The 57,671-nt window shown below is 37.2% G+C and carries 64 protein-coding genes, 1 other RNA gene and 2 pseudogenes (1 of these 67 running past the window's edge); 30 read left to right on the top strand and 37 right to left on the bottom strand.

Going from position 1 to position 57,671, the window contains the following annotated elements:
- The 9 genes from QMD71_04490 to QMD71_04450 all read left to right on the top strand — a co-directional run.
- Window positions 1-229 carry the end of a radical SAM protein gene (locus tag QMD71_04490; GenBank protein ID MDI6840102.1) on the top strand. It extends 740 nt beyond the left edge of the window, so the window shows 229 of its 969 coding nt (coding positions 741-969); its start codon lies beyond the left edge, outside the window; it ends in the stop codon at window positions 227-229.
- Complete coding sequence (locus QMD71_04485; GenBank protein MDI6840101.1) at window positions 216-545, top strand: PqqD family protein; 330 nt, start codon at window positions 216-218, stop codon at window positions 543-545. The genes QMD71_04490 and QMD71_04485 overlap by 14 nt, the downstream gene beginning before the upstream one ends.
- Entirely contained in the window at window positions 542-1,549 is a 1,008-nt protein-coding gene (locus tag QMD71_04480) for a radical SAM protein (GenBank protein ID MDI6840100.1), read from the top strand. Before QMD71_04485 ends, QMD71_04480 begins: the two co-directional genes overlap by 4 nt.
- Window positions 1,546-2,478 (top strand): hypothetical protein, encoded by a 933-nt coding sequence (locus tag QMD71_04475; GenBank protein MDI6840099.1) that lies wholly within the window; start codon window positions 1,546-1,548, stop codon window positions 2,476-2,478. Before QMD71_04480 ends, QMD71_04475 begins: the two co-directional genes overlap by 4 nt.
- Window position 2,479: 1 nt before the next feature.
- Window positions 2,480-2,689, top strand: coding sequence for a hypothetical protein (locus tag QMD71_04470; GenBank protein ID MDI6840098.1), 210 nt, complete (start codon window positions 2,480-2,482; stop codon window positions 2,687-2,689).
- A gap of 197 nt (window positions 2,690-2,886) precedes the next feature.
- Complete coding sequence (locus QMD71_04465; protein ID MDI6840097.1) at window positions 2,887-3,747, top strand: glycosyltransferase; 861 nt, start codon at window positions 2,887-2,889, stop codon at window positions 3,745-3,747.
- Window positions 3,668-4,411: a hypothetical protein gene (locus QMD71_04460; protein ID MDI6840096.1), complete on the top strand. Its 744-nt coding sequence runs from the start codon at window positions 3,668-3,670 to the stop codon at window positions 4,409-4,411. The genes QMD71_04465 and QMD71_04460 overlap by 80 nt, the downstream gene beginning before the upstream one ends.
- Window positions 4,412-4,628: 217 nt before the next feature.
- Window positions 4,629-5,360 carry a biotin--[acetyl-CoA-carboxylase] ligase gene (locus QMD71_04455; GenBank protein MDI6840095.1) on the top strand — a complete coding sequence of 244 codons (732 nt, stop codon included), beginning with the start codon at window positions 4,629-4,631 and terminating at the stop codon, window positions 5,358-5,360.
- Between the two features lie 52 nt (window positions 5,361-5,412).
- Window positions 5,413-5,976 (top strand): MBL fold metallo-hydrolase, encoded by a 564-nt coding sequence (locus QMD71_04450; GenBank protein MDI6840094.1) that lies wholly within the window; start codon window positions 5,413-5,415, stop codon window positions 5,974-5,976.
- Between the two features lie 127 nt (window positions 5,977-6,103).
- Here QMD71_04450 and QMD71_04445 read toward each other — a convergent pair whose 3' ends face one another.
- From QMD71_04445 to QMD71_04435, 3 genes are all read right to left on the bottom strand, one after another.
- Entirely contained in the window at window positions 6,104-7,069 is a 966-nt protein-coding gene (locus QMD71_04445; GenBank protein MDI6840093.1) for an MBL fold metallo-hydrolase, read from the bottom strand.
- Window positions 7,066-8,400 (bottom strand): magnesium transporter, encoded by a 1,335-nt coding sequence (gene mgtE / locus QMD71_04440; GenBank protein MDI6840092.1) that lies wholly within the window; start codon window positions 8,398-8,400, stop codon window positions 7,066-7,068. Before mgtE ends, QMD71_04445 begins: the two co-directional genes overlap by 4 nt.
- Before the next feature lie 86 nt (window positions 8,401-8,486).
- On the bottom strand, window positions 8,487-9,257 hold the full coding sequence (locus QMD71_04435) for a hypothetical protein (GenBank protein ID MDI6840091.1): 771 nt from the start codon (window positions 9,255-9,257) through the stop codon (window positions 8,487-8,489).
- Between the two features lie 525 nt (window positions 9,258-9,782).
- Between QMD71_04435 and fbp the strand changes: the two genes are divergently transcribed.
- Window positions 9,783-10,883, top strand: coding sequence for a fructose-1,6-bisphosphate aldolase/phosphatase (gene fbp, locus QMD71_04430; GenBank protein ID MDI6840090.1), 1,101 nt, complete (start codon window positions 9,783-9,785; stop codon window positions 10,881-10,883).
- A gap of 66 nt (window positions 10,884-10,949) precedes the next feature.
- Here the strand turns inward: fbp and QMD71_04425 are convergent, their stop codons facing one another.
- The 6 genes from QMD71_04425 to QMD71_04400 all read right to left on the bottom strand — a co-directional run bounded on the left by QMD71_04425 (window position 10,950) and on the right by QMD71_04400 (window position 15,693).
- On the bottom strand, window positions 10,950-13,601 hold the full coding sequence (locus QMD71_04425) for a PilC/PilY family type IV pilus protein (protein MDI6840089.1): 2,652 nt from the start codon (window positions 13,599-13,601) through the stop codon (window positions 10,950-10,952).
- 1 nt (window position 13,602) lies between these two features.
- On the bottom strand, window positions 13,603-13,854 hold the full coding sequence (locus tag QMD71_04420; GenBank protein ID MDI6840088.1) for a hypothetical protein: 252 nt from the start codon (window positions 13,852-13,854) through the stop codon (window positions 13,603-13,605).
- Between the two features lie 80 nt (window positions 13,855-13,934).
- Window positions 13,935-14,198, bottom strand: coding sequence for a hypothetical protein (locus QMD71_04415; protein MDI6840087.1), 264 nt, complete (start codon window positions 14,196-14,198; stop codon window positions 13,935-13,937).
- A 13-nt stretch (window positions 14,199-14,211) separates the two neighbouring features.
- Entirely contained in the window at window positions 14,212-14,787 is a 576-nt protein-coding gene (locus QMD71_04410) for a hypothetical protein (protein ID MDI6840086.1), read from the bottom strand.
- Between the two features lie 16 nt (window positions 14,788-14,803).
- On the bottom strand, window positions 14,804-15,181 hold the full coding sequence (locus tag QMD71_04405) for a retropepsin-like aspartic protease (GenBank protein MDI6840085.1): 378 nt from the start codon (window positions 15,179-15,181) through the stop codon (window positions 14,804-14,806).
- Between the two features lie 11 nt (window positions 15,182-15,192).
- Window positions 15,193-15,693, bottom strand: coding sequence for a pilus assembly PilX N-terminal domain-containing protein (locus QMD71_04400; GenBank protein MDI6840084.1), 501 nt, complete (start codon window positions 15,691-15,693; stop codon window positions 15,193-15,195).
- A 111-nt stretch (window positions 15,694-15,804) separates the two neighbouring features.
- Here QMD71_04400 and QMD71_04395 point away from each other — a divergent pair, with 111 nt between their 5' ends.
- The 5 genes from QMD71_04395 (at window position 15,805) to QMD71_04375 (ending at window position 20,429) form a co-directional block, all read left to right on the top strand.
- Complete coding sequence (locus QMD71_04395) at window positions 15,805-16,656, top strand: M23 family metallopeptidase (protein ID MDI6840083.1); 852 nt, start codon at window positions 15,805-15,807, stop codon at window positions 16,654-16,656.
- Window positions 16,657-16,678: 22 nt separating this feature from the next.
- Window positions 16,679-17,938, top strand: a complete 1,260-nt coding sequence (locus tag QMD71_04390; GenBank protein MDI6840082.1) for an adenylosuccinate synthase — start codon at window positions 16,679-16,681, stop codon at window positions 17,936-17,938.
- A 288-nt stretch (window positions 17,939-18,226) separates the two neighbouring features.
- Window positions 18,227-18,805, top strand: a complete 579-nt coding sequence (locus QMD71_04385) for a PEGA domain-containing protein (protein MDI6840081.1) — start codon at window positions 18,227-18,229, stop codon at window positions 18,803-18,805.
- Between the two features lie 59 nt (window positions 18,806-18,864).
- Entirely contained in the window at window positions 18,865-19,272 is a 408-nt protein-coding gene (locus QMD71_04380; protein ID MDI6840080.1) for a retropepsin-like aspartic protease, read from the top strand.
- A 50-nt stretch (window positions 19,273-19,322) separates the two neighbouring features.
- Window positions 19,323-20,429, top strand: coding sequence for an ABC transporter substrate-binding protein (locus QMD71_04375; GenBank protein ID MDI6840079.1), 1,107 nt, complete (start codon window positions 19,323-19,325; stop codon window positions 20,427-20,429).
- A gap of 5 nt (window positions 20,430-20,434) precedes the next feature.
- Here QMD71_04375 and QMD71_04370 read toward each other — a convergent pair whose 3' ends face one another.
- From QMD71_04370 to efp, 27 genes are all read right to left on the bottom strand, one after another.
- Window positions 20,435-21,211, bottom strand: coding sequence for a sulfide-dependent adenosine diphosphate thiazole synthase (locus QMD71_04370; GenBank protein MDI6840078.1), 777 nt, complete (start codon window positions 21,209-21,211; stop codon window positions 20,435-20,437).
- Between the two features lie 44 nt (window positions 21,212-21,255).
- Window positions 21,256-21,632: RNase P RNA component class A (gene rnpB, locus QMD71_04365), an RNA gene on the bottom strand.
- Window positions 21,626-21,961, bottom strand: coding sequence for a hypothetical protein (locus QMD71_04360; GenBank protein MDI6840077.1), 336 nt, complete (start codon window positions 21,959-21,961; stop codon window positions 21,626-21,628). The genes rnpB and QMD71_04360 overlap by 7 nt, the downstream gene beginning before the upstream one ends.
- Window positions 21,962-22,025: 64 nt before the next feature.
- The gene (locus QMD71_04355; GenBank protein ID MDI6840076.1) at window positions 22,026-22,763 is read right to left on the bottom strand and encodes a hypothetical protein; all 738 of its coding nucleotides are present in this window, start codon (window positions 22,761-22,763) and stop codon (window positions 22,026-22,028) included.
- Between the two features lie 2 nt (window positions 22,764-22,765).
- Window positions 22,766-25,060, bottom strand: coding sequence for a carboxypeptidase-like regulatory domain-containing protein (locus tag QMD71_04350; protein MDI6840075.1), 2,295 nt, complete (start codon window positions 25,058-25,060; stop codon window positions 22,766-22,768).
- 180 nt (window positions 25,061-25,240) lie between these two features.
- The gene (gene rpsD, locus QMD71_04345; protein ID MDI6840074.1) at window positions 25,241-25,864 is read right to left on the bottom strand and encodes a 30S ribosomal protein S4; all 624 of its coding nucleotides are present in this window, start codon (window positions 25,862-25,864) and stop codon (window positions 25,241-25,243) included.
- 3 nt (window positions 25,865-25,867) lie between these two features.
- Window positions 25,868-26,242 (bottom strand): 30S ribosomal protein S11, encoded by a 375-nt coding sequence (rpsK, locus tag QMD71_04340; GenBank protein MDI6840073.1) that lies wholly within the window; start codon window positions 26,240-26,242, stop codon window positions 25,868-25,870.
- A gap of 3 nt (window positions 26,243-26,245) precedes the next feature.
- Window positions 26,246-26,638 carry a 30S ribosomal protein S13 gene (rpsM, locus tag QMD71_04335; protein MDI6840072.1) on the bottom strand — a complete coding sequence of 131 codons (393 nt, stop codon included), beginning with the start codon at window positions 26,636-26,638 and terminating at the stop codon, window positions 26,246-26,248.
- 2 nt (window positions 26,639-26,640) lie between these two features.
- Window positions 26,641-26,754 (bottom strand): 50S ribosomal protein L36, encoded by a 114-nt coding sequence (gene rpmJ, locus QMD71_04330; protein MDI6840071.1) that lies wholly within the window; start codon window positions 26,752-26,754, stop codon window positions 26,641-26,643.
- Window positions 26,751-26,972 carry a translation initiation factor IF-1 gene (infA, locus tag QMD71_04325; GenBank protein MDI6840070.1) on the bottom strand — a complete coding sequence of 74 codons (222 nt, stop codon included), beginning with the start codon at window positions 26,970-26,972 and terminating at the stop codon, window positions 26,751-26,753. Before infA ends, rpmJ begins: the two co-directional genes overlap by 4 nt.
- Window positions 26,965-27,585 carry an adenylate kinase gene (locus QMD71_04320; GenBank protein MDI6840069.1) on the bottom strand — a complete coding sequence of 207 codons (621 nt, stop codon included), beginning with the start codon at window positions 27,583-27,585 and terminating at the stop codon, window positions 26,965-26,967. The genes infA and QMD71_04320 overlap by 8 nt, the downstream gene beginning before the upstream one ends.
- Window positions 27,582-28,895 (bottom strand): preprotein translocase subunit SecY, encoded by a 1,314-nt coding sequence (gene secY, locus QMD71_04315; protein ID MDI6840068.1) that lies wholly within the window; start codon window positions 28,893-28,895, stop codon window positions 27,582-27,584. Before secY ends, QMD71_04320 begins: the two co-directional genes overlap by 4 nt.
- A 2-nt stretch (window positions 28,896-28,897) precedes the next feature.
- Entirely contained in the window at window positions 28,898-29,371 is a 474-nt protein-coding gene (gene rplO / locus QMD71_04310; protein MDI6840067.1) for a 50S ribosomal protein L15, read from the bottom strand.
- Complete coding sequence (gene rpmD, locus QMD71_04305) at window positions 29,368-29,547, bottom strand: 50S ribosomal protein L30 (protein ID MDI6840066.1); 180 nt, start codon at window positions 29,545-29,547, stop codon at window positions 29,368-29,370. Before rpmD ends, rplO begins: the two co-directional genes overlap by 4 nt.
- Before the next feature lie 46 nt (window positions 29,548-29,593).
- The gene (gene rpsE, locus QMD71_04300; GenBank protein MDI6840065.1) at window positions 29,594-30,076 is read right to left on the bottom strand and encodes a 30S ribosomal protein S5; all 483 of its coding nucleotides are present in this window, start codon (window positions 30,074-30,076) and stop codon (window positions 29,594-29,596) included.
- On the bottom strand, window positions 30,076-30,408 hold the full coding sequence (gene rplR, locus QMD71_04295; GenBank protein MDI6840064.1) for a 50S ribosomal protein L18: 333 nt from the start codon (window positions 30,406-30,408) through the stop codon (window positions 30,076-30,078). Before rplR ends, rpsE begins: the two co-directional genes overlap by 1 nt.
- Window positions 30,405-30,944: a 50S ribosomal protein L6 gene (rplF, locus tag QMD71_04290; GenBank protein MDI6840063.1), complete on the bottom strand. Its 540-nt coding sequence runs from the start codon at window positions 30,942-30,944 to the stop codon at window positions 30,405-30,407. The genes rplR and rplF overlap by 4 nt, the downstream gene beginning before the upstream one ends.
- Before the next feature lie 4 nt (window positions 30,945-30,948).
- A complete protein-coding gene (gene rpsH / locus QMD71_04285) occupies window positions 30,949-31,335 on the bottom strand; it encodes a 30S ribosomal protein S8 (GenBank protein MDI6840062.1) in 387 nt (128 codons plus the stop codon).
- 155 nt (window positions 31,336-31,490) lie between these two features.
- Entirely contained in the window at window positions 31,491-34,805 is a 3,315-nt protein-coding gene (gene secA, locus QMD71_04280) for a preprotein translocase subunit SecA (protein ID MDI6840061.1), read from the bottom strand.
- A gap of 590 nt (window positions 34,806-35,395) precedes the next feature.
- Window positions 35,396-37,927 (bottom strand): prolyl oligopeptidase family serine peptidase, encoded by a 2,532-nt coding sequence (locus tag QMD71_04275; protein MDI6840060.1) that lies wholly within the window; start codon window positions 37,925-37,927, stop codon window positions 35,396-35,398.
- Between the two features lie 16 nt (window positions 37,928-37,943).
- Entirely contained in the window at window positions 37,944-38,384 is a 441-nt protein-coding gene (locus QMD71_04270; GenBank protein ID MDI6840059.1) for a thermonuclease family protein, read from the bottom strand.
- Window positions 38,385-38,407: 23 nt separating this feature from the next.
- Window positions 38,408-40,279 (bottom strand): 1-deoxy-D-xylulose-5-phosphate synthase, encoded by a 1,872-nt coding sequence (gene dxs, locus QMD71_04265; GenBank protein ID MDI6840058.1) that lies wholly within the window; start codon window positions 40,277-40,279, stop codon window positions 38,408-38,410.
- A 33-nt stretch (window positions 40,280-40,312) separates the two neighbouring features.
- Window positions 40,313-40,537, bottom strand: a complete 225-nt coding sequence (gene xseB / locus QMD71_04260; protein MDI6840057.1) for an exodeoxyribonuclease VII small subunit — start codon at window positions 40,535-40,537, stop codon at window positions 40,313-40,315.
- Window positions 40,538-40,539: 2 nt separating this feature from the next.
- Complete coding sequence (gene xseA, locus QMD71_04255) at window positions 40,540-41,802, bottom strand: exodeoxyribonuclease VII large subunit (GenBank protein ID MDI6840056.1); 1,263 nt, start codon at window positions 41,800-41,802, stop codon at window positions 40,540-40,542.
- Between the two features lie 4 nt (window positions 41,803-41,806).
- On the bottom strand, window positions 41,807-42,022 hold the full coding sequence (locus QMD71_04250; GenBank protein MDI6840055.1) for a hypothetical protein: 216 nt from the start codon (window positions 42,020-42,022) through the stop codon (window positions 41,807-41,809).
- A gap of 607 nt (window positions 42,023-42,629) precedes the next feature.
- Window positions 42,630-43,454 carry a bifunctional 5,10-methylenetetrahydrofolate dehydrogenase/5,10-methenyltetrahydrofolate cyclohydrolase gene (locus QMD71_04245; protein ID MDI6840054.1) on the bottom strand — a complete coding sequence of 275 codons (825 nt, stop codon included), beginning with the start codon at window positions 43,452-43,454 and terminating at the stop codon, window positions 42,630-42,632.
- Window positions 43,455-44,015, bottom strand: a complete 561-nt coding sequence (efp, locus tag QMD71_04240) for an elongation factor P (protein ID MDI6840053.1) — start codon at window positions 44,013-44,015, stop codon at window positions 43,455-43,457.
- Window positions 44,016-44,109: 94 nt separating this feature from the next.
- Between efp and QMD71_04235 the strand changes: the two genes are divergently transcribed.
- From QMD71_04235 to arsB, 8 genes and pseudogenes are all read left to right on the top strand, one after another.
- Window positions 44,110-45,231, top strand: a complete 1,122-nt coding sequence (locus QMD71_04235) for a peptidoglycan DD-metalloendopeptidase family protein (protein ID MDI6840052.1) — start codon at window positions 44,110-44,112, stop codon at window positions 45,229-45,231.
- A gap of 91 nt (window positions 45,232-45,322) precedes the next feature.
- A complete protein-coding gene (locus QMD71_04230) occupies window positions 45,323-45,664 on the top strand; it encodes a metalloregulator ArsR/SmtB family transcription factor (GenBank protein ID MDI6840051.1) in 342 nt (113 codons plus the stop codon).
- Between the two features lie 5 nt (window positions 45,665-45,669).
- Window positions 45,670-46,683, top strand: a pseudogene (locus tag QMD71_04225) (permease).
- A complete protein-coding gene (locus tag QMD71_04220; protein MDI6840050.1) occupies window positions 46,658-47,074 on the top strand; it encodes a hypothetical protein in 417 nt (138 codons plus the stop codon). Before QMD71_04225 ends, QMD71_04220 begins: the two are co-directional and overlap by 26 nt.
- Before the next feature lie 11 nt (window positions 47,075-47,085).
- A complete protein-coding gene (locus tag QMD71_04215; protein MDI6840049.1) occupies window positions 47,086-47,502 on the top strand; it encodes a hypothetical protein in 417 nt (138 codons plus the stop codon).
- Window positions 47,503-47,645: 143 nt separating this feature from the next.
- Complete coding sequence (locus tag QMD71_04210) at window positions 47,646-47,912, top strand: thioredoxin family protein (protein MDI6840048.1); 267 nt, start codon at window positions 47,646-47,648, stop codon at window positions 47,910-47,912.
- Window positions 47,909-48,331 (top strand): hypothetical protein, encoded by a 423-nt coding sequence (locus QMD71_04205; protein ID MDI6840047.1) that lies wholly within the window; start codon window positions 47,909-47,911, stop codon window positions 48,329-48,331. The genes QMD71_04210 and QMD71_04205 overlap by 4 nt, the downstream gene beginning before the upstream one ends.
- A gap of 113 nt (window positions 48,332-48,444) precedes the next feature.
- Window positions 48,445-49,492 (top strand): annotated as a pseudogene (arsB, locus tag QMD71_04200) (ACR3 family arsenite efflux transporter).
- Window positions 49,493-49,499: 7 nt separating this feature from the next.
- Here the strand turns inward: arsB and rpsT are convergent.
- Window positions 49,500-49,805, bottom strand: a complete 306-nt coding sequence (rpsT, locus tag QMD71_04195) for a 30S ribosomal protein S20 (protein MDI6840046.1) — start codon at window positions 49,803-49,805, stop codon at window positions 49,500-49,502.
- A 93-nt stretch (window positions 49,806-49,898) separates the two neighbouring features.
- Here rpsT and QMD71_04190 point away from each other — a divergent pair, with 93 nt between their 5' ends.
- The 7 genes from QMD71_04190 to QMD71_04160 all read left to right on the top strand — a co-directional run.
- Window positions 49,899-51,140 carry a GWxTD domain-containing protein gene (locus QMD71_04190; protein MDI6840045.1) on the top strand — a complete coding sequence of 414 codons (1,242 nt, stop codon included), beginning with the start codon at window positions 49,899-49,901 and terminating at the stop codon, window positions 51,138-51,140.
- A gap of 221 nt (window positions 51,141-51,361) precedes the next feature.
- Window positions 51,362-51,658 carry a ribosome-associated translation inhibitor RaiA gene (raiA, locus tag QMD71_04185; GenBank protein ID MDI6840044.1) on the top strand — a complete coding sequence of 99 codons (297 nt, stop codon included), beginning with the start codon at window positions 51,362-51,364 and terminating at the stop codon, window positions 51,656-51,658.
- Between the two features lie 2 nt (window positions 51,659-51,660).
- Window positions 51,661-52,227, top strand: coding sequence for a sigma-70 family RNA polymerase sigma factor (locus QMD71_04180; protein MDI6840043.1), 567 nt, complete (start codon window positions 51,661-51,663; stop codon window positions 52,225-52,227).
- 1 nt (window position 52,228) lies between these two features.
- Window positions 52,229-52,765 (top strand): Hsp20 family protein, encoded by a 537-nt coding sequence (locus QMD71_04175; GenBank protein MDI6840042.1) that lies wholly within the window; start codon window positions 52,229-52,231, stop codon window positions 52,763-52,765.
- A 78-nt stretch (window positions 52,766-52,843) separates the two neighbouring features.
- Entirely contained in the window at window positions 52,844-56,482 is a 3,639-nt protein-coding gene (locus tag QMD71_04170) for a sigma 54-interacting transcriptional regulator (GenBank protein MDI6840041.1), read from the top strand.
- 251 nt (window positions 56,483-56,733) lie between these two features.
- Window positions 56,734-57,369, top strand: coding sequence for a hypothetical protein (locus tag QMD71_04165; protein ID MDI6840040.1), 636 nt, complete (start codon window positions 56,734-56,736; stop codon window positions 57,367-57,369).
- Window positions 57,370-57,472: 103 nt separating this feature from the next.
- A partial coding sequence (locus QMD71_04160) for a hypothetical protein (protein ID MDI6840039.1) occupies window positions 57,473-57,671 on the top strand: 199 nt, incomplete at its 3' end.

Genomic DNA, 57,671 nt, shown 5'->3' with positions numbered 1-57,671 from the left:
TTCTGCGGGTAATATCTATAACGAGTCTTTTGATGAGATATGGAATAACTCCGATGTTCTTCTTAAAATAAGAAATGCTACACCAAAGGATTTCGTAGACTGCTATGGCTGTAAATTCTTTTGGAAATGTAGGAGATGCTGCAGTGTTGCTTACTTCACGCATGGCAATATGTTTAGGAGACCCGACTTTACATGTAAAATAGTAAAGGGATATTATGGAGAACGATAAACAATGCTCTATTTCAAATAAAGTCCCTCGACCTGAGCTCGGGACGAAGGTCAAAAGGAAAGAAGAAGAGCTTGCTTGGCGAGAAATTGAGGGTGAGATTCTTCTCCTTCATATACCTTCGGGCAAATTTTATACCCTTAATAAAATAGCAAGTTATATCTGGAAACAATTTGATGGCGATAAATCTATAAGTACGGTTGTAGATGTAATAAAGAGAGATTGTGCCATCCCTCAGAATAAGAGTGTTGATGTAAAGGCAGATGTACTTGAGTTTGTGACTAATTTGTTACAAGAAGGCTTGGTTTCGCAAGTATGAAGAGATACCCTCTCATAAGGCTTTTAATAGAAGTAACTCAAAACTGTAATTTAAGGTGTCGTTACTGTTTTCTTGAAAACTATAGAGGTGTATTAAAGAAAGCACGCCTTATTAAACTCATGGATGAGGCAGCTGAGCTTGGCACCCTTTTTCTTAAAATATCGGGTGGTGAGCCCTTTATGAGAAGTGACTGCCTTGATATTATAGAGGAAGCAAGAAATAGGGGGTTTGCAGTCCGTCTCGGTACAAATGGTACACTAATTACAGATGATATTGCAGGTAGACTTGCACAGCTTAATGTATACGGTGTGGAGTTAACCCTTTACGGCGCATCAGACGATACTTATGTAAGTTTTACAGGTGTACGTGCATTTTCAAAAGTAATGGCTGGTATACAAAATCTTTCAAGCAGGGGTGTAAAAACTACAGTAAAGTTTCCAATAACAAAAATCAACTACCACGAAGTACCTAAAGTAAGAAGTATGTTCAACGGAATGCCATATCTCAAGCTAATATTCGCTGCCATTATAAGTGGGAAAAGAAATTACGACATGAGCCCGATAGAGTACCAGATTCCGACTTCAGACATATATCAGATTGCCAAAAATCCTAATATAAAGTTTGTAGAAACGTTCTCTATAGAACCCCTCAAGTATTATAACTATGGCATGCTATGTTCTGCTGGTGTTACAGGATGTACTATTTGTCCAGATGGACGAGTCCTTCCCTGTCCTAACTTTCCACTGGAGGCAGGTAACATCTATGAAAAATCGCTTGGTGAGATATGGAATTACTCAGAGGTATTTTTAAGACTTAGAAATTTGACTCTTAATGACTTAATAGATTGTCGTTCTTGTAAATACTTAAAATTCTGTACAAGGTGTCCTGCCATGGCTTATATAGAGAACAGGGATTACTGTAGAGCACCTAAAACTTTCTGTAAGTTCACTCAAGAGTTTAGAAAGCTTGAGGATGAGGCTGTTATAAAAAGTATGAAGACATGATTATTATTGAAAAGCCTCATCTAAAGTTAATATTAAACAATAGAGAACTACTCAGTTCATTGAATATTCCTATCCTTGGCTCTATAGATGATAGTATTGTAGTTACATATCTCTACTCAAATAAGTTTCCTAAATTAAGGGGACAGTTTCTTTTATCTAAAACAAGTGTAAGACATTTTCCTTCAAGCCCACCAGAGAAGCTGTTCAATTTTGTAACATATAAAGACGGGAATATTTACCTACAAAAATGGGATGATGAGATGTTTATTGTCTATGATGAGCATAGATTAACAGAGACAGTTTATATAAAGAGGAATGCACGCGAAAAGCAATTTCTGTGCAATAGAGCGCTCTCACAAGGAATATCATTCTCACTTGGCTGTCGAGGTTATATTCCCCTACATTCTGCGGCAGTATCAAGAGATGGGCGTGGATACCTATTAGTAGGACCTAGTGGGAGTGGAAAGACTACCCTCTGTATTTCACTACTTAGAAAAGGGTTTAGTTTTTTAGATGATGATATGGTACTATTGAAAAAGGAAAGAGGAAAGTGGGAGCTATTCTCATGTTATTGGCCATCTCATGCAGATTACGAGCTCCTGCGTCTTTATCCTGAATTGAATCCTTTTGTCAAGAATTATACTATAAAACTAAATGAGGTTTTTCCTACTTTAGGTAAGAGTATTTTACACAAAATACTCTTACCTTGTTTTTCTAAATGCCAAGGATTAAAAGTCAAGAGCATAGGGAAAAAGGATACACTCTGCAGAATATTTGGAGATAAAATGAATTTCTCTTCAACAAGACTGTTCTACCCGGATGATAGAAAGAGATTTGATTTTATTTTTGACCTTGTGAAAGAAACAGAGTGTTATATGATTGAATTAGGTAAAGGTTGGATAGAAAAAATTACCGAGGAGCTATTTTAAGATGTTTATCCTTTCCCTAGGTAAACCATATTTTGATAAGGAACTTAGAAAAATGGGTCATACTGTAATAAATACACCCACCACACAAGCAGATTTTTCAATAAGGGAAGTTTTAGGAAGTATTGGAGAGAGTCCCGATTTTATTCTTTTTACCTCAATGAGCTTCCCATTTCCTCCATATGATATGATATACATGAGGCATCGGCACTGAGTGTCTGGTATACTATAGATACTCCTATTAATTTTTATTGGCAAAAGGAGTACGCACACTCTTTTGACCTTACACTTGTAGACCAGAAGGATTGTGCCTTAAGATTTTTAAAAATGGGATTTAATGCTCATTAGTTACCCCGTGGTGTTGATATTGAGATATATAAGCCGTACAAGGAAGAGAGAATCTACGATATTGTGTTTGTTGGAATTACGAGTAGGCGTTTTCGTCTCAAGAGAATTGCAATATTAAATGAACTAAAGAGAAGGTTTGATGTAATGCATAAACCAAATATAGGAGAGAAAAGAATTTCTCCAGAGGAAGCTGTAGCAGTGTCCAGTAAGTCAAAAATTGGTTTAAATGAGAGTTTTTCTAACGGTGTCAATACTAGAGTATTTCAGGTTATGGCTTGTGGTAGGATGCTTTTATCTGAGTACATTACAAACGGTCTTTTAGACCTATTCAAGGACAGATATCATTTAGTAACATATAAACCTAATAACTTTATAGAGCTTGCAGAATATTATTTAACTCATGAAGATAAACGTGGAGAGATTGCAAACCGAGGTTATGAAGAAGTGATAAGGTACCACACTATGTATCATCGAGCTGAGAAATTGCTCTCTATTGTGGAAAAAACTCCCAAAAAGAAAAGAAAAAACAGAGTCTACTACCACTTCGGTAATACTGCGCTTTTGCTCAGCCAGAAGTGGGAACAAGAATCTAAACCAACACTTACGATAGCTGCGAAGCTTCTTTATAATTACATCAAAATAAACCCGAATAATCACAATACTCATATTCTACTTGGTAGACTATATACACAACTGAGGGAATTTTACAAAGCAGAAAAAAGCTATAAAAAGGCTATAAAATTGAAGCCCGAAGATTCCCACGCATACATCTCGCTTGGAAATCTCTACTATGAAAGGGAATTGAGAGATGAGGCTAAAAGGGCTTATCTTAAAGGACTTCAATGTGAAGGAGAGAGCAAAAAAGACTACAGAGAAAGAATTTTCATTTGCAAGACTTTTTTTTCTCATTGGCAATTTATTTGAGAGACACAGACCATCACTTTCTCCTGAATTTAGGCGTCGAAACAGTCCCCTTTTCTACGCTGATGATTACTATAAAGAAGCAATAAAGGACGAACCACAAAAAGTTGAACCATACATAAGGACCGGTAACCTATTATTTAAGAACAACCGCTTTGCAGAAGCATCTGATTTTTACAAAAAGGCAATGTTTTTATCTCCTTCAAATATTAATGTCAGGTACAAGATGGGGTTTAGTCTCCTTAAAAGCTATCAAAGGCACCGTGGTATAGAGGTTCTGGCAGAGCTATTTACAAATGGTATAAATAAATTGAGGGAACTCAATAGAAAAGAACGCCTATTTCTTCTAGGCCTTATTCAGGAAAAGAAGGAAGTTCTCTCTAAAGCAAAAACAAACTACCTTAAAAGCAATTATCCCGATTCTATATTAAGGGTTTCTTTTCTCTATTATAGAGAAGGAAATTTTAAAAATGCTTTAAGGTATGCTAAATTATGTCTTAAAAACCTGCCTTACGAACCAGAGCTTTACTATCTCTCCGGTCTTATTAATTATAAACTTGGTCTTATTGACAATGCTCTCGATAGTTTTTGGAAGACTTTAAGACTGGATTCATTCCACCCAAAGGCAAAAAAGTTTATTACTTTATTGGAAAGACCGAGAAAATGAGAACACCAAATCTATTTTAAATAAATCTAATTTAAAACTGAGCTTATAATCTTACTGGGAATTCTACCCTGAAATATTTATTCAACAAAGCAAGTTTTTTTGCAAAAAGTGTTACTTTTCAGCAAAAAGTTCTAATTTTTATTTTTTTTACCTAACAGTTTTTTTACTCATTTTTTGAGTTGACAAAAATGAATACCTCCATTATTGTAATTGCAAGATGGAAGAACCAAAAGAAGCGAGACCTCATCTTTTTAAAAAAATTTATTCCTATGAAACATTGGCTTCTACAAATGAGACTGCAAAGGAGCTGCTCCAAAATAATGAGATGCCTGATTACTTTATTATAGTAGCCAATGAACAAACCAAAGGGAAAGGGAGATGGGGTAGGTATTGGTGGTCTCCAAAAGGTGGACTATGGTGTAGCATTGTAACACCAAAAAACTTGCCCGACGGCAGTCAGATATCTATTCCATCACTGAGGACTGCATTTAGTATTGTTGAGACGATTAAGAAATTTAGCCCATTAACCACAGGAATAAGGTGGCCAAATGATATTTTAATTAGGGGTAAAAAAATAGGTGGTATACTGACAGAGAGTGAAGGTGAAAAATTAGTTATTGGAGTAGGAGTTAATTTAAATCAAGTAAACTTCCCAAAAGAGTTACCGGATGCCACTTCTTTAAGGATAGAACTTGGCTCCCAAATTGATAATGAAGAGTTTTTGAACGAGTTTATCATTAATTTTGAAAATAACATTGAACGAGAAGACATATTAAATCTTATAAAAAGCCGCCTTTTGTTGTTAGGTGAAAGGGTAATAATTAAAGTAAAGGGTGATGAAATATTAGGTGAATTTTGTGATATTGAATGTGATGGTAGCCTACTACTTAGGGAAGCCACTGGTATAATAAGTAAGTTGACACCATCAGAAGTTGAGTTCATAAGGTGATGTTATCCTTTCTCGTCATTGCAAGGAACGAAATGACGAAGCAATCTCATTTATGATAAAGCTTCAAAGGATAGTTGTTGGTCCTTTAGAGACTAATGCTTACATTTTAAGCTTAGAAAACGAAGGTGTAATTGTTGACCCGGGTGCAGAAGCTGATAAGATTATTGCTGCATGTGATGGGCTTTATGTAAAAATTATACTTTTGACACACAACCACTTTGACCATACACAAGCTCTAATTGATGTCAAAAATGCACTTAATGTGAGAGCCGGAATTCATCCACTTGAGGTAGCACCTCTTGATAAAACATCTAATATATTTGATTTTGAAATCAATGATGGAGCTTTCCTCAAATTTGGTAAAACCTCAATTAAAGTTATTCATACACCAGGTCATACACCTGGTAGCTGTTGTTTCCTTATAGAAAATATACTTTTAAGTGGTGATACAATATTTTGTGGAGGCTATGGGAATACGGAACTGCCAGGTGGTGATGAACGCGATATTTTAAAAAGTATAAGAAATAAGATTATGATACTACCGCCTGACACCAAAATCTGCCCAGGCCACGGTCCACCAACAACAGTTGGTGAGGAGATGCCACTCTATTTATAAAAACTTAAAAGTAGAAGAAAAGAATAAAGTTTTTGACTTTTAAGTTGTAGGTTTAACTTTTGAGTTTTAAGACTTGCGTTAGTAAGGAAATGAGCAAAATTTGGCTTAGATAAGTAAATGGTTACATTTATGGCATTGGGTAAGCTTGGATACCGAGCTGTTTTTTTATCTCTTGTGCAAGAGTTACTGCATCACCTACTCTCTTATTGTCAGTTATGACAAGTTTAGGCTTACTTAATTTAACATATTCAATAAGGTCGTCAAAGTCTGCATGGTCAGAGTATGCGACTGTAAATTCGGTTTCACTTTCCTTTTTAACTGGTTCTTTAAATTCCCATCCAGATAAGTAAATCTTAACGGCATCCTTACCTACCCACTGTCTTGCCCCCATATGGTAAAGGCCAATAAATTGCGAAAGCCCTTTGGCCTCAGTAGATGTTGAACAAATATACTTACCAAACTCCATCCCATACTTCTCACACATTTGCATCATTTTAAACACCTTTTCTGGTACCACCACTGGGACCCCAATATTTGCATTATGGACAAATTCGAGCGCTTCTTGTAATTTACCATAATAACCAAATATATACACTGACCCAACTTTAAGTGACTCTTTAATTAAATCAATAAGCCTTGATTTGACTTCATTTTTAAACTTACGTCTTCTTTGTGGGTTTCCATAAGTTGCTTCAATAACAAGTGTATCTGCTTCAATGATATTGCTGCACAGCCTAAAATCACCTGTATAAACTATACGAGAGTCAGAGTTAAGGAGAACTTGAGCTGACCCAATAATATGATGAGCTGGGTATAGGGTTATTTTTTCATTTCCATAGATAAATGGAGTTCCATACTGTAGGCAGTGTATTTTTTGCGAATTGACGAGTTTATTTCCCCTTATAATTTTAACCATATCCATTGTTTGAGATGTCATCAACACTTGCTCACACTCGTTGATACTGTCTTCAAGTCCCAGTATGTGGTCAAGGTGAGCATGTGTCACCACCCTTATTGGTCTATTAAAGTGGGCATCACAAGTTAAGCAATCGCCAAGAAGTATAGCCCCATTAGATTCAATCTTAGCTTTCATATTTGTAGTATCTTAATAGCTACTCCAAAATATATAAGAAGTGTAGTTGAGTCCATAATTGTAGTAAGCAATGGACTTGACATAAGGGCGGGGTCCAGTTTCAGCTTTTGAAAAATGATAGGAAGTATACCACCAATAGTTGTAGCTACACAAATACCTGCAACCATAGAAATGCCAACTGTAAGTCCAAATAGTGGACTTGTCTTAACTACCAGTGCTCTCATTGCAGTCAGTATTCCAAGTCCTATCCCCATTAAGATGCCAGTCAAAAACTCTTTCCTTACAACACGCCATATTGAGCTAAACTCAATCTCCCCTATAGCTAAGCCACGCACAACGACAGTCGCTGCCTGTGTCCCCGCATTACCAGCTGAATCAAGTAGTAGGGGTATAAAAATTGTAAGTGATACCATTGCATTAAGCACATAAGAGTATTTCTCAATTATAGTACCAGACATAAAGCTTGCAATTAATAAGACGATAAGCCAAATAACTCGTGATTTAGCTATATTTATAACTTTAGCAGAAAGGTAATCTTCAGGTGCAGAAGTGACAGCACCAAACTTATGTGCATCCTCTGTATGCTCGGCTTCTATCACATCAATTGCATCGTCTACTTTAACGATACCGCGTATCTTTTTATCAGAGTCAACTACTGGGATGGAGGCGAGGTCATATTTATAAATAAGTTTAGCTACCTTCTCCTGGTCCATATTTAATGGAACAGCTGGTATCTTGGTCATAATTTTCTTAATAGGTGTATCTGATGGATAAGTAATCAACCCCTTTAATGAGATAATCCCTAAAGGTTGTCTCTTATCACTAAGGACATAAATTTGATAAAAATCAAAATCTATCTTTTCTCGTCTTAAAAAATCTATTGCCTCCCCTGTAGTAACTGAGTCCGGCAGCCATGCAAATTCAGTTGTCATAATGCCACCAGCAGTATGAGGCAGGTAACTTATAAGTTCCTTTACATTTCTTGCCTCCTCCTCTCTCATAAGTGATAGAAAACGCTGTGCCTCCCTTTGTGTAAGCTGTATGAATAAGTCTGCCCTGTCATTAGGGGACATCTCATTCAATAACTCTGCAGCTTTAGATTTATCAAGATACTTCAAAATGTCAATCTCATCGTGCACTTCTAATTGCTCAAATACTTCAAGTGCAATTTTAAACTCAAGTAAATTGAAAACAGCAATCTTGGAATGTGGGGGTAATGGTTTAATAAGCTCAGCAATATCAGCTGGCTCTAATTCGGATAGCATAGCTTTAAGTGAGTCAAAGTCCTTATCCTTTAACAGCTCTTTAATTTCTGGTGAAAGTAGTGCCATATTAAGCAAATTTAATAAGTAATCACAATAAAAATGAGGTTACCCATTGAAGGTGTGAAATGTGATTAGGATGCTTTTAAATTTAACTATTCCACTTTATACGGAATACCCCACGCTACGGTACGGTCAGCCATAACAGCTTTGTCAAAAATTACATCTCGATTAATTGCATCAATAAAACACCAATAAACACCGGCTGTGTCAGGTACCCCTGTAATAACCCATTTGGTGCCATCCCACTCAAATCTATGTTTGTCTTCGGAAGTGTGTAGTAGCACTATAGCATGAGAAGAATCCGGTCCCCATACACTTATAGTAACTAAATCACCAACATTGAATGTAAACGGCCAAGTGTCAACTGACATTAGAGCAGTAGGGTTAGTAAGTGAAATCACTGTCGTATTGGACTGCACATGGACTGAATCTATTTTTAGTACATCAAGAGCAGAATCAGCTTTGATATTAGCTGGCGATAGTGCATTTAGTTTCCATTTCTCTACTTTTACAAAGCGGAAGTTAATATTACCCTTGTAACACGGGGCAGGCTTTGGGACAGTGTCTACACTATCATAGACTACATTTAGGGTCACATCCCATACAACTGTAACACCTACATTTGCAGTGTCTCCTATGACACTAATTGTGTAATCCTTGCTCTTGACACTTGCCTCTCTCCACGCTTTTGTAGGCACCTTTGTCCCTAAAATAATGTCACCAGACCATGATGTGTTGTCAATTGCCTTAAAGAATGGCTCTTCAATAAGGCTATCCTCTACTTCCTTTAGTGGCTCAGTCGGCTTAACACAGTTGATAGCTGTAAGCCCAACTAACGCCGGGATTAAGAAAAACCATCTCATATTACACCTCCTCATATACAAGCAATTTTATATTACTTTAATATTTTGTCAAGTTTTTTGCTTTGTTGAATAATTCACTTTACAAAACTTGCAACACCTTGATTGACACCAATTTATGAGATTCTTCACTTCGTTCAGAATGACAAGGTCAAAATTGTCTAAAACCAAGTCAGAGGTTGAAAATCAAAGGTGCCAAAAATATTTATTCAACAAAGCATTTATTTCTTGACATCCAATACGGGAGTGTTATAGTTCAAATATGGGCTATAAATATGAGAAATCCTAAGCACGAAATTCTAAATCCTAACCTAATGAAAAATCCTAAATTCCAAGCACTAAATTCTAAACGATATCTAAATTCCAATTCTCCAAATTCCAAACAGCGTTTGGAATACCTGACTGCCGTCAGGCAGGTTTGGAATTTTAATTTTGGGATTTGTTTAGGATTTAGAAATTAGGATTTAGGATTTTATGAAAATAGGATTTAGTACTTCGGATTTAGGGGTTTTGTAAAGGGGGTGAATTATGGCTAAAGTTACAGTATCTGTGATAAAAGCAGATATAGGTGGGTATGTAGGGCATTCTTCATCGCATCCTGATATTCTAAAAAAAGCAGAAGAGAGTCTTAAGATAGCGAAGGATAAAGGCTTACTTATTGATTTCCATGTTATGCATTGTGGTGATGATCTTGAACTTATTATGACACATGAGAAAGGTGAAGACTCTGAATCCATACATAAACTTGCATGGGATACATTTAAAGACTGCACTGAGCTTGCCAAGCGTATGAAACTATATGGTGCAGGGCAGGATATTTTATCAGATGCCTTTTCTGGCAATGTCAAAGGTATGGGACCCGGGGTTGCAGAAATGGAGATAACTGAGAGAAAATCAGAGCCACTCATTATCTTTATGGGTGATAAGACATCACCGGGTGCATGGAATTTGCCACTTTACAAGATATTTGCTGACCCATTTAATACAGCAGGTCTTGTGATAGACCCAAGCTTACATGATGGATTTAAGTTTGAAGTCCTTGATGTGTTTAAACAGGAGACTGTGATATTTTCAGCACCTGAAGAACTCTATGATATGCTTGTCTTCATAGGGGCAAAGGAGCATTACATCATAAAAAGGGTGTGGCGTAAATCTGATAATGAGATAGCAGCTGTATCATCAACTCAAAAGCTTGCTCTCGTAGCAGGTAAATATGTAGGCAAGGACGACCCAGTTCTTATTGTGCGTAGCCAATCGGGCTTTCCTGCAGTGGGTGAAGTTCTTGAAGGCTTTGCACTCCCATATCTTGTAGCAGGCTGGATGAGGGGCTCACATCATGGTCCATTTATGCCTGTATCATTTAAGGAAGCTAATCCGACAAGATTTGATGGTCCACCAAGAGTGATAGGGGCAGGTTTTCAATTATCAGATGGCAAACTTATCGGTCCACGTGATATGTTTGATGACCCATCATTTGAGCGCTCTCGTAGGATGGCAGATGAGATAACAGATTATATGAGACGACATGGACCGTTTGAGCCACATAGGTTGCCACTCGCAGATATGGAATACACTACACTACCTGAAGTTAAAAAGAAGCTACAGGACAGATTTAAGAAAGAGAAATAGCCGGATTAGGCAGGTCAGGAGATCTACCTCTACCTACTGGTATGGGCTTGATTAATCAAGTCCCTACTAATACTTTTCTTCTCTCCAGTAGATTGTTTTCTTAAATGGCCCGGGTGTTGTTATTTTCTCAGCTACTAACTCACCTTCGCTTCCGCCTACAAATATGACAAAATCGCCCTCCTCTGTAACAGTGATTTGTGGGCTCGTCGGTACACCTGACCCAATTTCTTCTGATTCCCCTTTACCAGTAGTAAAGCAAATTTTGTATAGCCTGGCAAGCCCCGCTATTTCACATGGGTCTTCAGGTTTCGTTGGCTCGTAAGTTACGAAGTATACTGTATCAGCAAATACAATTGCTTTTCCAACACTCTTCTCATTTTTACCTAATTTTATATACCAGCCGTTGTCATTTGGTGTGCCTGTCACTGTAACATCAACGAGGTCTGCGTCAGTATAAGGGGATGTCTGCCCATTGTCTCTCATTCCATAGAATCTGTTAAAAGTATTTGTCCTTTTAACTGAGTCCCTATCACCACCACCAAAAAACAGCCAAGAATGGCCTTCATTATCAAGAGCATAAGTTGGTGGATAGTAAAAAGGCTGCTCTCCTTGAGCTGCAAAGACTCTGTAAATTGTCCATGCTGCATCACTGCCACCCCTTATATCTATCTTCCATAATTGACCACCAATATCACCTATATAGATATAATCTGCATATACATCGTTATTTATGTCAACAAGCATTGGCTCTGATGGTATTGAGTAAGTCATATCATCATGGGTAAACTTACGAAGTAAGCTACCGTCAGCAACTTTAACTACATAAACTGCACGTCCTTTAGTACCTGCTTCCTTATTAAGACCACCGCCTATAACTGCTACCCACTCCTCATAGCCCTCTAATTTTTTCACTTTACCAATTCCTGGAGTTGACCAGGTACGAGCGAGGCTTGCATCAGTGAACTTCCATAAAAATGTAGGATTATATACATCAGTTATATTAAGTGCAAAGTAATAGCTACCACCATCACGCTCACCACATATCAACACTGTCTTCCACTCATTTGCCTCCTTAGTCTTATCATAAGGACCTGATGGAAACCATGCCTCAAATGCTACTGGACTACCATCAACATAAAAGTTATGTGTATCTGGCAGAGTTTTAAGTCTTGGCAAAAGATTATTTGGGATAAATGCCCATTTCTCACTCCCAGTCCCTGATGAAAATGAGTCACCCGCCGCTACATAAGTACCTGCATCAAATGCGTGTAGCATACCATCATTAGCACCTGCTATAACTACTTTACTACGATGCCCCTTGTCAACCTTAAACTGGTTATATCCTTCTTCAGAATACCATGGGGAAGGCGGCCCGACACATACTGGCCATGAATGGAATATATCACCAAGCTTCCAATTATATCCATTGTCACCACGTACCCAGTTAATCAATGGCTCAACAGAATCATTGGGAACACCGAGGTCAACTGAGTCTACATAATATGTTGTGAATGGGACGATACTACCATTTTTCTCAGTGTATATGTTTCTATCATATATTGAAGTATTTTTGAGCACTTCACCTGCTTCCCATATTGGTGTAGTTAATACCTGGCCAAGTGTATCAACTGGCAGTGTACCATCCGGATTTAGTCTAAATGCCCGTAAATAGCCAGTCCAGAATGGCTTTTCTGAAGGGATGAGTGATGCAATGAATATATCTCTATAATACTTTGTCCGCACTGATGGCACTTCAGGACCTGTAAAGACGACTTCCCTTTCTTCTATCATTGAAAGTATAGCCTCAAGTGCTGAATCCAATTGTGCGGGTGTAGTAGCAGGATAATAGTGCTCGGTACCACCAAGTTTAGCAATTGAATCAAGACAAGTTGCACCTTCTCCTCCGCCCACTGCCACGCCCAAAACAAAAGTGCGGATATCGTATTTAACACCTGCAATTGTGACATTACGTAACTTTGTAGCCTCTGTATATGGTGAATTTGGGTTATAGTTTGGATAACCAGTCTCCTCTCCATCTGAGCAAAGTAAAACATAGTAGCCTCTGCATTTCTTAGCTGGGTCCTTTGGAATAAGCTCCTGTGTATAATACTGACGTGCCCAGTAAAGTGCACCACCGATTGGGGTGCCACCATCCGCCCTTAGTTCCTGTACCTTTTGCTCGTGGTCAATCCATGACTTAATTTGTCCTATATGGGCGGGGTCGCCTGCTAATCCCATAGGAGCCCTCAAGACTTCGTACTTTGAGTCCGGATAGCTTTTTGGCCAGTAGTCATTATAGTATTTATCTACACCATGCCATGGTATATTTTGTGTATTAGATGGTTTATACGGTGAAGTACGATACCAACCACCACCACCAGGACCACCTCTTGATGGCTCATTAACATTCTTATATTGACCATAAGTCAGCAAACCAAACCTTATCCCTTTATGCTTGTCTACAACTTGTAATAGTGCATTCTTCATTATATACAATCTTGAATCATTTGGATAGCCATCTCCATTAGTGTCTCTACCCGGATAATCTGAACTACCATCACCCCAAGTATAATTGCCAGCCATATCACATGTCATAGAGCCTGATGTATCAAGTATAATAAGGACATCAGGCTCAGTTGTTACTATGAACAAATCTTCATCAGCCGCCCACAAAAACATGGGCAAAAACAAAGCTAAAATAAATGATAGCTTTTTCATCTTAGCCTCCTAATTTTTTAAACATCATTTTATACTCTTCTCTTGTAAGTCTATGCTCTTCTCTTGCAAGCTTAAACTCTTCGTCCATTTTCTTGAATCCCTCATCTATTTTCTCTAATGTTTTCCTGAGACTCTCGTCCATTTTATCCAATAATCTGCCATTTTGCTTGAGTAATCTTGCTAAAATTATGGATAGATAAGCACCTACAAAAGCAAAATATATGCCAAACGAAAACTGAAATAGGTTCATCATTTCCTCCTATCTATCATTCTTTTTCTTAATCCACTACTGTCATTGCGAGCCCCGATTTATCAGGGCGAAGCAATCTCTTCCTATCCTAATTTTTTAAACATCATTTTATGCTCCTCAAACATCATTTTATGCTCCTCTCTTGCCAGCTTAAGCTCTTCATCCATTCGGACAAGAAGCCCTTCCATTCTGATCAAAATCTCACCTAAGCTCTCTCTTGTTGCCCTTGTCTCTTTTGATACTTCATTCCTTGTCATCCTACCATTGTAAACAGAAAATATACCTACAATAAATGCGAATATTGTTACACAAGAAGCAAAAATTGTAAATATTTGGGTGAAACTCATTTATCCCTCTCCATTACTCAAAGTTTAGTTTCTTAGCCTCTTTTTTAGCCTTCTCTGTAAACTTAACCTTATGTAGGTCAAATAACTCTGCCCTCAACTCTACTTCATCATCCACATATTTCACAACTGTACGGCGGTCAAGTCTATCTTTACTATATTCTTCAATTAGTGTTGGTAATGCACCAAAGTTATGAATCTGTGTGTAGTCTTTATAGTATGTATCACCAACCGAAGTCGTCTTTTTAACAGGTAGGCCAGTCACTTTATCTATATCCCATAGTTCACCTTTTGTTTTAAATTCACTACTAAAGCCGATGAAGTCAAGTCCATCCTTTATAGGTGATATTGATTGTGGCTTCTTATTAGGTGTAAATAGCAAGCACTCTTTACCATCCCATATAACAACTGAGCCTATCTCTTCTGAGTTAGGCAGTGTCTCATCTATTCGTAATTTGTTACCCTTCTTCATAATAGTAGTCTCATATATAATAGGCGAAGGACCAAATATTGTAGTCTCAAGTCCAATCTTAACGCCCTCCTTTGCTACTGCTAGTTGCGAAACAATAAATAAAATAATAAAGCTAAACATAATTCACCCCCTTATATTATAAAAGCCTTAGTTTTGTCACTCTTGGGTCAATGATTACCTCATCATTCTCAAAGTCCAGTTTCATTCGCCACTTCTGTAGTGTTGATGCCCCAATTATTACTTCTTCAGATAGTGGTGGAATGAGCATAAACTCATCTGAAAACCGATACCCATTTAGATAAAAATTAAGTGTAACCCTCTTTTCTGCAATTAGCTTTTCGCCACCTTTTGCAGTTCCAAATTCCATTATGTCCGGCAAAGGCTCAACTAGCCCAAGTTTCTCTGCTACCTCTGGTCTTATGCAAGAATAGGTTGCTCCACTGTCAAAAATTGCTGCCAATTCCTTACTACCCTTTGAACCCACTAATTTAATCTCCTTTATAATCACCGCCATCTTCGTCCCTATTAATATTCAGGAACTTTACCACTCGGTAACGGACCACATTTAACTCTGGCTTTGATTATACGCTTACTTTCTTCGAACTTGCCAGATGCAGTTAGGTCATAGACAACACTGAAAAAGTCTGACCCCAATTCCATACTGTAGCCAGTTAAATAACTGATACCTATAATTTCAGCCGGTGTCGGAGTAGTATCCGGCAGTCCACTCTTATATTTGGCTTGATTTGGTAGCGTAATCCATATATCAGGCGTATCCGGGAATGCACCATGATAACCCGGTATCATCGCTATTGCATAGTCTATACCGGCTTCAGCAGAATGGAATGCAAGTTTTGAATCTGTAGTATAATGGCTGAGCTTCATTTGGCTAACACTCATAGTTACGAGTGCCACTGCTATAGTACCGAGTATTACAAATATACCCATTACAAGTATAAGACCTATACCTCTGTCTGCCGACAGGCCTGCCTTGCCGTCGGGCAGGCAAGATTCATCACTTTTCATCTCTATAAATAATATATAATCCAAAATACCAATTTGTCAAGCTAATTTATTGTTAATTTTTTTTCATTTTATCCTTGACAAAATTTAAGCTATCAAGTAAGTTTTCTCACAGTGCGATACTGGACAGTTCGTGTAAGAGATAGATGGTTCTTTATTAATACTCGGCGCCTTCTCGTAACTGGTATAGTTATTTTAGGCATATCAATAATTTCAGTATTCTCAATCTTCCAAGTTGTAAATTCAATTGTTAAATCAAAAGAGTTAGCATATCAAAAGAGTAGGGCTTTAGAGCTTAGCTTAGCAGTTGAGAATTCTAAGTATAAGATAGGCTTACTTGAGTTAAAGTTAGATTCACTTATTAACTTAGATATAAAAGAGAGACTCACTTGGGGTCTTCCTTACATTGATGAAGACATACGGAGACTCGGAGTTGGGGGTAGGGGTGAAATTGGCACAGAAGACCCTATTAAAGAAGCAATTATAAAATTAAAAAGGTGCCTTGATTTTGAGTTTGCCAGCTTTAAAGAAATCTCACATAAAGCCAAGCAAATAGAGAATTTACTCCTCCGTACCCCATCTATCTGGCCAACTGTAGGAATTGTGACATCAAAATTTGGCTGGCGCAATCGTCCATATCCTAGCTTTCATAAGGGAATTGATATCGCAAATAGGACTGGCACCCCTGTAATTGCACCAGCTACAGGGACAGTTGTTCATACTGGATACAGAAAATGGCTTGGTCGTTTTATAGAACTTGACCACGGATTTGGCTACATGACCTTATACGGTCATCTGTCCCGTATAGCAGTTACTCCTTACAGTAAGGTTGAAAGGGGTCAGGTAATAGGGTGGATAGGTAACACCGGTTACTCTACAGGTCCGCACCTGTATTACGAAGTAAGGGTTCTTGGAAAAGCAGTTAATCCCGAGGATTATATAATACCCGATACTATCACATATTGAAGACACCCACGTTGTAAAAAGCATGGTTAGAGTCATTGTAGGTACCCAATGGGGAGATGAAGGTAAAGGTAGGGTTATAGAGCTATTTGCTAAAGATGCAGATGTAGTTGCAAGATACAATGGTGGTGCAAATGCAGGTCATACTATTTATGTAGGTGGTGATAGGCTTGTATTTCACATTATTCCTTCCGGAATTATATACCCACATACTATTTGTATAATTGGGAACGGTGTTGTCATCGACCCTGAAGTCCTTATAAAAGAGATAAAAACTGCTAAATCTAAAGGAATTAATATTGAGCATAGGCTTTTTATCAGTGATAAGGCACATCTTGTTATGCCTTATCATAAACTGAGAGACGACAAAGATGGGTTATTAGGCACAACTCGTATGGGCATAGGACCTTGTTATGAAGACAAGTATGCTCGTCGAGGAATAAGGGTAGCTGACCTTTTGTATCCTGAAGTCTTTAAAGAAAAGCTTAAAAATAACCTCAAAGAATATCCATCTTTAAAACTTGACAAAATTTATGTTCAATATAAATCTTTTAGTGATTTTATCATCCCATTTATAACTGATACCTCAACTTTACTAAACCAATGGATAGATAAAGGTAAGGAAGTAATCTTAGAGGGTGCACAGGGCTTACTACTTGATGTTGACCATGGCACCTACCCATTTGTTACATCATCAAACCCGCAAGCTGGTGCTGCCTGCTGTGGTCTTGGTATAGGACCGACAAAAATTGACGAAGTTATAGGTGTCACAAAAGCATATACATCAAGGGTTGGTAATGGGCCATTGCCAACAAGGATGACAAAAGAATTTGAGAATATTGTAAGAGAGATGGGTCAGGAATATGGGGCTACTACTGGTAGACCGAGAAGGTGTGGCTGGCTTGATGCTGTACTTGTTGGCAAAGCGTTAAAAGTTAATGATATAAAAAAGATTGTTATCACTAAACTTGATGTCCTTGATAAGCTACCAAAAGTCAAAATCTGTAAGCAATATGAGTATAAAGAAGATAAACATAGGGTAGCGACAGGTCTCCAGACCTGTCGCAGACAAGCTGACTTCCTATCAGTAGCTGAACTCAGTTCAAATTTTGCGCCCGTATATGAAGAACTTGATGGCTGGCTATCTCCTACTGGTAGTGTAAGAAGCTACAATAAACTACCGACAGCAGCTAAAAAATACATTGATAAAATTACCGAGCTTATAGATGCAAAGATAACTGCAATCTGTGTAGGACCTACTAAAGAAAACACTATATTTTTATAACAAATTTTTTTGACAAAAAAACTTGCTTTGTTGAATAATTCACTTTACAAAACTTGCAACACCTTGATTGACACCGATTTATGAGATTCTTCACTTCGTTCAGAATGACAAGGTCAAAATTGTCTAAAACCAAATCAGAGGTTGAAAATCAAAGGTGCCTAAAATATTTATTCAAAAAAGCAAAAAAAACTTGACAAAGTTTTAACAAAGTAATATCATGAATTGCCTCTATTAAAATAATCGGTATAGAATTTTGGCTACTATCTTGAGAAAAAAGGAAGGTGTATTATGAAGCGTTTTTTGTGGTTTATTCCTATACTTGTTGGAACTGTATTCTTAAGCTGTAAAAAACAGCCTACTACACCTGAGACAGGCTCTATCCAGGTAAATTCTATTCCTACTGGGGCAAGTATTTGGTTAGATAACACAGATACTGGTAAAAAGACAAATTGTTTGCTTGAAAATATAAGTGTTGGTGAGCATTCTATAAAATTGACACTTCAAGATTATGCGGATTACGATACGACTGTGGTAGTATGCGAAAATGAAACTACAACTGTAAATACTACACTCACACCAACACTTACGATAACTGCGACTGGGGTACGAGTTAACAACGGCACACAGACACACTTCACATATAGGTTCAATTATGATAATCACCTCAACCACCTATATATAACATTCCCTAACTATGGAGAGCATGAAAACCCAGCTGATGCTGGTGACAAGGTAGCAAATACTGACTATCACAGTTACTTCCAGGCAGGTGGTGCACAAATGCCAACAGGAAACCATACTTTAAGATTTCTCGGCTCATGCGGTGGTAGTGCTTACGAGAAAAGCGTGACTGTTAACGTCCAGTAGCTTTGAGTAGAGAGTAGCATTTAGAATCATAGAGATAGCAGGATTGGGAGAAAGAAGATATGCGTAAAATCTATTTCCCAGTTAAAATAACAAATTACGAAGATATAGCAAGAAGTATAATAAAGGAGCAAGCTATACGCAAAGTTGAACTTAAAGCAAGAATAGATAGTGGTGCTACACATGTTGCATTCCCAGATAAAATTGCTAAAGAATTAGGGTTGCGAGTTATTGACCGCGTTAAAGTTCGCTATGCAAATGGCAAAATAGAGGAAAAGCCGGTCGGCTCAGTTATAGAAATTGAAATTCTTGGTAGGAAGAGTCGCACATGCCCAATTATTGAGGCAAACGATGAACTGATTATTGGCAATCCAATACTTGAGGAGCTTGACATACTTATAAATACAAAGACAGGCGAGTTTTATATCAATCCCGAATCTCCTGATATGCCTGTAGCAGAATTGTTATAAAATGTGGTGCAATATTTAAAAGGTCAGCTATTGCTGAGAATAACGTAAAATTGCGTAACCTTCTACTATTTTTAACCCTTTCCTTAGGAATAATTAGTGATGCTAAAGAGCTAAAGATAGGAGCAGTCTTACCACTTACAGGTCCAATCTCAAGTTATGGTAGAGATTGTCTACTTGGTATGAAGATGGCAGTTGATGAAGTAAATGCAGCTGGTACGAAGTATGCTGTGCATAAGAAGTTTACACTTATTGTAAAAGATAATTATGGAGATAGGGAGGAGACAAGAGTGAAACTTGAAGAGTTAGCAGCTGAGAATGTTAGTGTAATCATTGGACCGCTGACCAGCACGAATGTAATAGCTGTCGGTCCATACATAGACAGCTTGCGTATCCCTGTAATTGCTCCATCAGCCACAAATCCAATTGTGACAAAGGTTTCAAATCTGATATTTAGAATCTGTTATACAGATGAGTTCCAAGGTGAGACTATGGCAAAGTTTGCTTCCTATGTATTAGATAGAAAAAAGGCAGCTCTACTTGTGGATACTTCACAAATATATTCAAAAGACCTCGCTAAATCTTTTAGGGAGTGTTTTGAAAATTTAGGTGCCGAAATTGTTAAGGAGGAATATTACAGCTCTACGGATGTCGATTTTAGGAGACAGCTGTCAGAAATAAGAAAGATGAAACCAGATTGTATATTTGTACCAGGATATTATCCACAAGTTGGGCTTATAATTAAGCAGGCAAGGGAGATGGGTATTCCTACTCCACTGCTTGGTGGAGATGGCTGGGATTCACCAAGATTACTTGATTTAACTGGTAAAAGGACTGGGACTAACTTTTACTGTACACACTTCTTTAGCAAAGACCCTGAAGTAGAGGATTTTAGAGCCAATTATGTTAGTAGATTTGTATTGGAGCCGACAAGCTTTTGTGCACTTGGATACGATGCAATAAAGCTTTTAGCGTATTTGCAACTGAAAGATGCTAATTGTGAAACTATTGTTAATGAGCTAAGTAAAGTAAGAGATTTTAAAGGTGTAACTGGTATTTTAAGTTTTAAGAAGAGCAGAGACCCTATAAAGAGTATACTGATATTAAGGGTCCAACACGGAGCAACATCTGTAGATCAAAAGATAACACCAGGAATTTAATAACTTCAAGGGAGGAGTTCAAGTATTTTTTGTGCGCAGTGCTTACCTGATAACAACATACCACCAAAGATAGGACCCATCCTTGGTGCCCCATAAGCTGCATTTGCAGCCATCCCAACTACCCATACACCTGGAAATATTTCTCTTGTATTATTGAGAATTAGGTTCTCACCAACCTCAGCCCACATTGGACGCTCGCCTTCTATTCCACCGGATGGAGTTTTGAGCTTTTTACCTACCTTTTTTTCGAGTATTTTAAGGAGTTCAATTGCATGTCCTGTAGCTTCGATAACAAACTTTGCCCTTATTGTGAGTGGGTCTACATGGAGACTTGCAAGCTTTACTGCTCCCCAGTTAAGAACAAGCCCGGTAACTCTTTCGTCCTGTAACATTACATCTTCAACTGTTATTAAATTAAAGATTTTAGCCCTCGCCTTCACTGCAGCACTCGTTATGCTACTGATAGTTTCTATAGAATCTGCTGTATAATAGCCTGGCTGGTATAGTTCAGTTTTAACTCCAAATTCATCAAGTATTTCTTTACCTTTATCCTGCACCACAATCTCATTAAACATCATACCACCACCCCACATACCACCTCCAACTGATAGTTTACTTTCAAATATAGCTACCTTTTTATTACTCTTTGCAATAAAATAACCGGCTGTCAATCCTGCAGGTCCTGCTCCTGCAACAGCAACATCTACTTCTAAACAATCAAGTAGCTTTTTTGTATACCTATCTATTATTGCTTTTGAAATTATTACATCATCAAGCTTCATAAGCATTGAGATAGACTGAGTCTATTTTCAGTTTACATCAATGAAGCTTAAGTAGGTCTATAAGCCGGGTTCTGTATCTAGCACATAAATTAATGTGCAGGACGGTAATCATTTATCTAAGCGACCTACCTAAGGGTCAAATAAGGCGGGCCACCTCTCCCCTTTGCTTGGTCTTGCACCGGGTAGGGTTTGCCCCCTATCTACATCACTGTAGAGTGGAGTGAGCTCTTACCTCACTATTTCACCCTTACTCTGACACATCTATTAGACTATCAGGGCGGTGTAGTTTCTGTGGCACTTTCCAGTCCCGCACCTATGCATAGGTGTGGGATCCCCGCTTTCCGGGGTACCTTGCCCTTTGGTGCCCGGACTTTCCTCCCCGTACATAAATTATGTGCGGGACGACTACCCGACCTACTTAAGCCCTATTATAGTTTCAATGAACGCTAAAATTTCGTCTATTTCTGGCTGAGTTAACTTTTTATCCTCATTAGCTTTCTTTATCAAACTTGATAATCTTTGTAAAGCTTCATTTTTAATTTTGTTTTTCTTAAATGCAATTATGAAGTTGTCAAAATCTGCCCGTATTCGAGTCTCATATTCTGGAGGTGCCTGTTTAACAAAATTTTGTTCAAGAATTCTTGTTGCTTTCTCAAATGTAATATTAAGTATTCTTGGTGCACTAATGAGAATAGCAGCAAGAGCTACAAGAAGAACAATAACAGTAATTAACCACCCCTTTCTTTTCATAATACTTAGCTTATAATATCACAATCTTATACAAAAATCAAGAATAATTTTATTGAGAGGAAAGCTATTCTGGTTTTATATATATATAGAGCCCTTTAACAATAGCAGACCCAAATACTCCAAACCCACCTTTTATTCCAGCAGAACTGCTTGTCTCACCTATCTCATTTCCACGTATATACTGGGTGTAATTTTTATCGTAAGTCATTATCTTTATCCTATAAAAACCGGCCGACTTAACTAGAGCAGAAAATCTTATTACAACAATAGTGTCTACTTCAAAGTAGCCCATACCACTTATTACACTGCTTATCATTGTATCTTCTGTATATGCTACAACATCGTATTGATTATACATATCTTGATTGTATACATTTTTATTTTTGAAGACCAGCGAATCTGATAAGCTAACTGTATCCCCATCTTCTGGGTGTAAAATTACCACTGTATCTGGTGCAGTTGTTGTTCCATAAATACTGTCTAAATCCTCTGTTTTCACAGATATATAATATGTATGCATAGGAATGATAGGTATACTATCGCGCGATACATATGTAAATGGGGTGCTATCTGATAAAAACAGTGTATCAACAGAGCTTTCACTCTTAATCACTACCAGTGCATCACTCACTCCACCAGTAGCAGACTCATCCATCTTATATGTCTTCTCAACTTTCACCCATTGCCTTGGCCGGTCTGACCTTATTAACGCAAATACATTAAGAGCACCGGGATAGGTTTCAAAAGGCGGCTTCTCACAGCCCACAATAATAAGAATAAGAATGGGTAATAACTTTTTCATAGTTAGAAGCTAATATTTATACCTAAACTTGGTATCAGGTATGGTAAGATTGATATCTCTCTCTTCTTTGGCGGCTCATTTTGAGTATCCCACCAGTAAGCAAATACATTTTTACGCATGTAAACATTGATAATATCCAGATACACTACCCCATTTATTCCGAGTATATTAACTCCATAATTTATGTTTAAATCAAGTCTATGTGAATTTGGCAGTCTGTATGCATCCCTTGTGCCTTTTACAAACTGCCAATCGCTACCTACTATTGTATCATCTATGGGCTCATACCAGTATTTTCTGTACCTTGCTATCTCTCCCGCATAAGGGGAACCAGTAGATAGATACCATCTTAGATTAAGTGTAAAATTACCTAATGTCGCACCCCCAACTATATTGAAATTATGCCTTTTATCATAGCGTGGAAAATACCACAAACTATCAACTTGCCTCTTTGTAACCCCAAGTGTGTAATTTAGCCATCCATGTGAGTATTTAAACGATTTCTTAATGCATAGTTCTATTCCTGCAGCATAACCATAGCCTACTTTTAAACTCTCACTTGGCTGTGATATCCATTGTGAAAACTCACTCTCTTTAGGAATCAGGAGGGATAAGTATTTCTTATAATATCCATCAATAGAAAACTCGCCCTCCTCGCCTATCCACTCTTCTATTCCTAACACAGCATGATATGCTTCTGGTGGTGAATGTGTTCCATCAAGCGGCTTCCATACATCGTATAAAGTGAAGAAAGATTCTTGTGGATTAAGTGTCACTATATACTGATGATATCGCCCCATCGCTCCCTTCAAAGCAGTATTAGGGCTGAGTAAGTACCTAAAACTTAAACTCGGGTCTATCGCAACTCTCTTTCCTATTGAATAGTATATCCCCCTCATTCCGGCACGGATTGTAAAAATAGGCGTTGCCTTCCATTCCTCTTCTATATAAGTTACTAACTTGTTAGAATAAACAGGTGGATTTGTAGACTTCATATTTATACCATTTTTAATCCCCCATTCTTCTGTAAACTTATTTTTCTTTAAATCAACACCTGCACTTATAGTATGTTGCGGATTCAAGTAATAACTGAAATCGCTTTTTAATGTGTAATCTGTTATCTGCTGGTCAAAATAAACTTGGATGCTGTCGTCCTCGCTTTTGCTATCAAACTTAAATTCTGTAAAGAAGTTACTTGTAACACCAACCATTTCACCGTATAATTTAGGGGTAAACACTTTACGCCATCTACAAGAAACTCCTCTATTGCCCCAGTTGACCCTTCCTTCGGTTGTTTCTCTACTATCCATTGTTTCTGAAAAACTTATTACATCTGCACCACCAAAGCCTGTTAATGTAAACCTATTGGATTGAGATGGGTTAAAGTTTATTTTACCAACCCCGTCATAGAAATAATAAGGAAGACTTACATCTTCATGTATAATATGCGAATATGCCCACACAAGGAAATCAAAATATGTCCTTCGTCCACTAAGTAGGAATGAGCCTTTTGGAATTGGCCCCTCTAATAGTAACTTGGAAGTTATAAGCCCCGTACTAAGACTACCCGTGTATCTCTTATTATTCCCCTCCCTTGTGGTAACATCTATAACTGATGATAATACATCCCCATACTTTGATGGGAAGCCACCCGAAAATAGTTTCATATCTGCAACAGCGTCGGGGTTGAAAGTAGAGAATAATCCGAATAGATGGGTAGACGGATTATATACTGTAATGCCGTCAAGGAGGACGAGATTCTCATCTGGACTGCCACCTCTTATATACAGCCTATTTGATAGGTCATGCATTGTTACAACACCCGGCATTGTTTGTATTATCTTAATAAGGTCACTTTCAAAGAATTTTGGCACTGTCCTAAGGTCTCTAATTGTAAACTTTGCAATACTTCCATCAACCCCCTTTTCAAAATATGCCCTCTTTGCAGTAACTTTTACTTCTTCTATCTTAACAGCTTCAGGCTTTAATTGAAAATTGACTGAAATAGCGCCTTTATCTTCTATTTCTACCTCTCTCTTACCTTCTTCGTATCCTATATACGATGCTATTACCCTATATCTACCGGGTGGAACATTGTGTATAACATAATACCCTTTATCACTTGTAGCGCTGCCAAGCTTTGTCCCTTCAACATAGACGTTTGCGTACGGCAGCTTTTCGCCATTTGATGCATCTGTCACAAACCCGGTTATAATAGCATCAGCAAATGCATTACCTGAAAGGATGAAGAAAAAAAGGATGCACCAATTAGGACTCGAGTAAAATGTCTCTTTCATAGTAATATAGCTATTTTATAGTACAGCTTGCCTTATGTCAAGTTAAACTTTTTCTGGAGTTTCCCCATTTTTTGGTTTTTCTCTAAATATGGAGTGCAAAAGCTTCTGCTGTTTCACTTCTTAATTTTTATAGATTGTTGATATATACAGACCTGACACCATTTTTGTTTTTGGGAAATGCTACTTAGAATAAAGTTCAACAATTAGTTCTTCACGTATATCAATAGGAATATTCTCGCGATTTGGAATAGCTTTTACTTCTGCTTTAAAATTAGCCTTATCTAACGAGAGCCAGACAGGAATTTCGCGGCTCACTTTTAGCGATTCCACTATCCCTAATAACTTTTGGCTCTTCTCTTTTAAGCTTACTAAGTCACCGGGTTTAACAAGATAAGAAGGTATATCAATTTTATGATTATTCACAAGGAAATGACCATGGGTTACAAGTTGTCTTGCAGCTCTCCTTGAGGGTGCAAATCCTAATCTATAAACTACATTATCCAGCCTTCTTTCTAATAACTGTAATAAGACTTCACCAGTAACCCCTCTTTTACTGGTAGCAAGTTCAAAGTAGTGTCTAAATTGATGCTCTAAAACACCGTAAATTCGCTTAACCTTTTGCTTTTCTCTCAGGTGAATAGCATATCCGGACTCACGTTTATGAAATTTTCTCTTTGTCTCACCTGGAGGAGTTTGTCTCCTGTTAAAGGCGCATTTATCTGTATCACAACGAGTGCCTTTTAAAAATAGTTTCTTGCCTTCCCTTCTACAAAATTTACATACAGGGTCCCTATATCTTGCCATATTTTATACCCTTCTTTGTTTTGGTGGACGACAACCATTATGAGGCATTGGAGTGATATCTTTTATAAGTGTTATTTTCAACCCAGCAACTCTGAAGGCACGGACAGCAGTATCCCTGCCCGGTCCCGGTCCTTTTAACCATATTTCGGCTTTTTTCATCCCTAAATTTGTAATATCACGAGCACATGTTCTTGCGCATATTCCTGCAGCAAAAGGAGTTCCTTTCTTAGTCCCTTTAAAGCCGGATGCCCCACTTGAGCTCCAACTGATACAGTTGCCAGATTTATCAGTCACAGTTACAATTGTATTGTTAAAAGTAGCATAAATATGAATCACACCCTCAGGGTCGACTCTCCTTATTCTTCCACGTTTAGCCATTTGTTATCCCTTCTTTCCTAATACTTTTTTCTTCCTAAGAGCAATAGCTCCTTTTGACGGTCCTTTTCTTGTGCGTGCATTTGTGCGAGTACGCTGTCCCCTGACAGGGAGACCAGCTTTGTGTCTAAATCCACGATAGCAACCTATAGAGATAAGACGCTTGATATTCTCACTCACCTCAGCCCGTCTTGCACCCTCAATTTTGTAATTTGATTCAATCTCTTTCTTTATCAACTCAATTTCTTTCTCATTAAGGTCTTTTACTCTTCTATCAGGAGAGACACCAGTTTTCTTAAGTATCTGTAAAGATGAAACTCTTCCAATCCCATAAATATAGGTAAGTGCTATCTCAACTCGTTTATTTGGGGGTAAGTCTACGCCTGCAATACGTGCCATTTTTAGCCTTGTCGTTGTTTATGTTTAGGATTTCTACAAATTACACGAACAACACCTTTTCGTTTGACAATCTTACAATTTGAACAGATACGTTTTATAGAAGCTCGCACTTTCATTTGAATCTATATATTATTCTTCCACGTGTCAAATCGTACGGCGAAAGTTCAAGAGTTACCCTATCCCCTTGTAAGATGCGTATAAAATTCATCCTCATTTTACCAGAAGCATGTGCAAGTATTTCATGACCTGAGTCAAGCTTTACTCTAAACATAGCACCCTTAAGACATTCAGTAACTGTACCTTCTACTCTTATTCCTTTTTCCTTCTTAACCACTTAATACCTCTTTTAGCCTTAAATAAACTTCATCAACTCCTGAGGAAGCATCAACTTCTTCCAGGATTGACTTTTTTTTGTAAAAATTAAGTAATGGTAAAGTTTCAGACTTGTAAATTTTAATCCTTTTCCTAATTGTATGCTCTTTATCATCCTCTCTTTGTTTAAGTTTTGTTTTACAGTTATCACATATTTCATCATCAGTTGGTGGATTTGTTATAAGGTTGTAAACTTTTGCACATTGGGGACAAATTCGCCTATTTGATAGGCGCTTAACAATTGTGTCAGAATTACATTTAAAATAGACGACTTTATCAACCTTTGTAATTTCATCAAGACCCATCGCTTGTTTAATAGTTCTTGGAAAACCGTCAAGTACAAATCCTTGGTTATTACTTATCCTTTTACGCATAATCTCAAGTATAAGTTTATCTGGGACAAGAGCCCCATTTTCAATATATGGTTTTACGCGCTTTCCTAATAGAGTCTCTAATTTAATCTCTTCTCTTAATATATCACCTATAGATATAAATTGCAAGTTAAAAATTTTAGCTATTCGCTCTGCTTGCGTTCCTTTACCAGAGCCAGGTGGGCCAAGAAAAATTAACCTCATCCTCTCCTACCTCTTATTTTTCCCTTTCTTATGAATCCTTCATAGTGGCGCATTATAAGCTGAGCCTCAATTGCACGTGCTGTGTCAAGTGCTACACCCACAACTATTAATAGAGATGTACCCCCAAAATAGAATGGAACATGTAGCCAATGCATCAAATATATTGGGATAATAGCAATAGCTGCAAAAAATAAAGCACCGGGGAGTGTAATCCTTGAAATTACTTTATCAATATAACCTGCTGTAGGAGCACCGGGTCTTATCCCCGGTATAAAGCCACCGTAACGTTTCATATTTTCTGCCATATCTGTTGGATTAATCACAACTGAAGTATAAAAGTAAGCAAAAAATACAATTAGACCTGCATAAAAAATAGTGTATAATAAGTGCCCCTCTCTAAAGAATTCAGCTATGTTTTGGGCAACTAAACTGCCTGAAAAAAATCTTGTTATAGTGCCGGGAAACATTAATATTGATTGTGCAAAAATAATTGGAATAACACCAGCTGCATTTACATTTAAAGGTATGTGTGTACTTCTACCACCGTAAATCTTTCTCCCTATCACTCTTTGTGCATACTGGACAGGTATCTTTCGATTAGCCTGTGTTATTAAAACAACTGCTGCAGTGATACCAACCATAATCACAATGAGAAACATTACTGCAGGTATACTTAATGCACCTGTTGACACCATTCTATATGTATTAAGTATATCCGTAGGAGCGCGTGCTATAATACCTGCCATTATGATTAATGATATACCATTTCCAATTCCACGCTCTGTTATAAGTTCACCAATCCACATTATACATATTGTACCGGTTGTTAGTGTTAACATTGTAAATAATCTAAAGCTAAAACCAGGATTTAAAACAACTGGCTCACCCGCACTACCTTGAAGCCCTTCAAGAAACATTGCTACCCCAATTCCCTGAATAGCACCAATACCTACTGTTAGGTATCTTGAGTATTGGTTAATCTTTCTCCTCCCTTCCTCTCCCTCGCGCTGTAATTTTTGGAGTCCAGGAAGTGCAGCTCCTAATAATTGGAAGATAATAGACGCTGAGATGTAAGGCATAATTCCAAGCCCAAATATGGTTCCATGAGAAAGGTTTCCACCAACAAAGATATCGTAAAGACCAAGAATTGTGCCAGCCGCACGTTCAAAGAAACTCACAACTGCTTGAGAGTTTACACCAGGACAAGGAATATGTGACCCAATTCTATACACAGCAAACATTGCAAGTGTAAAGAGGATTTTGTTCCTTAAATCAGGTATTTTAAACGCATCTCTTATTTTTTGAAACATACTTATTTATCCCACCCCTTAAAAGAGCGGGATTTAGGTAATTCTTCTACCTTTCCTTTTAATGACTCTATTTTATCTTTTGCACTTTTACTAAATTTATGAGCTCTAACTATAAAGGATTTTGTAAGTTCACCATCCCCTAAAATCTTAATTGGAAGACGAGATTTTACCAGTCCAGCTTTTCTTAAAAAAGCTGGGTCAATTACACTACCAGACTCAAATCTATTAAACTCACCAACATTTATTATCTCGTATTCAGTCCTGCACGGGTTTTTAAATCCCCTTTTGGGTATTCTTCGTATAAGTGGCGTCTGACCACCCTCAAACCATGGTTTACGCTTACTACCTGACCTTGCAAGTTGCCCCTTTGTTCCTCTGCATGCCGTTTTGCCATGCCCAGAACCAAGCCCCCTGCCAACCCTTTTCCTTGACTTACGAGTGAAAGGAGGGGATAAATTACTCAAAATAGCCTTCATAAATTTTCTACTTTAACAAGTTCTTTAACTTGCTCAATCATACCTCTAATCTGTGGTGTATCTCGGTGTATTACTGAGTGCCGTATTCTTTTGAGTCCAAGAGCCCTCATTGTGCGCTTCTTTCTATAGGTACTGCCAATTATACTCTTTATTTGAGTCACTTTCAATTTTTTCATCGAGATTCTTCACTTCGTTCAGAATGACAAAGAGAAGATAACTTTTTCATACCCCTCTAAGTTTAGATACCTCTTCCTGTGTTCTTAGTTTTGATAGTGCATTAATTGTTGCCTTAGCAAGGTTTCCAGCATTACTTGAACCCAATGACTTTGTAAGTGCATCCTTTATACCACCAAGTTCAAGGATAATTCTTACTGGATCGCATGCAATTATTCCTGTACCAGGGGAGGCGGGCCGGATTAAGATTTTAGCACCACCACATTTTCCAGATACTATATGCGGGATAGTATTGCCACGATGCTTAACCTCTATCATATTCTTCTTTGCACGCTCCTTAGCTTTTCTTACAGCTTCCATAACTTCTTGCGCCTTGCCAAAACCTATACCTACTCGTGAAAATGAGTCTCCAACTGCAGAACAAACAAGCAACCGAATACTCCTACCCCCTTTTAGAGTCTTAGCAACTCTCTTTATATTAATTGTCCGTTCCTCAACCTCTAATTCTTCTCCACGGGATTCTGTGAACATCAAAATTTTAATCCACCTTCTCTTGCACCCTCAGCGAGTGCACGAACTCGTCCATGATACTTATATCCACCACGGTCAAAAACAGCTTCATTAATTCTATTTTTAGATGCAAGCTTGGCAAGGAGTGTACCACACTTTTTGCTCTTCTCAGTTTTTGTTCCATTCTTAATTCCAATAGAAGTAGCAAATACTAAAGTGTGATGGTTGACATCATTAACGAGTTGCGCATAAATATGCTTAAGACTCTTATATATGGAAAGTCTAGGTCGATTGGGAGTGCCAAAAATCTTTTTTCTAACCCTCTTATGTCTACGTTCGCGTCCTTTCATCATACAACTGCTTTCTTGCCAGTTTTCTTCCTGACATATTCTCTTTCATATCTTATTCCCTTTCCTTTGTACGGCTCGGGTGACTTTATTGCCCTTATTCTTGCAGCTACATCACCAACCAGTTGTTTATCAATCCCACGTATCACAATCATTTCAGGCCTTGGAACTTCAATCTCTACTCCTTTGGGAGGAGTAAACTGTATTGGAGTTGCATACCCAAGCTGTAAGCTCAAATTTTTACCATCAAGTTTTGCCCTGTAGCCTTGCCCCTCTATAAGTAAGGTACGTCCATGGCCTTGAGTTACTCCAGTAACCATATTATTAATAATTGCTCTTGTAGTTCCATGAATAGATTTTTGGTTTTTCACATCTCCCTTTTGGCTTACCTTTATGGTTTTACCTTCCACAGCAACCTCTATTTGAGGAGGAAACTCACGCTCAATCATACCTTTTGGACCCTCGATTCTTACCTTATTCTGGTCTATTGTTACCCTCACTTTATCTGGTATCTGTACAGGATATTTTCCTACTCTTGACATATTTTTACCATATGTAAGCTAATACTTCGCCACCTACTTTTGCTTTCCTTGCTTCCCTATCAGATAGAATTCCTTGAGGTGTAGATAGAATTGCAATTCCAAATCCGTCTTGCACTCTTGGTATTTTTTTAACCGATGTGTAAACTCTCCTTCCAGGCTTGCTAACCTTTCGTAGTCCCTGGATTACAGGGGCTGGTTTAAGATATATTTTTATAAGCCCTTGCTTATTATCGGGTTCAAATTTATAATCTTTTATATATCCTTCCCTTTTAAGAACATCAGCTACCCCAATCTTTATACATGAGCCGGGAACCTCTAATTCCTTATGACCTGCCTGTAATGCATTCCTAATACAAGTAAGCATATCAGCTATAGGGTCTGTCATTCCCATTTATAGCATAAATTATAATAATTTTTAATTTCTTGTCAATAAAAAAATCGTTTTTCTCCTTTTCTTGTGTATATTTAAAACTCCAAGAAATGGTGGTGTAGGAAAGAGTTTTAGATAAGTAGAGACTTTATTGTGGGAGAAAAAGCAGTATCTTATTAAGCAAATCTGCCACAGCAGTTTTTGTATTTCCTACCTGAACCACAAGGACAGGGGTCGTTTCTACCTACTTTTTGTCCATCCCTCTTAAAAGTTGTAACAACAGGCCGTTCTCTCGGTACTTCATAAGGACGCTTAAGTATAGAGGGTCCAATCTGAGGCTGTCCCATAGCTGATACCCCACCTTCTACCGTAGCAGGCTGAAGCACAGGACGGGTGACATCTGGCTTGAATGCCCTTGCCCCAACTGGAATAGCTTCACGTTTACGTTCCTCCTCGGTTACAAAGCGTAACCCAAAAAGGTTACGAACTACTTCACGATTTATTGAATCTAATAGCTCTTCAAATAATGCGTAAGATTCTCTCTTATATTCAATTAATGGGTCACGTTGTCCATAGCCACGCAGTCCTATGCCCTCTTTTAAAGCATCAAGTTCATACAAGTGGTCTTTCCAGTTCTTATCTATTACATGTAACATAACTTGACGCTCAAGATTTCGCATTGTATCAGACCCAATCTCATTTTCACGATGTTTATAAAAGTCAAATATAACAGACTTCAATCGTTCCCTTAGGTCTTCAACCTTTATATTAAGTTTATCTTCATCTGAAATTCTAAACTCAAGTAAAAAGATACTCCCTATCTCGGAAACCAAACTAAGCCAGTCCCAGCTCTCAGAATAAGTACCTATAGTATGGGTATCTACAATTCCATCAACCACAGCTTCTATCATCTCCATCACTTTAGGTGATAAATCCATACCCTCAAGGATTTCGTCCCTCATGGAATATATTGCCTCTCTTTGGCGGTTCATAACATCGTCATACTCAAGCAAATGCTTCCTAATATCAAAATTGAAGGTTTCTACTCTCTTTTGAGCTCCTTCTATTGCACGGGTTACAAGTCTATGCTCAATTGGCTCACCATCAGGTGGCCCCCAGCGAGCCATCACACCTGCAATCCTATCTGACCCAAATAGACGCATTAAATCGTCTTCAAGTGAGAGATAAAATCTTCCAGACCCAGGGTCACCTTGACGGGCACACCTACCACGAAGCTGGCGGTCAATTCGTCTTGCCTCATGACGCTCAGTTCCAATTATATGTAGACCACAAGGAGGCTTAGTCAGACACTCTATCATTTTACTCTTCTTAGGACATTTTGAACAATCATCCGAGCACATTATACAACAACGCTCACACTTTACTACACCTTCACCAAGTTTTATATCTGTTCCCCTACCGGCCATGTTTGTAGCTATAGTCACTTTACCAGCTTGCCCCGCAAGTGCGATTATTTCTGCCTCCTTTTGGTGATACCTTGCATTTAAGACCTGGTGTGGTATCCCTTTACGTTTGAGCATCCTTGAAAGGGTCTCAGAAACATCTACTGATACAGTACCAACAAGCACAGGCCTACCCGCATGATGCATCGTTTCTATCTCTTTTATTACTGCATTGTATTTTTCACGTTTTGTCTTGTAAATAACATCGTTATACTCTACACGTCGCACAGGTTTATTTGTTGGAATCACTACTACATCAAGTTTGTAAATATCCCAGAATTCTTTAGCCTCTGTCTCCGCTGTACCGGTCATACCAGCAAGTTTATTATACATCCTAAAATAATTCTGAAGCGTTATAGTAGCAAGTGTCTGAGTTTCAGCCTCAACTGCCACTCCCTCTTTTGCTTCAAGTGCTTGGTGTAAACCATCTGAATATCTTCTACCAGGCATAAGCCGGCCAGTAAATTCGTCTACAATTATCACTTTATCCTGCTGAACTACATATTCAACATCCTTCTCAAAAAGAGAATAAGCCTTAAGAAGCTGATTTATAACATGAAGTCTCTCAGATTTCTCAGCATACTCGCGCTCAATTGAATGCTTAGCGACGAACTTTTCACGTGGTGAAAGTTTAGTGTCTTCATCTATTTTTGGTAACTCTTGTGAGAGGTCGGGAAGGGTGAAAAAATCAGGGTTCCCGGGAGCAATAGCAGCTCTGCCCATTTCAGTGTGATTAACCGCATTACCTTTTTCATCTATTGAAAAATAAAGCTTCTCATCAAGCTCATGAATCTTTTTATCACGCAAGAATTCAGCCTCTGTCTGTTCTATAAGCTTTACTACACCTGGTTCTTTTTTAATTTTCATTAGTTTACGGTTCTTTGGAGCACCCCTTTGTGCTTGTAGTAATTTAATACCTGCTTCTTTTTCATTGCCATCAGCTAAAAGTTTCTCTGCTTCTGCAATAAGTTGATTAACAAGTAAGGTCTGACGACTGACAACTTTCTCAACTACAGGCTTAAGTCTTGCATACTCACGATTTATAACACGCTCAACAGCACCCGAAATTATAAGTGGAGTGCGTGCTTCATCAATCAGAACTGAGTCTACCTCGTCTACTATAGCATAATGATGACCACGCTGCACTTTATCCTCTTTTCGCCATGTCATATTATCACGGAGGTAATCAAAGCCAAATTCATTGTTTGTCCCATAAGTTATATCACAATTATACTGTGGCTTCCTCTCTTCAGGCGACATACCCGTCTGAATACAACCAACTGATACACCAAGAAAGTCGTAAATACCGCCCATCCACTCACGGTCACGTCTTGCAAGATAATCATTAACAGTTACAAGATGACACCCCTTGCCAGTGAGTGAATTCAAATACATTGGCATAGTTGCGACAAGGGTCTTGCCTTCACCAGTTGCCATTTCAGCTATTTTGCCCCGGTGTAGCACTATTGCTCCTATAAGCTGAACATCAAATGGCACCATATCCCATTTCCACTCATGCCCTGTAACCATCCATGACTTACCAAGTAGTCTACGACAAGTCTCTTTAACAACTGCATAGGCTTCGGGGAGTAACTCATCTAAGACTTGGCGTTCCATATTCTCTAAGTTTAATTTAGCTTCATTTATTTCTGAAGAAAGCGACTCTCTTTCTTCTAATGAAGCACGTTCAAAGCGGGATTCTAATTCATCAAGAACTTTCTCTGCATCCTTTACTCTATCTTTTATTCTATTCTTAAACTCCTGAGTCTTACTTTTAAGTTCATCGTCAGATATAGCACCACGCTCCTTAGAGAGCTTATTCATCTCATCTATTAGCTCATTAGCTTTATCCCAACCTTTACCTTCTGCTAAAATATTATGTAGCCTCTCCTGAAACTCACGCATCTCATCCACTTTAAGACCGCTGTATTCTTCAAAATGATGGTTAATCTCGTCTACTATGGGCTTTAAGCTATTAAGCACCCTTTCATTAGCAGAGCCAAAAAGTTTAGTTATCACATTAGCCATCGTGTAATAAATATAATCCAAATCTACTATTTGTCAAGCACATTTTGTGGGACTTACTCAACTTTGTAGTAAAATAAAAAGCCCTCCAGAGTCAGTTATCAAAGACGTATGTAGAAGTGACCAATTTTTTAATCCATAGCATCCAAAATATCTCTTAAATATAATTTAGGATCTCTCATATATAAATAGCATCCTTGATTAAAGAGTCTCTAATCTCTTTTTTAATTGTATCTATAGGAACAACATCAACTGGAATATTTAGTTTATCCTCAAGAAAGTCAGCTAAACCAACAAAATCAAGTAATGTCGCTCCTTTGAAGAACCTTGCCAGAATGTCAACATCGCTACCTATTTTCTGCTCCCTCTGTGTGTATGAACCAAATAAACCAATAATTTCTGCCTTATATTCATTTTTTTATTTGGTCTTTCAAATTCTCAAGAACAGATTTAATTCCTTCAATTGTTTTTGTTTTCATAATTTTTCTTCTTTAGTGATATACCACTCTATTCCCATTTTTGCAACTCATTTTTTCTATTTTTTTCTTTAGCAGATAACTCCACTTGTTTTTTTGGTAATTTTAGGTTAAAAACTATTCTTTGCTATAAAATAGTGTCTTATCAAGTTGCCAGTGTTGGTTAAAGAAGCCAGCCGTCACTACACCAGCCCATCCTTTCTTTTGGACTGAGTGGTCATAAATAACAAAGTCTGGAATACCTGCCCCAGAATAAAAAGTAGAGAAAAAGCAGGAGAGTTTTTCACCTCCAATATTTGTACCTGCATAGAGAATTACAAATTTATTTGGGTTTAACGGATTAGGATAGATTTCTTGTAGTGCAAGTGATTTTTGTTGCAACCTATCTTTACCAAGCCATACAGAATTATCTTTTATCCTAATAGGGAGCGAAGAATTTATTCTCTTTGTTATGCTATTTACTTCAGGACCTCCAAAGAGTATAAGATTGTACTCCTTTATCATTACATCGGTAATCTCTGTATCAGGGAGTAGCTCTACAAACCCATTAGCCCTATGCCACCACATCCAAGCTTGTAGCCATGCATTATGATAAGAAATATGATTTAGAGTAGAGTCTCCAATAGTTCCATAGACAAGCACAAATGGTGTAAAGTAAGCTTGTTTCATAGGGCCATAGAGTTGCAGGGTTTTATAGAGCCCATTGTATCTGGTTTCACCAAAGGTAAATCTTCCTCTTTGTTTATAAAAAGAGACTGCACAAGTTGATTTAAAATTAAAATGTAATACTCTTCCATCAACCACAAAGTTTATCTTCCCAACAGGAACAAGCTCTGGTACAAGATTTACGGTAAAAGCTTTTATGTTCTCAGTAAAGACCCATACACTGTCATTCTTAACATTTGCCTCAATTCTTGAGTCATGGTACAGCAACTCCTGTTCATCTATTCTAACCCAGTAACATTGGTTGTTAAGTCCTATATCTGTGAGCTTAAAAATAACATGCTTAGGATATGGGGTTCGTTTACGGTTTTTTAAGAAACCTATAAGTTCAGAATGGTCAACACAATCAATGCCGGGAGTGGTAGACTCATCCCACCAGTGCCCCTTTCCTGGGACTTCCATATAATGGACTGGGTAACCTATTTCCTTTAAATAACTTACAAGTATCCTAGCTTGTACTGGAGGTACATTATTATCAGCACCTCCCTGTAGAACAAAAATAGGCAGATTAAGTGCATTCTCTAAAAATACAGGAACTACATCTTCTCTTATAACCATGTCACGAGGAGCAAGTTGAGATGGGTGTGAAAACAGTTCACTTTTTTGCAAAGTCCATGGAACATAAAGTTGGAGATATGACCACCCAGCTGATGGTGCAATAGCTGAAAATAAGTCAGGCTGTACAGTCCCAATATGCCAGGCTCCATGACCACCCATTGAATGACCTGTTAGATAAACTCTATTTTCATCTATTGGAAATCTTGCTTTCACTTCGTTTAAGACTTCCAGTGCATCAAGTCTACCCCAGTCATGCCAGTCAAACCCAAACGGCCTACGATTTGTAGGTGCTACAATGAATGCCCAGTCTTTGGGAGTATAAGCATCTACTTGACCGTGAGCTTCTACTCCAGCTCCATGGAGAGTGAGAATTAGAGCATATTTCCTATCTTTATCAAAATTTAAAGGCGGTAGGATAGCAAAATATTGAACTGAATTATCTATTTTAGAAATAAATGTAATCTTATAAGATTCATTGTTCGACCTGACTCTCAATTTTAGACTATCTTCGCATATTTTTTCTCCCTCCCAAATAACTTTTATTGGAAGCCAAACCTCCTTAAGTTCACTTATTGCACAAATTAATTCAACTTTTAATGGCACTTTTTTTATACAAAGTGGTTGAATATTATTTATTTCTTTTTTATTAAGTTTAAAATATTCACTACCACCTATTCTAACCTCTACATTATTTAGCCTATTTTCTGTAGTATTGAGTAAACTCACTCCTACCCAACTTGAAAGTAGTTCACCCTCAATTATATCAGGGAGGGTTGCATCGTGGATTATCACGAGAGGAGATGCGACGGGTATAAATTTAAAACTGAACTGCTCATCACCAAACCCGCTGACTGTGACAAAAATTTCATTATCCCTATCTTTAAGTAACACCGGTGTCACCATATATTTGTCTCCGTAAGGATTGCCTGGATAAACCTTACCATTTAGTCTGAAGCTTCCTACTCCATTTACAATTGCCAGTGCTCTTTTATCACCATTGTTTTGAAACTTAGACCATGCATAACTAGCACTCAAAACACCTGCAATCCCATATATATCTTGAAGTGTATCCCACCAGACATCCTTGTATTCAAGGATAACTCTTCCTAAAGAATCAGCTTCAGTAGATTTCCAGAATACTTTTCCACCTTGAACCAATATACTTGGAAGCTCTACTCCTTCTTCAGGAACAAAGCCTTCTATTGAACCCAAAACTCCAATAATCCCTTCCCTTGCCCCTATAGAAAAAGGACCAGCATACAACCATTTATGTGGATAAATAGTATCTTCAATTGAGGATAAAAAAGCAGAGTGTAAAGAGTGTAAAATAGTAGGAAGAATAATTACGATTGCTAAAAATTTGCTCATCTTGAGGTAATGCCTCTTAAAGAATTTCTTTAGTCCAAAGCCCTCTACCTGCCTCTCTTGCCTCTTGCTGTAGTCTCAAGAATAGCTCTTGATACTTGACATTGGGTGGATAAGTAGAGACCTTTGCATAGCCTTGACTGACTAATTTAGCATTTACAAAAACAGTATCCACATAGACATAAGCAAGTAATCTACCATATTTATCTCTTTTCTGTACATCAAACTCTAATTTAACACTTTTATTCTCAACTAACCTACGATTAGCTTCAGTCGCTTCTATCCCATAGTATTCAACCCCCTTTATCGGATGTACAGTTTCTGGGGCATCAATCCCAATATACCTCACACGCTCACCATTTGAAAGTAATATCGTATCACCATCAATAACCCTTTCAACCTTTACTGTCCGGGAACACCCAACTGTGAGAACAAGAAATAAAACAGGGATGAACCTCACATCTGTTATCTTGCTTCTGATACCTATTTCTGAAGGAACTCTTTCACTCTTTGGCTTATTTTGGCAGAGACGAGACCATATTTTTCGAGTAGGATTTTTCGTGCGCCATGCTCAATGAACTGGTCAGGCAGCCCAATACGGAGCAATTGTGGTCGGATTCCTTGACTGTTGAAGAATTCTAAGACTGCTGACCCAAATCCGCCATTAAGTACATTTTCTTCTATAGTTATAATTTTATGATTTTTAACACTTTTGAGCAAGTTTTCATCAAGTGGCTTTACGAACCTCGTATTTATGACACCGATACTTAATTTTTCATCTTCTAATTCTTTAGCTGCTTGTAATGATGGATACACCATTGACCCTATGGCTAAAATGACACCATCTTTACCTTCTTTTAATACTTCAGCTTCTCCAATCTTAAGCTCTCTCATAGCCCCTAATTTAACGCCAAACGCACTACCCTTTGGATATCTTATTGCTATAGGACCATTTTTATACTTTATCGCTGTATATAGCATACACCTAAGTTCATCTTCATCTTTTGGTGCACTAATCACTATATTTGGCATACAGCGTAAGTAAGAGAGGTCAAATGTCCCATGATGTGTTGGTCCATCTTCACCGACAATGCCAGCACGGTCAAGGACAAAAATGACCGGTATACATTGGAGACAGATGTCATGTATTAGTTGGTCAAACCCGCGTTGTAAGAAAGTAGAGTATATAGCGCATACAGGCCTTAAGCCTTGTAAAGCGAGGCTTGCAGAAAAGGTAATCGCATGCTGTTCAGCTATTCCAACATCAAAGAATCTATCAGGAAAAGTAGATCTGAATTTATTAAGTCCAGTACCATCTGGCATTGCAGCAGTTATAGCTACTATCCTGCTGTCATTGGAAGCAAGTTCAACAATAGTATCACTAAATACATCTGTATAAGTAGGGGTTAGAGTATTTTCTACAACCTCTCCTGAGACTTCATCAAATGAGCCAAGACCGTGAAATTTTGATGGATTGTTAACTGCAGGCTCATACCCTCTACCCTTTTCAGTAATTACATGAACAAAAACAGGTCCCTTTATTTTTTTCACATACTCAAAATTCTCTATTAAAGTTCTAATATCATGCCCATTAAGTGGACCAATGTATTCAAATCCAAGTTCTTCAAAAAGAATAGTAGGAACAATAAAACTTTTTAACCCTTCCTTTAGCTTTCTTGCAGCCACCCGCGCCCTTTCACTTAAATCTTTAGGTAGCTTACCTAATAGGTCCCAGACATCAGCTTTTAAGTGAGCGTATGCAGGTGTCATAATAATTTTATTTAAATAACGGGCAAGTCCACCCACATTCTCTGATATAGACATGCCATTGTCGTTGAGCACTACTATCATATCCTTACGCATAAAGCCTGTTTGATTTAATCCTTCATAAGCCATACCGGCGGTCATAGCACCATCGCCAACAACAGCTATTACCTTGAATTTATCGCCTTTTAAATCACGAGCAGTAACAATTCCAAGAGCCGCAGATATGGAAGTAGACGAGTGCCCAGTCCCAAAGGCATCGTATTCACTCTCTTCAATTCTTGGGAAACCTGATATACCTCCATAGGTGCGAAGGGTATGAAACTGCTCTCTTCTCCCAGTTATCAATTTATGAGCATAAGTCTGATGTCCTACATCCCAGATTATCTTGTCATTTGGGGTATCAAATACTTTGTGCAATGCAAGAGTCAACTCAACAACTCCAAGACTTGGAGCAAGATGGCCACCAGTCTTGGAGACAGTATGTATTATCTCCTCTCGAATCTCATGTGCAAGCTCTTTTAACTCTTTAATAGATAAAGACTTAAGGTCTTGTGGAGAATTAATATGACTCAAATATTTATATTCCATTTTCTCTTAAGTTACAGAATTTATTTTCCGCCATCATTTATCCTGCTCAAGTTTTATCTCTTTTAGTTTAAATCCTTCTTTTTCACCCTTTACGAGTTCCTTTACCTTAGCTTCTGCCTTTTCAAGCTTCTCTTTACAAAACTTAATTAGAGATTGACCCTCCTCGTATAACTTTAGTGAATCATCAAGTGATACTTCACCCCTCTCAAGTATATCTACAATTTGCTCAAGTCTCTCTAATGCTTCTTCAAACTTCATATTTAGTTCTCTATCTGAAGTACCTCACATTTTGCTTTACCTTTGTGAAACTCAATCTCTACTTCGTCTTCTTTTGACAATAATTTGCTACTTGTAACAACCTTCCTCTGCGGTAGTTTATAGCATATACTATAACCACGTTTTAACGTGGCTTTGGGATTAATTCCTGATAGCTCACCCTCTATTCTCACAACATCATTTTTACGGTTGTTAATAAATTGTATAGCCTCCCTTTCAAGCTCTTGGATTAAGAATTTGAGTTCAGTCTTCCTTTGAACTAATGGTTGGACAAATGCTGGGCTTAATCTATGGTGAAACTCATCAATTGTTTGCCATTTTTGATAAATTAAGTTCTTAAGTCTTTTAATCCCGTAGCTCCTTTTAATAGAGATAAGTTTCTCATTAAGTTGATTAACCCTTTTTGTTAGCCCGTGTTTAATTCTCTTATCCATGATACTTATGTTTTCCAATAACTCACTGGCATCCTTAACTGCAATCTCAGCTGCTGCCGATGGTGTAGGTGCTCTGTAATCTGCGACAAAGTCAGCAATAGTGAAATCAACTTCATGCCCGACAGCTGAGATAACAGGTATTTTTGAATTATATATTGCATAGGCAACTATCTCCTCATTGAAAGCCCATAGGTCTTCAATACTGCCACCACCACGGCCGACAATAATTAAATCTACATCCCCATATTCATTAAATTCGTTAATCCCTTGAGCAATCTCATATGCAGCACCATCACCCTGGACTCTTGATTGGCGGACAACTATCTCTATGCCATTATACCTTCTCTTGGCTATGTTAATTACATCCTTAATTGCAGCGCCGTCAAGGGCAGTGACAATACCTATTCTTTCAGCAAATTCGGGTATCGGTTTTTTATGCGAGATATCAAATAACCCCAATGCCTGCAGTTTACGCTTTAACTCTTCAAACTTAATCTGTAACTCACCAATTCCTACAGGATATATTCTACTAATATTTAAGTTGTACCTACCCCCTTTAGCGTAGACCTGTAATTCACCATAAACTCGTAATTTTTTACCATTACTTATTTCAATTGTAGTGAGCATCCTATTCTCTCTCCACATAACACACTGAATTAATGCAACCTCATCTTTTAAGTCAAAATAAAGATGACCGGAGGCAGATGGCCTATAATTTGTCACTTCACCCTCAACCCAAATAGGGGGGAAGCTACCTTCAATCAAGTCCTTTATTGCCATCGTAAGCTCTGATACAGTATATACTTTCATCATTTAATTACTTTTGAAAAACCAATATATCTTCAACCCCAATTTTACCTTTATCTGCTTTTGATAGACCATGTTCAATAACCTCAACTATATTGAACCCAACAGATTTTCCCAAGTCTCCCAGAATAGAGGAAGTTTCTATTATTTCTTCCTTGCTATTTATCATCCATATATGATATTTGCTGATGACCATCAAGTAATACTTATTTTTTTCGCAAAACACGATAACATTCTTGGAATGATAGAAACATCATTTCTATGTTTTGCTTCATAAAATGCCTTTGTAGATTCCCCAATAAGGTTCTTCATCCAAACCAAGAATTAAAACAGCCCTTTGTTAAATCTCATATGAAAATTGCACCTATCTCTTTACTCTGTCTCAAGAAAAGCCTCAGTAGCTTAAAATCCCAATTTTCAAATCCCAAATCCCAAACAATTTCAAAATCCCAATGTCCCAAATTCCAAACCTGTCTTGAAAATTTGAATTTAGAATTTGGGATTTGTTTGAGATTTGGTGCTTGGAATTTGGAATTTTATTACCAATCATGTTTAACTTTATGAATTACAATGACTTATATATAATTTTACACCCATTTTTAACAAAGTACTATGAAATAATGAAACCTATCAGTATCAAAGTATATTAGTGCAGTCGTACCTTCTACCTAAGCTACCTGAGGAGCTATTACCATCTCAGCACACTCTCCCCACAAATAGTAATACACTGCTCTTTTCATCGGACCTAAATAAGGACATCAATAGGAACACCATTTATTTGCTTTATCCCTGTCAATTTCACAAAATCTGTATTTCTCTGTGTCCTTCTGTGGCTAATTTTTAGCTCTTAATTTTGCTGCTTTCACTACATTCCTCATCAAAACACGACTAGTAACAGAACCAACCCCTCCTGGGACTGGGGTTATCCAAGATGCAATTTTTGACACTTCATCAAAATCTACGTCACCAACAATTTTACCATTTTCAACATTTATACCTACATCTATCACAACTGCACCCTCTTTTACCATTTGAGTGTTCACGAATCTTGGCTGTCCCGCAGCTGCTATTAGTATATCTGCATGCTTAGTATGAGCCTCAATATCTTTAGTCTTTGTATGGCATACAGTTATAGTGGCATCTACTCCTCTCTGCATTAACATAATTGCAAGTGGCTTACCGACTATATCACTTCTACCTATTATTACGACATCCTTACCCGAAACCCCAATTTGGCTACGGTTCAAAATCTCAATTACTGCCTCAGGAGTACAAGGGCAAAATAATGGTTTATTGAGAAATAGACGACCTAAATTAACTGGATGCATACAGTCAATATCTTTTGATGGTGAGATTGTGTCCACGAGTTTGCTTTCATCAACCCACTTTGGGAGAGGCTTTCCTATAAGAATACCATCTGCGGTTAGGTTTAAATTCTTAATTAAGTCTATAAGTTCATCAATCTTAGATTCTGATAAATTTATTATATCTACCAAAACTCCAATCCTTTCACCAACTTTCTTAATACTTTTCATATATGACAAAGTACCTTCATCACTCCCAACTACTATTGTACCCAATCTTGGTTTGAGCCTCTGAGCGTCTGGCTTTATTTCTTCTTCAATTAAATTAGCTATCTGCTTGCAATCGATTACCATTTATCCTACACGCTCTATATACTCATCAGTCCTTGTATCTACTTTTACTATATCGCCCGTATTTATAAATAGAGGAACATTTACGGTAACACCAGTCTCTAACTTTGCAGGTTTAAGCCCACTAGCTACCCTTGCTCCCTTTATAGGTGGCTCTGTGGAGACTACCCTAAGCTTACAAAAGTTTGGTAGCTTTACTCCAATTGGCTCACCATTGACAAGAAGTATTCTTACGACTTCATTTTCTTTTAAGTATTTTAAAACATTATTCAAAAGTTTTGAATCCAACGCTATTTGCTCATAGGTTTCTTGGTCCATAAAGTAATAGAAATTACTTTCCCTATAGATATACTGAGACGGCTTTTCTTCAATTCTCACAATTTCTACCTCATCATCAGGACTCAAATTACGCTCAAGTACTGCTCCTGTACGTAGATTTTTTATCCTAAGCCGAACAAAGGCACCTCCCCGTCCAAGTTTAACATGCGAGAAATCTGAAACGACAAAGAGTTCGTCCTCTAATTTTATAGTAGTGCCTTTCCTAACATTTTGAATCTTTTCCATCAATTCAATATATAATCCTAATTAATTTAAATGTCAAGCCAAATTTTATCAAAAATTACTTGAAAAATGAAAATCTGTGTGTATAATAAGCTAAATGTTTTTGATTTTGGTGTTTTCTATTTTGGTAGGGCTTCAACCCTATATCCTGAAACCCGGTGATAATATAGCTGGGGTTCTTATCTCAAAGAAAGTTTCAAATGAGCTTGTAGCTAAAATAGTATCAGCTCTCGGTAAAGAAACAAATTTAAAAAGATGTAAACCGGGTGATAAATTATATATCACCATGAGAGATAACAAATTTATAGAACTTAGATATGAACAGCCAAAAGCTACTTGGATTATTGATAGTCTATTTCAAGTTTCAAGATTGCAACCCAGAAAAGTGCTTATTTATTTAAAAGGAACTATTGAGACTGGCTCTCTATGGGATGCACTACTTAAAGTTGGGGGAACACCTCAACTTGTATATGAATTTGCTGAAGGAGTGTTTACTTGGGACATCGACTTCAATACTGATACACGAAATGGAGATACTTTTGAGATATTTACTACGCAAGAATTTATAGGCGATAGATTTGTAGGATATGGTAAAATATTGTTGGCTCGTTATATCTTAGGAAATAAGGAATTTACAGGAGTTTATTATCCAAAAGTAAGACCTGGCTATTACGACCTAAATGGGAAAGCTTTACAAAAATTATTTCTAAAATCGCCTATTAGTTATGTAAGAATATCGTCCAAGTTTTCTTACTCAAGATTTCATCCAATATTACGCATATTTAGACCACATCTTGGAGTAGACTATGCAGCTCCAACAGGGACACCTGTCAGAAGTATAGGTAGCGGAAAGGTAACTTTTGCTGGCTGGAGAGGTGGATTTGGAAGGCAAGTAATTGTGCGCCACACGGGAGGATTTGAATCATATTATGGACACTTATCCAGATTTGGGAAAGGGATTAAAAATGGAGTGTCTATAAGTCAGGGTCAAATAATTGGTTATGTGGGGTCAACAGGACTGTCAACAGGTCCTCACCTTGACTTTAAGCTGAAGAAACATGGAACTTGGATAAACCCACTTAAATTAAATCCACCTTCTATTAAACCTTTGAAAGGAAAAGAACTTGAAGATTATGAGAAATATAAAAATGAAGTCTTCACTCTAATAGCTGGGATTGAAAGTATTAGAAAGCTATCTATACTTCCTATTTTCAAATAAACCGCCAAATTTCTTAAAAAATGTGGACAACCTTAAAACCTTTTATTAATATATGCACATATTTGAATATATAATTTGGAGGTGATAAAAGTTGCGTGAACTGATAAAAGTTTTTAAGGCTTTATCTAACGAGACAAGAATTAGGATGATTAAGTTGCTTTTAGACAAGGGAAGTCTTTGTGTCTGTGAAGTGATGCAAGCATTGAATATTTCACAAACGAGAGCTTCAAGAAATCTTGGCATCCTTGAAGAAGCAGGTTTTGTGATAAGCGAGAGAAAGGGAGCTTGGATACATTATTCAATCAACGAAAACTTTAACAATAAATACTGTAAATCTATAGAAGCACTACTAATGGGTTGGCTTAATAAAGACACCAAAATAAGAGAGGATAGAAAGAGATTAAGTAAAGCTGTCAAATTAAGCAATAAATAAGAGAGATGCGGGTAAAATTATTGCAAGGTGGAGTTAGTGCATTGATAGATTATCTTTCGGCTCATGTGCTTTCGTGTTTGGTGCCTGCATTTTTTATTGCTGGCGCAATTAGTGTTTTTGTCTCTCAGACAGGAGTGCTTAAGTATTTTGGTGCTCAGGCAAGAAAATAGTTATCTTACAGCGTTGCGTCAGTTTCGGGAACAATACTTGCAGTCTGTTCATGCACAGTTCTGCCACTTTTTGGTGGAATTTATAAAAGAGGAGCAGGCATAGCTCCAGCTGTTGCATTTCTCTATTCTGGTCCTGCCATAAATATTTTGGCTATCGTGTATTCTGCAAGACTTTTTGGATATGATTTGGGAGCAGCAAGATTTATTGGAGCAGCGTTATTTTCAGTTGTCATTGGGCTTATTATGGCAACAATCTATAGACAAGAGGAAAGGGAGAAGGTAATGCAAACTCTAGAGACTTTTGAGGAAAATCTTCCGGATATCCAATTTGATGAAAAAGTTTTTGACTTCGGAACTGTGTATGAAGGAGCCACAGTCATTCATATTTACAAGTTTAAAAATATTGGGCAAGGAGTTCTAAAGATTAAAAATATTAGAAGTTCTTGTGGGTGCACTGCTGTCAGTCTTACTTCAAAAGAGATTGAACCGGGTGGGACTGGAGAGATTAAGGCAACTTTTAATTCAAAAAATTTCAAAGTAAGGATAACAAAGAAAATCTATGTGCATTCAAACGACCCTAATGAGCCTATAGTTACACTGGAGATAACTGGAATTGTTAAGGTTGATGTAGAAGTTAATCCTGCAATGATAGACTTTGGCGAAATTTATGAAGGTGAGAGTGCCTATCAGAAGTTGACAGTGCATCCTGAGGCACTTGAGAAACTGAAGGTAAAGGGATTGGAAATTAGCTCGAAAGAGTTTGCTCTAAATAAGTCAAAATATTCTGAAGGAGACAAGGAAGGAGTTGAAAATTACTGTAACTTTGAGTCCCACTGCTCCTCAAGGTAGATTTTCTGAGAAGTTGAGAATCTACACTAATAGCAAGATACAGCCTGTAATCGAGGTACCTGTTTTTGGTACAGTTATTGGCAAAATTGAGATATCACCAGAAGAATGTGCTTTTGAGGTTCATCAAGGGGACTCGGCAGTTTTTGAAATAACATTGAATAAAGGAATGAGAATAGGATTTGGTATTAACAAGGTCCAGGATGAATTAGGATATTTTGTAGCCAAAATACTGCTTTTAAAACAAGAGGTGGAAAAAGAGATATACAGGATAACATTGGAGCCGAAGTCGGATGCTCCACAAGGTTCTGTGCGTGAGAATTTGCAACTCTATACCAACGACAGGAGGCAGCCTATTATTAAAATTCTTCTAAATGGTATTATTAAAACATAAAAAGGGGGGATATGTTTAAAAGATGGGCAATTTTAATCTTTGGCATTAGCTTTTTGGCAGGTTGTAATAAGAAAACGGATGCTCTGAATGTAGTACTTGCTGAACTAAATGGTGAAAGAGTTACTATGAAAGAATTTGATAAAGAGCTAAATAATCTTCCTCCACAACAGAAGTCTATCTATGAGAGTGATAAGATAGGCTTTCTTGAAGAACTCATAATTAGAAAGATTCTGATTCAGGAAGCAAAAAGAAAAAATATTGAGGGTAGCAGTGATAATATTCTGATTCAAAACTTGATAGAAAGTGTAATTGACACGGTTAGGGTTTCAGAGGCTGAGATAAAAAATTTCTATGAAGAGCACAAGAACGAATTTGGAGGCAGAACCTTTGGATCGACAAGATATCAGCTGGAGCCTATGGTTAAGTAGGGGAAACAGCAGAAAATATTTGAGGGTTAGATAGAGGGATTAAAATCTAAAGCACAGATAAAGAGAAATGATAAATGGATTAAAAAAGAGCAAGCAAAATTAGGTAAAAATCCACTGGATGAGGCCCTTAAGACAGGAAGACGGTGCTCGCAGATTTTGGAAGGGGTATATGTGTCCCCTGCAAGATGATGGAGCCGATTCTGGATGAACTGAAGGGAGAGTATAAAGGCAAAGTTGAAATCCTCATAATAGAAATTGATGAGTATATGGCGGTTACTCGTAAATATAAAATAAGAGTTATCCCCACTCAGATATTCTTTGATAAGGATGGAAAAGAGGTATACCGACATGAGGGGTTTATGGACAAGGAAGCAATAAAGAAAAAACTTAAAGAGATGGGTGTAAAATGATAAGAACGATACTTGAATCGTTATCTACCTCCATTCAAGCAACGCCAATCATTGCTCTTGGGGGTGCTTTTATCTGGGGTATAATAAGCATCTTGATGAGTCCTTGTCACTTGGCGAGCATTCCTTTAATTGTCGGATTTATTGATGGGCAGGGTAGAATTTCGACCAAAAGAGCATTTCTTATAGCAACACTTTTTGCTTTGGGCATCTTAATAACTATCGCCATAATAGGATTAATCACTGGTCTTATTGTTTATGGCGTTGGTCATTGTTCAGTAATCGTTTTTGCTGGAAGCTTTACAGAAATAACACAGCACTATCTGAACTGGAGTGAAGTGTCCAAAGGTGCAATAATAGTTAAGAGGATATGCGGCGTTCTTGTCATTCTGGGTGGAATATATCTAATCTGGAGTGCTTGAAGAAGAAAAATTATGGCTAATGAACAAATGAATATTAAGGATATTTTCTATAGCAATCCTTGAGGTATATGGAACCCTCTGTGAGAAAACTAGATAGTAAACTAATGGGAAAAATGCCGGAGAAAAGAAAACTTGGAATATGGGAGAAGTATCTTAGTTTATGGGTGGCACTCTGTATAATTGCAGGAATAAGCTTAGGTAGAATATTTCCACAGATATCTAACATATCAGGTAAATTAGAAATAGTTCATATCTCTATACCTGTTGGTATTTGTCTCTTCTGGATGATATATCCGGTAATGGTACAGATAGACTTTAGGCGTGTAATAAGGGCAGGTAAGACACCAAAACCGATAGCTGCAACATTAATTGCTAATTGGGGAATAAAGCCATTTACAATGACATTTTTTGCATGGTTATTCCTCGGTGTAATATTTAAAAGATTCCTATCCCCTGAAACAGCTCTTCAATACAGGGCAGGGATGATTCTACTTGGTGTAGCTCCCTGTACTGCTATGGTATTGATGTGGAGTTATCTTGCAGAAGGAAATGTGGGACATACTCTTACTAATGTGTGCAGTTAACTCTTTGTCAATGGTATTCCTATATGCACCATTAGCCAGACTACTACTTGGAATGTCAAGGATTCCAATTCCTTGGAAGACCATTGCATTTTCAGTAATAATTTATATATGTATACCACTTATTGCAGGATATTTTACAAGAACAGTAACAATTAAGAGAAAAGGATTAGGATGGTTTGAGAAAAAGCTCGTCGTTCCTTTACAAACTGTAGCAATTATCGCTCTCTTGATTACACTTATAGTCCTATTCAGCCTTCAAGGATATATCATTATTGAATTGCCTCTTGCCATTGCAATGATTACAGCTGGAATATTTATCAATATTTTAATCGTCTTTGTGCTCACCTACATAATAGCCAAAATTATCCGTATAGGCTATGAAGATGCTGCCCCAACTGCAATTATAGCTGGAAGCAATCACTTTGAGGTAGCTATTGCAGTTGCAACAACAGTGTTTGGAGTCAATTCTGGTGCTGCGTTAGCTACAGTAGTTGGTGTCTTAACAGAGGTTCCTATAATGCTATTTTTGGTGTGGCTATGCAAGAAGACATGCGGGTTTTTTAAAATACTTGATTAAAAATCTATTAGGCTTCTTTCGGAGGTTCTGGTTCTGAAGTTTTTTTCGTCTCTTTTTTAACAACTTTTGTAGCAACTTCTTTGAGAATAAATTTTGCAAGCCTTGATTTCTTGCGTGCAGCAGTATTTGGATGTAGCACTCCCTTTTTAACAGCTCTGTCAATAACAGAGTAAGCCTTTCTTAAATCATCGTCAGCTTTAGACCTCTTCGCTTTTTTTATTATAGCATGCATTGCAGATTTAATTTTCTTGTGTCTCAAGCTCTTTTTTTTGTCTTGCTTGGCACGTTTAATAGCTGAACGGTGACGAAGCATTTATCCTCATTTTTATTATACTATATCTATTTTGTAAATGTCAAGAATTATTCTTGACTTTGTTAAGATTAAAAGTTATATTATAATAATATAATGGGAATTTTTCTTTTAATCATTCTATCCCAGCTATCTGTAGATATAGCTCGATTTAAAGCTGAAAACAATCTTACTTTATGTGAAATTTATGTAAGTATACCTTATTCTGAGCTTTCTTATGAAGAAGAAAAAGGAGTTCTCAAATCCAATTTTAAAATAAAGATGAGAGTTAATTCTTTGGGCCAAAATGAAATTTATAAAGAATGGGATAGAATCTCTTACATCAATTCTTATGAGCAGGCAGAATTGCGTAACCTTCATGCATTAGATGAGTTAGATTTATTTCTGCGTGAGGGTGAATATAATGTTGAGCTTGAGATAGAGGGTAAAAACAAAAAAATTATTCAAAAATCAGTTAAGATTGAACCTCAAGACACTACTCTTTATTTATCAGATATTGAATTAGCTACCAATATTGAACAAGTAGAGGGAAATGGCAAGTTTGTAAAAAATGGACTACAAGTAATTCCAAATCCTCAAGCCACATTTGGTGCACGATACCCTATCCTTTACGCCTATAATGAGATTTACAATTTGAAAAAAGAAAGTAAATATGAGATAAAATACTCTATTCTCAATGAATTTGGTGATATAGTTAAGGAACTACCATCTGATTCCATATTTCCAACCTCAGTAGATATTGCAAAGACTGGTGGCATAAACATCATAGCGTTTGAAGAGGGGACTTACATTTTAAAAATTGAAGTCTCCCAAGGAGATAAAATTGTAAGTAAAGAGAAAACATTTTTTGTAGTAGAAAGTCTTAAAAAAGAAGAAAATGAATTTAAATTAACAGATGAAGAATTAAAGTATTACGATTTGATTCAATACATTGCAAAACCGGAAGAGCTCGCTTTTTATAATAGCTTACCTGAGGATGCGAAGATGGAGTTCCTTATTAATTTCTGGAAAAGAGTAGAAAGACCATTCTTTCATACTTTTATAGAGCGTGTTAAATATGCAGATAACCACTTTTCTTCAGCAGGTGAAATAGGAAGAAACTCTGATATGGGTAAGATTTGGATAAAATATGGAAAACCTGATGAAGTAGAACAATATCCTGCTGACCCTATTTATAGACCATGCGAGAAGTGGATTTATTTTGGTAAGGGGGGTATAGTTTTTATTTTCGTTGATAAGTTAAGTTGTGGAAGGTATGAACTTATTTATTCAAGTATAAAAGAGGAGTTAACAGACCCAAATTATAGGAAATGGGTCAATCCTGAGCTATTAGAATAGGGACTGGTAAATGGGATGAGAAAAAATGGGTAGGGGCAGGTCTCCTGACCTGCCCAAAAATGGTAATTTTGAGTCAGGAGACCCAAAACTACCAGGTGGAATCAAACAGGGGTGTAATAGGTGAGAATCCGTAAGCCCTTATATATTAAAGGATTTTGTCCCAATAAATCGGGGTTATGGCACTAAATTTACCAGTGACTTAGAATAAAACAGGAGGGATTATGCAAGTAAACATTTCATGGAGACACTTTGAGCCATCCAAGGTTCTTGAGGACCTCATCAATAAAAAATTAGCTAAGCTTGAAAAGTTTTCTAAACGAGTGTTAAAAGTAGAGACTGTCCTTGCTCGCGAAGGGGCAAGGAATTTAGCTGAAATTCAAATAAAATTAAGTAAAGCACCTACATTATTGGTAAAAGAGCAAGATTACGATATGTATAAAGCAATTAATTCTTGTATGGACAAAGCTAAAAGAAAGATAAAGCAATATGAGAGTAAAGTAAGGGAAAAGAAGAAGTAGTAGTGATAAAAGTATCTGATAGCACTCTTGTGAAAAAAGCAAAGAGGCACGATTTTAAAGCATTTGAGGAACTAGTCAATCGGTACGAAACAAAAGTTTATAACCTTGCTTACAAAATGCTGGGCTCACGAGAGGATGCAAAGGATGTTTTACAAGATACATTTATGTCTGCTTTTAAATCACTTGATAGATTTAAAGAAAAATCAAGTTTTTCTACATGGATATATCGGATTGCCACAAATGCTTGTCTTATGAAGTTTAGAGAAAGAAAGCCACAGATAGTTTCACTTGATGACCGACCCTTTACTACCAGCAAGGAAATTATGGACTGGTCAAAAAATCCGGCAGCCATTCTTGAACACGAGGAATTAAAAAGAGTTATGGATAGGATGATTAAATCGCTTCCAGCCCAATATAGGACAGTGTTTGTTTTAAGAGATGTAGAAGGGCTTTCTAACTCTCAGACTGCAAAAGTGCTCAGAATCTCAATAGGAGCTGTTAAGTCAAGACTACATCGTGCACGATTATATTTACGAGAAAAGCTATCAGCTTATTTCAAGAGGATGTAAAATGGAATGCTCGCAAGTCTTATTATGGATATCAGAATATGTTGATGGTACCCTCACTCCTTCTGTATGCAGTGAATTAGAAAAACATTTAAGCATATGCCAAAGATGTAGGAGTATTGTAAATACATTAAAAATGACTCTCTCACTTTATCACACAGTAAAATTTTACGATGTCCCATCCGTAATTCACGAATCACTACATCGAGCATTAAGACAGGAATGGGAGACTCATAAGGTTAAAGTAAGTGTTAGATATGCCGGATTTCCACCTGTAGAGCTTATAGAGAAGAAAAAACAGATTGAGTTACTGATTAAATTACCCGGGGTTGATAAAGAGACCATAAATCTTGTAGCTACACCTAAAAGTGTAGAAATTACTGGATTTAACAAAAGGGTTGAAGGTATCTATTATCAGAGTGAAATAAATTATGGCAAGTTTTCAAAATTAATTAAACTACCAACGAAAATAGATGTGTCCCGTGTTAAAGCGTATTTAAAAGATGGGATACTTACAGTAAAACTTCCAAAATTAGCTTGAAAAGGAAACATTACAAAATTTTCTCTTGCTAATTAACCCATTGTGTAATAAATTTCTAAAAGATTACATTGAAATACGATGGAAGGTTTGATTGTAAAGACAAAGATTACTCCACCAAAGCTTGGTAAAAATATACTTAAACGACAAAGACTGTTAGACTTACTTCGCACTAATCTTGATAAGAAACTTATTTTAATTTCAGCTGATGCCGGATATGGGAAGACAACTCTAATTTCAGATTTGGCTTCAGAGATTGAACAACATAGAAGAGCATGGTATACTGTGGATAAAGGAGATACCGACCTTATAGTGTTTATGTCTTATCTTGTAGAAAGTATTGTCCAAGCTTATCCAAATTTTGGTAATAAAACAAAAATTGTGATTAAAAATATTGCATCTGTTAATGTTGAGATGGTAATAGGTACTTTTATCAATGAACTTCTGGATACTTTAAAGGATGAGCTTTTCGTATTTATAGATGACTATCAGGAGGTTAGTGAATCAAAGTTAATAAACAATGCATTAAATTATCTCATTGAGCATCAGCTCCCCAATTTGCATTTAATTATTTCAACTCGTACTTATCCTCCTTTCCAGTTAGCAAAGTTAGATGCAAAACAGCAATTGTTTACAGTTAAAAAGGAAGAACTCAAATTCACACAGGAAGAAACGCAAGCCCTATTTAAAGATATTTACCATACAGAGGTTCCCGAGGTAGAGTTGAATAAACTTGAGGAATATACCAAAGGCTGGATTACTGCACTCCAATTTGTATCACAAGAATTAAGCTATAAAAAGCCTGATGAAGTGATAGATGTCTACTCAAAGGCTGGTGAAAAGGTGTTTGAATACTTTGGTAATGAGATATTACAGAAACTACCGGAGAAACTACAGTCTTTTCTACTTAAATCATCTATTTTAGAATCTATGGAGCCTGAGCTATTAAATAATTTGCTTGGAATAAGTAATTCGGCTGAAATGTTAGATTCATTGATGAAGCTTAATCTTTTCATTTCCATTACTCTAGGTGAGAAGAAAGTCTTTAAGTATCATCCACTTTTTAGAAAGTTCTTGATAGACCAGTTAAATGAGACTTTAAGTAAAGAGCTGATTAGAGATTTATACAGGAAAGCAGCCAGATATTTTACTCAAGTAGATGATATAGAAAGCGCAATTTCATATTGGCTTGCTTCAGAGCAATGGGAGGAAGCAGCAGCCCTTATAGAAAAAGTAGCAGTAGATATGATTGATAAAGGAAAGACAGATGCAGTTAACAGCTGGATAAATAGTTTACCAGCCGATCTGAGAGTTAATCGGCCTTGGCTTTTAGCTTACAAGGGAAGAATACTTTATAGGTGGAGTGAATGGGATAAAGCAATGTATTTGTTAAGGAAAGCAGAGAAGCTCTTTACTGAGAGAAATGACAAGCTCGGTTCATGCTATGCCCTCCATTGGATTGGAGCAATTACTATTATTGGAGGAAATATAGACAAAGGACTAGAGATTGAGAAAAATGCCCTCCGCTTGGCACCCCAAAAGGAATACTTTCTTAAAGCAAATATATTGAATACGATAAGGGGGGCTTTGCAAAGACAAGGTAAGATTAAAGAAGCAATTAAAACTCTAAATAAAGCACTCTCTTTATGTAAAAAAATAGAAAAGCCATACCTTCAAGCTATGTTACTACACAACCTGGGAGTACTCTATCATTATCAAGGTGATTTTAATCGTGAAGAAGAGATATATAAGGACATATTGAAAATATATAATAAAGCTCTTCTTCCCTGGGCAGGAGCCACCTATAATAATATGGCTGTCATTTCATTGGAAAAAGGAGACAGTGCTCAATGTGAGAAATTAGTCGAGAGAGGCATCCAAATTTGTAAAGATTTCAATGACCAAAGAGGATTGGTCCACGCTTACACAATAATGGGTGAGATGTTGGGTGAAACAGGAAAATATGAAGAAGCAATGAGAAAGTATCAGCAGGCATTAACACTCAATCTGAGACTTAAGGAGAAACAGAAACAAGTTGACTGCTTGGAAGGCATTGCCAAACTATACCTACTACAAGGCGATTTCTATCGTGCAGAGCAATACATTAACAAAACATTGAGATTTGCCAAGGAAAGTGGTGAAGATCTACTGTTTGCACAAGTTCTTTTGACGAAGGGTAAGATTGAAATAGCATTGGGAGTTTTCAAAAAGGCTGAAACCATTTTGTTAAGCTCGCTTTCTATAATTAAAAACATTGGAGTTAAGTACGATTTAATGCAGGTCTACTTTTGGCTTTCTTTACTCTATTTGAAAAAAGCTGTTCCAAGAGAAGAGCAAAAGTTGAAACACTATATGAAACTGACACTAAACCTTGCAAGAAAATATGAGTGGGAGCCTTTTTTGATTAAAAATTGCAGATGCGAACTGGGTTGGCTTGTTACTGCTATTAAACTCAAAATTGAACCCCGATATGCTATTTTTATACTATCACAGATTGGAAGCCCTGCATTTGATACTCTTACTTCATTGTTTGAACTAAAAGACGAATCCATACAGAGATGGGTGATAGAGGGGTTAGTAAATATTGGTGATGAGCGTGCTTTGAACTGGTTAGAAAAACTAAAGTCCCGACCTGTCGGGACACTTAAGGAAAATATTCTTTTAGCAATTAATCGTCTTAAAGAAATAGAGAAACCTTCAAAAGAAGTTTATGAGTTTAAAAAAGAAGTAGAGGTAAAGTATAAATTTGAGAATATAGTTGGTACACATCCCAAAATGCAAGAGTTATATAATCTTTTAGATAAAGTAATTGACACAGATACTACAGTCTTAATCACAGGGGAGACAGGGACAGGCAAGGAATTAGTTGCAAGAACTATACATCAAAATAGTAAGCGGAAGGATAAAAAATTTGTTGCCATTGCTTGTGGTGCTTTACTAGAAACTCTGTTAGAAAGCGAACTATTTGGCTATGTGAAGGGTGCATTTACAGGAGCTATAAGTACAAAAAGGGGGTTATTTGAGGAAGCCAATGGTGGCACTCTGTTTTTAGATGATGTTACTAATTTAACTTCTGGAATACAGGCAAAATTGTTGAGAGTATTAGAAGATAAAGAGATAAGACCTGTAGGTGGGGTATCATCAAAAAAAGTAGATGTTCGTATTATTACCTCAACAAATAAAGAACTTGAAAAAGAAGTAAATGAGGGCAGATTTCGTAGCGATTTGTATTATCGCTTAGCGGTGGTCAAGATAAATCTGCCTCCTCTCAGGGAGCGAAAGAGTGATATACCCTTACTTGCACAGCATTTCCTAAAAAAATATTGTGTAATTCACAACAAAAGTATTAAAGGCTTCCAAAAGGAGGCAATGGATTTGCTACTTTCCTATAACTGGCCAGGTAATATCAGAGAACTTGAACATGAGATTGAGCAAATAGTAATTTTTACCAATACCAATATAGTCACAAAAGCAATGCTTTCCACTAAGTATTTCCTGCTTACTACTGCAAAGGAACAGGTAATCCCACTAAAAGGAGTCGTAAAGGGAGTGTCTTTAAAAGAAACAAAAAGGGAAGCTAAAAAGTTAGCTGAAATTGCATATATTCGTGATGCACTATTAAGACACGGTGGCAATGTAACTCATGCAGCAAAAGAACTTGGATTCTCTCCTCGTCACCTTAGACGGTTAATAAATATCCACCACATAGATAAAAAGTAACATCTACACAAAATAGGACAAAAATTGTCCTATTATCTGGGATATAGTCATATACCAAAATTTGACCCTCCGTTAAATCATTTAGGACAAAAAATGTCCTATTTTTACTTAAATTAGTCCAGTAGATACATAGCGGGTAGAAGTTATCATAGACTTCATAGATGGTTATGCACCAACCATAAAGAGGATTCTAAAAGTGTTTTTTTTGTTTTTAACATAGGTTCTGACACGGAATTTGCTATATAAACATAATGATGTTTGATAGGACTCAAATTGAATGTGGGATAAGAACTCACCTTTTAAAAGGTGAGTATGAGAGAGCAATTTCAATTTACAGCGAGATTGATTTACAAAACGGTGAACCAGATATTCACGAGCTTATTGGAAATGCTTATGTGATGATAGAAGAATTAGAGAATGCTATTCAGGAGTATCTTTGTTCAGCTGCCCTTTATGCGGATGAGGGGTTATTTGAAAATGGGATAGCAGCTTACAGGAAGATATTGAGAATCAGTCCCTATAATGAGACAGTTTACTTCAATTTAGCCTGGCTTTATGCTAAACTTGGTTTACTAAAAGAGGCAATGGATTGTTTAATAACTTATTTAAGGCTCTCAGGAACAAAAAACGACTTGAGAAAAGAGTCCCAAAAATACAAAAATATAATGGATTTGATTGCAAGTGACGAATCTCTAAAACCAAGACTTAATGAAGTTCTTGGGTTTAACACTGGTGGATTTGCTCAATATGTAGATGGCTATAATGAAGTCAAGGCGCTGCTTACCAAGGGATATAGTATAGAGGAAATTAAAGAAGCAACTGGGTTTGACGAGGAACTTATTAAAAAATATCAAGAGATTGCTAATATCTATATTATTAATGAATGATGCAAGGTAATAACCAGAGGAACACTGATGACCACAGATTTATTATCTGTGTAATTTCTGTGTCTTCATCCGTGTGTATCTGTGGTTCCAAAGGAGGTGTGTTATGAAGAAATGCGTTAGTATGAAGACTTCGCCCTTGAGGGCTCAAACCCGAAAGATTGGGATGGTAGCTATGGCTTTTCTTTTAGCCATCCCAGGATTTGCAGGTGAGATTGTTAGGGAGCTTAAGTTTAGTCCAGCGGATTTAGAGTTTAGTAAATTTAAAGGATACGATGTGGTTAAGCTTGGGACTTGTGGCACTA

The sequence above is a fragment of the bacterium genome, assembly GCA_030018315.1.
Classification (GTDB): Bacteria; Hydrothermota; UBA3073; order JACQXS01; family JAGMCI01; genus JASEGA01.
The sequence above is the reverse complement of the archived record's forward strand: the minus strand, read 5'-3'. Positions and strand labels throughout refer to the sequence as shown.

Bases quoted from the DNA above. Each gene is read 5' to 3' on its own strand.
- QMD71_04485 (MDI6840101.1), top strand. From the start codon at position 216: ATGGAGAACGATAAACAATGCTCTATTTCAAATAAAGTCCCTCGACCT.
- QMD71_04480 (MDI6840100.1), top strand. From the start codon at position 542: ATGAAGAGATACCCTCTCATAAGGCTTTTAATAGAAGTAACTCAAAAC.
- QMD71_04475 (MDI6840099.1), top strand. From the start codon at position 1,546: ATGATTATTATTGAAAAGCCTCATCTAAAGTTAATATTAAACAATAGA.
- QMD71_04470 (MDI6840098.1), top strand. From the start codon at position 2,480: ATGTTTATCCTTTCCCTAGGTAAACCATATTTTGATAAGGAACTTAGA.
- QMD71_04455 (MDI6840095.1), top strand. From the start codon at position 4,629: ATGGAAGAACCAAAAGAAGCGAGACCTCATCTTTTTAAAAAAATTTAT.
- QMD71_04450 (MDI6840094.1), top strand. From the start codon at position 5,413: ATGATAAAGCTTCAAAGGATAGTTGTTGGTCCTTTAGAGACTAATGCT.
- QMD71_04445 (MDI6840093.1), bottom strand. From the start codon at position 7,069: ATGAAAGCTAAGATTGAATCTAATGGGGCTATACTTCTTGGCGATTGC.
- mgtE (MDI6840092.1), bottom strand. From the start codon at position 8,400: ATGGCACTACTTTCACCAGAAATTAAAGAGCTGTTAAAGGATAAGGAC.
- QMD71_04435 (MDI6840091.1), bottom strand. From the start codon at position 9,257: ATGAGATGGTTTTTCTTAATCCCGGCGTTAGTTGGGCTTACAGCTATC.
- fbp (MDI6840090.1), top strand. From the start codon at position 9,783: ATGGCTAAAGTTACAGTATCTGTGATAAAAGCAGATATAGGTGGGTAT.
- QMD71_04425 (MDI6840089.1), bottom strand. From the start codon at position 13,601: ATGAAAAAGCTATCATTTATTTTAGCTTTGTTTTTGCCCATGTTTTTG.
- QMD71_04420 (MDI6840088.1), bottom strand. From the start codon at position 13,854: ATGATGAACCTATTTCAGTTTTCGTTTGGCATATATTTTGCTTTTGTA.
- QMD71_04415 (MDI6840087.1), bottom strand. From the start codon at position 14,198: ATGAGTTTCACCCAAATATTTACAATTTTTGCTTCTTGTGTAACAATA.
- QMD71_04410 (MDI6840086.1), bottom strand. From the start codon at position 14,787: ATGTTTAGCTTTATTATTTTATTTATTGTTTCGCAACTAGCAGTAGCA.
- QMD71_04405 (MDI6840085.1), bottom strand. From the start codon at position 15,181: ATGGCGGTGATTATAAAGGAGATTAAATTAGTGGGTTCAAAGGGTAGT.
- QMD71_04400 (MDI6840084.1), bottom strand. From the start codon at position 15,693: ATGAAAAGTGATGAATCTTGCCTGCCCGACGGCAAGGCAGGCCTGTCG.
- QMD71_04390 (MDI6840082.1), top strand. From the start codon at position 16,679: ATGGTTAGAGTCATTGTAGGTACCCAATGGGGAGATGAAGGTAAAGGT.
- QMD71_04385 (MDI6840081.1), top strand. From the start codon at position 18,227: ATGAAGCGTTTTTTGTGGTTTATTCCTATACTTGTTGGAACTGTATTC.
- QMD71_04380 (MDI6840080.1), top strand. From the start codon at position 18,865: ATGCGTAAAATCTATTTCCCAGTTAAAATAACAAATTACGAAGATATA.
- QMD71_04370 (MDI6840078.1), bottom strand. From the start codon at position 21,211: ATGAAGCTTGATGATGTAATAATTTCAAAAGCAATAATAGATAGGTAT.
- QMD71_04360 (MDI6840077.1), bottom strand. From the start codon at position 21,961: ATGAAAAGAAAGGGGTGGTTAATTACTGTTATTGTTCTTCTTGTAGCT.
- QMD71_04355 (MDI6840076.1), bottom strand. From the start codon at position 22,763: ATGAAAAAGTTATTACCCATTCTTATTCTTATTATTGTGGGCTGTGAG.
- QMD71_04350 (MDI6840075.1), bottom strand. From the start codon at position 25,060: ATGAAAGAGACATTTTACTCGAGTCCTAATTGGTGCATCCTTTTTTTC.
- rpsD (MDI6840074.1), bottom strand. From the start codon at position 25,864: ATGGCAAGATATAGGGACCCTGTATGTAAATTTTGTAGAAGGGAAGGC.
- rpsK (MDI6840073.1), bottom strand. From the start codon at position 26,242: ATGGCTAAACGTGGAAGAATAAGGAGAGTCGACCCTGAGGGTGTGATT.
- rpsM (MDI6840072.1), bottom strand. From the start codon at position 26,638: ATGGCACGTATTGCAGGCGTAGACTTACCCCCAAATAAACGAGTTGAG.
- rpmJ (MDI6840071.1), bottom strand. From the start codon at position 26,754: ATGAAAGTGCGAGCTTCTATAAAACGTATCTGTTCAAATTGTAAGATT.
- QMD71_04320 (MDI6840069.1), bottom strand. From the start codon at position 27,585: ATGAGGTTAATTTTTCTTGGCCCACCTGGCTCTGGTAAAGGAACGCAA.
- secY (MDI6840068.1), bottom strand. From the start codon at position 28,895: ATGTTTCAAAAAATAAGAGATGCGTTTAAAATACCTGATTTAAGGAAC.
- rplO (MDI6840067.1), bottom strand. From the start codon at position 29,371: ATGAAGGCTATTTTGAGTAATTTATCCCCTCCTTTCACTCGTAAGTCA.
- rpmD (MDI6840066.1), bottom strand. From the start codon at position 29,547: ATGAAAAAATTGAAAGTGACTCAAATAAAGAGTATAATTGGCAGTACC.
- rpsE (MDI6840065.1), bottom strand. From the start codon at position 30,076: ATGTTCACAGAATCCCGTGGAGAAGAATTAGAGGTTGAGGAACGGACA.
- rplR (MDI6840064.1), bottom strand. From the start codon at position 30,408: ATGATGAAAGGACGCGAACGTAGACATAAGAGGGTTAGAAAAAAGATT.
- rplF (MDI6840063.1), bottom strand. From the start codon at position 30,944: ATGTCAAGAGTAGGAAAATATCCTGTACAGATACCAGATAAAGTGAGG.
- rpsH (MDI6840062.1), bottom strand. From the start codon at position 31,335: ATGGGAATGACAGACCCTATAGCTGATATGCTTACTTGTATTAGGAAT.
- secA (MDI6840061.1), bottom strand. From the start codon at position 34,805: ATGGCTAATGTGATAACTAAACTTTTTGGCTCTGCTAATGAAAGGGTG.
- QMD71_04275 (MDI6840060.1), bottom strand. From the start codon at position 37,927: ATGAGCAAATTTTTAGCAATCGTAATTATTCTTCCTACTATTTTACAC.
- dxs (MDI6840058.1), bottom strand. From the start codon at position 40,279: ATGGAATATAAATATTTGAGTCATATTAATTCTCCACAAGACCTTAAG.
- xseB (MDI6840057.1), bottom strand. From the start codon at position 40,537: ATGAAGTTTGAAGAAGCATTAGAGAGACTTGAGCAAATTGTAGATATA.
- xseA (MDI6840056.1), bottom strand. From the start codon at position 41,802: ATGATGAAAGTATATACTGTATCAGAGCTTACGATGGCAATAAAGGAC.
- QMD71_04245 (MDI6840054.1), bottom strand. From the start codon at position 43,454: ATGGTAATCGATTGCAAGCAGATAGCTAATTTAATTGAAGAAGAAATA.
- efp (MDI6840053.1), bottom strand. From the start codon at position 44,015: ATGGAAAAGATTCAAAATGTTAGGAAAGGCACTACTATAAAATTAGAG.
- QMD71_04235 (MDI6840052.1), top strand. From the start codon at position 44,110: ATGTTTTTGATTTTGGTGTTTTCTATTTTGGTAGGGCTTCAACCCTAT.
- QMD71_04215 (MDI6840049.1), top strand. From the start codon at position 47,086: ATGTTTAAAAGATGGGCAATTTTAATCTTTGGCATTAGCTTTTTGGCA.
- QMD71_04205 (MDI6840047.1), top strand. From the start codon at position 47,909: ATGATAAGAACGATACTTGAATCGTTATCTACCTCCATTCAAGCAACG.
- rpsT (MDI6840046.1), bottom strand. From the start codon at position 49,805: ATGCTTCGTCACCGTTCAGCTATTAAACGTGCCAAGCAAGACAAAAAA.
- QMD71_04190 (MDI6840045.1), top strand. From the start codon at position 49,899: ATGGGAATTTTTCTTTTAATCATTCTATCCCAGCTATCTGTAGATATA.
- raiA (MDI6840044.1), top strand. From the start codon at position 51,362: ATGCAAGTAAACATTTCATGGAGACACTTTGAGCCATCCAAGGTTCTT.
- QMD71_04175 (MDI6840042.1), top strand. From the start codon at position 52,229: ATGGAATGCTCGCAAGTCTTATTATGGATATCAGAATATGTTGATGGT.
- QMD71_04170 (MDI6840041.1), top strand. From the start codon at position 52,844: ATGGAAGGTTTGATTGTAAAGACAAAGATTACTCCACCAAAGCTTGGT.
- QMD71_04165 (MDI6840040.1), top strand. From the start codon at position 56,734: ATGATGTTTGATAGGACTCAAATTGAATGTGGGATAAGAACTCACCTT.